Source organism: Symbiobacterium terraclitae (assembly GCF_017874315.1).
GTDB classification, from domain to species: domain Bacteria; phylum Bacillota; class Sulfobacillia; order Symbiobacteriales; family Symbiobacteriaceae; genus Symbiobacterium; species Symbiobacterium terraclitae.
In genome coordinates this window covers 1-47,093 of sequence record NZ_JAGGLG010000035.1, presented here as the reverse complement: position 1 = coordinate 47,093, position 47,093 = coordinate 1, and the positions used below count along the sequence as shown (strand labels likewise).

At 68.4% G+C, this 47,093-nt stretch carries 50 protein-coding genes and 1 riboswitch; of the genes, 9 read left to right on the top strand and 41 right to left on the bottom strand.

Going from position 1 to position 47,093, the window contains the following annotated elements; genetic code table 11:
* Positions 1-142 precede the first annotated feature (142 nt).
* From secA to hpf, 3 genes are all read right to left on the bottom strand, one after another.
* On the bottom strand, positions 143-2,854 hold the full coding sequence (secA, locus tag J2Z79_RS16010) for a preprotein translocase subunit SecA (protein WP_209467905.1): 2,712 nt from the start codon (positions 2,852-2,854) through the stop codon (positions 143-145).
* 206 nt (positions 2,855-3,060) lie between these two features.
* On the bottom strand, positions 3,061-4,179 hold the full coding sequence (locus J2Z79_RS19035; protein ID WP_209467904.1) for a glycosyltransferase family protein: 1,119 nt from the start codon (positions 4,177-4,179) through the stop codon (positions 3,061-3,063).
* Positions 4,180-4,245: 66 nt separating this feature from the next.
* Positions 4,246-4,773 (bottom strand): ribosome hibernation-promoting factor, HPF/YfiA family, encoded by a 528-nt coding sequence (gene hpf / locus J2Z79_RS16000; protein WP_209467903.1) that lies wholly within the window; start codon positions 4,771-4,773, stop codon positions 4,246-4,248.
* A 339-nt stretch (positions 4,774-5,112) separates the two neighbouring features.
* Between hpf and J2Z79_RS15995 the strand changes: the two genes are divergently transcribed.
* Together J2Z79_RS15995 and csrA are read left to right on the top strand one after the other, a co-directional pair.
* A complete protein-coding gene (locus tag J2Z79_RS15995; protein WP_209467902.1) occupies positions 5,113-5,526 on the top strand; it encodes a flagellar assembly protein FliW in 414 nt (137 codons plus the stop codon).
* Positions 5,526-5,816, top strand: coding sequence for a carbon storage regulator CsrA (gene csrA / locus J2Z79_RS15990; protein WP_209467901.1), 291 nt, complete (start codon positions 5,526-5,528; stop codon positions 5,814-5,816). The genes J2Z79_RS15995 and csrA overlap by 1 nt, the downstream gene beginning before the upstream one ends.
* Here csrA and J2Z79_RS15985 read toward each other — a convergent pair.
* From J2Z79_RS15985 to fabZ, 4 genes are all read right to left on the bottom strand, one after another.
* The gene (locus tag J2Z79_RS15985) at positions 5,804-6,592 is read right to left on the bottom strand and encodes a ComFC family protein (RefSeq protein ID WP_209467900.1); all 789 of its coding nucleotides are present in this window, start codon (positions 6,590-6,592) and stop codon (positions 5,804-5,806) included. The two genes, csrA and J2Z79_RS15985, sit on opposite strands and share 13 nt — an antisense overlap.
* A gap of 39 nt (positions 6,593-6,631) precedes the next feature.
* Complete coding sequence (locus tag J2Z79_RS15980) at positions 6,632-7,027, bottom strand: glycosyltransferase family A protein (RefSeq protein WP_209467899.1); 396 nt, start codon at positions 7,025-7,027, stop codon at positions 6,632-6,634.
* Positions 7,028-7,321: 294 nt separating this feature from the next.
* Positions 7,322-8,518: a methionine adenosyltransferase gene (gene metK / locus J2Z79_RS15975; RefSeq protein ID WP_209467898.1), complete on the bottom strand. Its 1,197-nt coding sequence runs from the start codon at positions 8,516-8,518 to the stop codon at positions 7,322-7,324.
* 100 nt (positions 8,519-8,618) lie between these two features.
* Positions 8,619-8,728, bottom strand: a riboswitch (SAM riboswitch).
* 94 nt (positions 8,729-8,822) lie between these two features.
* A complete protein-coding gene (gene fabZ, locus J2Z79_RS15970; protein WP_280953766.1) occupies positions 8,823-9,269 on the bottom strand; it encodes a 3-hydroxyacyl-ACP dehydratase FabZ in 447 nt (148 codons plus the stop codon).
* Between the two features lie 301 nt (positions 9,270-9,570).
* Between fabZ and J2Z79_RS15965 the strand changes: the two genes are divergently transcribed.
* On the top strand, positions 9,571-9,711 hold the full coding sequence (locus J2Z79_RS15965) for a hypothetical protein (protein ID WP_209467896.1): 141 nt from the start codon (positions 9,571-9,573) through the stop codon (positions 9,709-9,711).
* 689 nt (positions 9,712-10,400) lie between these two features.
* Positions 10,401-10,871: a DUF5680 domain-containing protein gene (locus J2Z79_RS15960; RefSeq protein WP_209467895.1), complete on the top strand. Its 471-nt coding sequence runs from the start codon at positions 10,401-10,403 to the stop codon at positions 10,869-10,871.
* A 65-nt stretch (positions 10,872-10,936) separates the two neighbouring features.
* On the opposite strand, the gene J2Z79_RS15955 is transcribed toward J2Z79_RS15960, so the two are convergent.
* From J2Z79_RS15955 to J2Z79_RS15930, 6 genes are all read right to left on the bottom strand, one after another.
* Positions 10,937-11,632 (bottom strand): formate dehydrogenase subunit gamma, encoded by a 696-nt coding sequence (locus J2Z79_RS15955; protein WP_245302874.1) that lies wholly within the window; start codon positions 11,630-11,632, stop codon positions 10,937-10,939.
* A complete protein-coding gene (locus tag J2Z79_RS15950) occupies positions 11,613-12,332 on the bottom strand; it encodes a 4Fe-4S dicluster domain-containing protein (protein WP_209467894.1) in 720 nt (239 codons plus the stop codon). The genes J2Z79_RS15955 and J2Z79_RS15950 overlap by 20 nt, the downstream gene beginning before the upstream one ends.
* Positions 12,329-13,270 carry a molybdopterin dinucleotide binding domain-containing protein gene (locus tag J2Z79_RS15945; RefSeq protein WP_209467893.1) on the bottom strand — a complete coding sequence of 314 codons (942 nt, stop codon included), beginning with the start codon at positions 13,268-13,270 and terminating at the stop codon, positions 12,329-12,331. Before J2Z79_RS15945 ends, J2Z79_RS15950 begins: the two co-directional genes overlap by 4 nt.
* 126 nt (positions 13,271-13,396) lie before the next feature.
* Entirely contained in the window at positions 13,397-14,539 is a 1,143-nt protein-coding gene (locus J2Z79_RS15940) for a molybdopterin-dependent oxidoreductase (protein WP_209467892.1), read from the bottom strand.
* 75 nt (positions 14,540-14,614) lie between these two features.
* Positions 14,615-15,142 (bottom strand): rhodanese-like domain-containing protein, encoded by a 528-nt coding sequence (locus J2Z79_RS15935; protein ID WP_209467891.1) that lies wholly within the window; start codon positions 15,140-15,142, stop codon positions 14,615-14,617.
* Positions 15,143-15,457: 315 nt separating this feature from the next.
* On the bottom strand, positions 15,458-16,405 hold the full coding sequence (locus tag J2Z79_RS15930) for a YeeE/YedE family protein (protein ID WP_209467890.1): 948 nt from the start codon (positions 16,403-16,405) through the stop codon (positions 15,458-15,460).
* A gap of 39 nt (positions 16,406-16,444) precedes the next feature.
* Here J2Z79_RS15930 and J2Z79_RS15925 point away from each other — a divergent pair, with 39 nt between their 5' ends.
* On the top strand, positions 16,445-17,362 hold the full coding sequence (locus J2Z79_RS15925) for a LysR family transcriptional regulator (protein WP_209467889.1): 918 nt from the start codon (positions 16,445-16,447) through the stop codon (positions 17,360-17,362).
* Between the two features lie 12 nt (positions 17,363-17,374).
* Here the strand turns inward: J2Z79_RS15925 and J2Z79_RS19030 are convergent, their stop codons facing one another.
* The 6 genes from J2Z79_RS19030 to J2Z79_RS15895 form a co-directional block, all read right to left on the bottom strand.
* Positions 17,375-17,599 carry a sulfurtransferase TusA family protein gene (locus J2Z79_RS19030; RefSeq protein WP_209467888.1) on the bottom strand — a complete coding sequence of 75 codons (225 nt, stop codon included), beginning with the start codon at positions 17,597-17,599 and terminating at the stop codon, positions 17,375-17,377.
* A 95-nt stretch (positions 17,600-17,694) separates the two neighbouring features.
* Entirely contained in the window at positions 17,695-18,717 is a 1,023-nt protein-coding gene (gene mreB, locus J2Z79_RS15915) for a rod shape-determining protein (RefSeq protein WP_209467887.1), read from the bottom strand.
* A 92-nt stretch (positions 18,718-18,809) separates the two neighbouring features.
* Positions 18,810-19,058, bottom strand: coding sequence for a sporulation transcriptional regulator SpoIIID (spoIIID, locus tag J2Z79_RS15910; RefSeq protein WP_209467886.1), 249 nt, complete (start codon positions 19,056-19,058; stop codon positions 18,810-18,812).
* Between the two features lie 197 nt (positions 19,059-19,255).
* Positions 19,256-20,011 (bottom strand): peptidoglycan DD-metalloendopeptidase family protein, encoded by a 756-nt coding sequence (locus J2Z79_RS15905; protein WP_209467885.1) that lies wholly within the window; start codon positions 20,009-20,011, stop codon positions 19,256-19,258.
* Between the two features lie 52 nt (positions 20,012-20,063).
* Positions 20,064-21,164 (bottom strand): stage II sporulation protein D, encoded by a 1,101-nt coding sequence (gene spoIID / locus J2Z79_RS15900; RefSeq protein ID WP_209467884.1) that lies wholly within the window; start codon positions 21,162-21,164, stop codon positions 20,064-20,066.
* A 95-nt stretch (positions 21,165-21,259) separates the two neighbouring features.
* A complete protein-coding gene (locus J2Z79_RS15895; protein ID WP_209467883.1) occupies positions 21,260-21,898 on the bottom strand; it encodes a hypothetical protein in 639 nt (212 codons plus the stop codon).
* Between the two features lie 219 nt (positions 21,899-22,117).
* Here J2Z79_RS15895 and J2Z79_RS15890 point away from each other — a divergent pair, with 219 nt between their 5' ends.
* Positions 22,118-23,173, top strand: a complete 1,056-nt coding sequence (locus J2Z79_RS15890) for an AAA family ATPase (protein ID WP_209467882.1) — start codon at positions 22,118-22,120, stop codon at positions 23,171-23,173.
* Complete coding sequence (locus J2Z79_RS15885) at positions 23,143-24,435, top strand: VWA domain-containing protein (protein ID WP_209467881.1); 1,293 nt, start codon at positions 23,143-23,145, stop codon at positions 24,433-24,435. The genes J2Z79_RS15890 and J2Z79_RS15885 overlap by 31 nt, the downstream gene beginning before the upstream one ends.
* A gap of 59 nt (positions 24,436-24,494) precedes the next feature.
* Here J2Z79_RS15885 and J2Z79_RS15880 read toward each other — a convergent pair whose 3' ends face one another.
* The 22 genes from J2Z79_RS15880 to rpmE all read right to left on the bottom strand — a co-directional run bounded on the left by J2Z79_RS15880 (position 24,495) and on the right by rpmE (position 41,423).
* The gene (locus J2Z79_RS15880; protein WP_209467880.1) at positions 24,495-24,917 is read right to left on the bottom strand and encodes a F0F1 ATP synthase subunit epsilon; all 423 of its coding nucleotides are present in this window, start codon (positions 24,915-24,917) and stop codon (positions 24,495-24,497) included.
* Position 24,918: 1 nt separating this feature from the next.
* Positions 24,919-26,337: a F0F1 ATP synthase subunit beta gene (gene atpD, locus J2Z79_RS15875; RefSeq protein ID WP_209467879.1), complete on the bottom strand. Its 1,419-nt coding sequence runs from the start codon at positions 26,335-26,337 to the stop codon at positions 24,919-24,921.
* A 33-nt stretch (positions 26,338-26,370) separates the two neighbouring features.
* Entirely contained in the window at positions 26,371-27,237 is an 867-nt protein-coding gene (gene atpG, locus J2Z79_RS15870; protein WP_209467878.1) for an ATP synthase F1 subunit gamma, read from the bottom strand.
* Positions 27,238-27,252: 15 nt separating this feature from the next.
* Positions 27,253-28,782, bottom strand: a complete 1,530-nt coding sequence (gene atpA / locus J2Z79_RS15865; RefSeq protein WP_209467877.1) for a F0F1 ATP synthase subunit alpha — start codon at positions 28,780-28,782, stop codon at positions 27,253-27,255.
* A 7-nt stretch (positions 28,783-28,789) separates the two neighbouring features.
* Positions 28,790-29,350, bottom strand: coding sequence for a F0F1 ATP synthase subunit delta (locus J2Z79_RS15860; RefSeq protein ID WP_209467876.1), 561 nt, complete (start codon positions 29,348-29,350; stop codon positions 28,790-28,792).
* Positions 29,350-29,880 carry a F0F1 ATP synthase subunit B gene (gene atpF, locus J2Z79_RS15855; protein WP_209467875.1) on the bottom strand — a complete coding sequence of 177 codons (531 nt, stop codon included), beginning with the start codon at positions 29,878-29,880 and terminating at the stop codon, positions 29,350-29,352. The genes J2Z79_RS15860 and atpF overlap by 1 nt, the downstream gene beginning before the upstream one ends.
* An 80-nt stretch (positions 29,881-29,960) precedes the next feature.
* The gene (locus tag J2Z79_RS15850) at positions 29,961-30,194 is read right to left on the bottom strand and encodes an ATP synthase F0 subunit C (protein WP_209467874.1); all 234 of its coding nucleotides are present in this window, start codon (positions 30,192-30,194) and stop codon (positions 29,961-29,963) included.
* A gap of 148 nt (positions 30,195-30,342) precedes the next feature.
* A complete protein-coding gene (locus J2Z79_RS15845) occupies positions 30,343-31,122 on the bottom strand; it encodes a F0F1 ATP synthase subunit A (RefSeq protein ID WP_209467873.1) in 780 nt (259 codons plus the stop codon).
* Complete coding sequence (locus J2Z79_RS15840) at positions 31,119-31,409, bottom strand: hypothetical protein (protein ID WP_209467872.1); 291 nt, start codon at positions 31,407-31,409, stop codon at positions 31,119-31,121. Before J2Z79_RS15840 ends, J2Z79_RS15845 begins: the two co-directional genes overlap by 4 nt.
* A gap of 23 nt (positions 31,410-31,432) precedes the next feature.
* Positions 31,433-31,699 carry an AtpZ/AtpI family protein gene (locus J2Z79_RS15835; RefSeq protein ID WP_342589517.1) on the bottom strand — a complete coding sequence of 89 codons (267 nt, stop codon included), beginning with the start codon at positions 31,697-31,699 and terminating at the stop codon, positions 31,433-31,435.
* A gap of 205 nt (positions 31,700-31,904) precedes the next feature.
* Positions 31,905-33,068 (bottom strand): non-hydrolyzing UDP-N-acetylglucosamine 2-epimerase, encoded by a 1,164-nt coding sequence (gene wecB / locus J2Z79_RS15830; protein ID WP_483439827.1) that lies wholly within the window; start codon positions 33,066-33,068, stop codon positions 31,905-31,907.
* 80 nt (positions 33,069-33,148) lie between these two features.
* Positions 33,149-34,204, bottom strand: coding sequence for an MraY family glycosyltransferase (locus J2Z79_RS15825; protein WP_209467871.1), 1,056 nt, complete (start codon positions 34,202-34,204; stop codon positions 33,149-33,151).
* Positions 34,205-34,307: 103 nt separating this feature from the next.
* Positions 34,308-34,742: a deoxycytidylate deaminase gene (locus J2Z79_RS15820; RefSeq protein ID WP_209467870.1), complete on the bottom strand. Its 435-nt coding sequence runs from the start codon at positions 34,740-34,742 to the stop codon at positions 34,308-34,310.
* A 25-nt stretch (positions 34,743-34,767) separates the two neighbouring features.
* Complete coding sequence (upp, locus tag J2Z79_RS15815) at positions 34,768-35,397, bottom strand: uracil phosphoribosyltransferase (protein WP_209467869.1); 630 nt, start codon at positions 35,395-35,397, stop codon at positions 34,768-34,770.
* Positions 35,398-35,410: 13 nt separating this feature from the next.
* The gene (locus tag J2Z79_RS15810; protein ID WP_209467907.1) at positions 35,411-35,944 is read right to left on the bottom strand and encodes a TIGR01440 family protein; all 534 of its coding nucleotides are present in this window, start codon (positions 35,942-35,944) and stop codon (positions 35,411-35,413) included.
* Positions 35,945-36,032: 88 nt separating this feature from the next.
* The gene (rpiB, locus tag J2Z79_RS15805) at positions 36,033-36,482 is read right to left on the bottom strand and encodes a ribose 5-phosphate isomerase B (protein ID WP_209467868.1); all 450 of its coding nucleotides are present in this window, start codon (positions 36,480-36,482) and stop codon (positions 36,033-36,035) included.
* On the bottom strand, positions 36,479-36,949 hold the full coding sequence (locus J2Z79_RS15800; protein ID WP_209467867.1) for a low molecular weight protein arginine phosphatase: 471 nt from the start codon (positions 36,947-36,949) through the stop codon (positions 36,479-36,481). The genes rpiB and J2Z79_RS15800 overlap by 4 nt, the downstream gene beginning before the upstream one ends.
* A complete protein-coding gene (locus J2Z79_RS15795) occupies positions 36,946-38,010 on the bottom strand; it encodes an L-threonylcarbamoyladenylate synthase (RefSeq protein WP_209467866.1) in 1,065 nt (354 codons plus the stop codon). The genes J2Z79_RS15800 and J2Z79_RS15795 overlap by 4 nt, the downstream gene beginning before the upstream one ends.
* 193 nt (positions 38,011-38,203) lie before the next feature.
* On the bottom strand, positions 38,204-39,097 hold the full coding sequence (prmC, locus tag J2Z79_RS15790; protein WP_209467865.1) for a peptide chain release factor N(5)-glutamine methyltransferase: 894 nt from the start codon (positions 39,095-39,097) through the stop codon (positions 38,204-38,206).
* A gap of 6 nt (positions 39,098-39,103) precedes the next feature.
* A complete protein-coding gene (prfA, locus tag J2Z79_RS15785) occupies positions 39,104-40,174 on the bottom strand; it encodes a peptide chain release factor 1 (protein WP_209467906.1) in 1,071 nt (356 codons plus the stop codon).
* Between the two features lie 88 nt (positions 40,175-40,262).
* Positions 40,263-41,135: a DUF1385 domain-containing protein gene (locus J2Z79_RS15780; RefSeq protein WP_209467864.1), complete on the bottom strand. Its 873-nt coding sequence runs from the start codon at positions 41,133-41,135 to the stop codon at positions 40,263-40,265.
* 87 nt (positions 41,136-41,222) lie between these two features.
* Entirely contained in the window at positions 41,223-41,423 is a 201-nt protein-coding gene (gene rpmE, locus J2Z79_RS15775) for a 50S ribosomal protein L31 (protein WP_209467863.1), read from the bottom strand.
* Between the two features lie 221 nt (positions 41,424-41,644).
* Here rpmE and J2Z79_RS15770 point away from each other — a divergent pair, with 221 nt between their 5' ends.
* Both J2Z79_RS15770 and J2Z79_RS15765 read left to right on the top strand, forming a co-directional pair.
* Positions 41,645-44,092, top strand: coding sequence for a penicillin acylase family protein (locus tag J2Z79_RS15770; protein ID WP_209467862.1), 2,448 nt, complete (start codon positions 41,645-41,647; stop codon positions 44,090-44,092).
* Between the two features lie 265 nt (positions 44,093-44,357).
* Positions 44,358-46,877, top strand: coding sequence for a penicillin acylase family protein (locus tag J2Z79_RS15765; protein WP_209467861.1), 2,520 nt, complete (start codon positions 44,358-44,360; stop codon positions 46,875-46,877).
* Positions 46,878-47,093: the final 216 nt, after the last annotated feature.

The following is a 47,093-nucleotide window of genomic DNA, read 5'->3' as shown; positions in this document are numbered from 1 at the left end:
TGGGCAGCCCTTGCCTTTGGCTAACGGGCTGGTGCCACCTCGCCCGTATTGGACTTTCACCAACAAGTCAGCGCCCATGCTGGGCGCACCGCGAACAGGGCGCCGGTCAACCCGGCGCCCTGTTCACGCGTATTCGGTGGGCTCATGCTCCTTGCTGCCGCCCGCAGCAGAACTTGTACTTCTTCCCCGACCCGCACGGGCAGGGGTCGTTGCGGCCGACCTTCTTCCCCTCGGTCCGGGTCGGCTGCCGGGGCTCTGCGCCCTGGCTGCCCGACTCGATCATGATCCGCGGCCGCTGCGGCTCGCGTGCCACCTCGATCGTGAAGAGGTTGCGCACCACGTCCCGCTGGATGGAGCGGATCATGTTGTTGAACATCTCCATGGCTTCCATCTTGTACTCGATCAGCGGGTCCCGCTGGCCGTAAGCCCGCAGGCCCACGCCCTCGCGCAGGTCGTCCATGGCGTCGAGGTGGTCCATCCACTTCTCGTCCACGGTGCGCAGGATCAGGAAGCGCTCCAGCTGCCGCATCATCTCGGGCCCGAGGCGCTGCTCCTTGTCCTCGTACGCCCGGGTGGCCGCCTGTGCAATGGCCTCGGCCAGCTTCTGCCGTCCCTCCTGCTCCCGGCGGACTCCGGCGATGGCCGCTCGCAGGTCCTCGACCTTCACGTAGCCCTTGGGCACGCCGGCCTCCTCGGCCAGCACCACGAGGATCTCGGGATCCCACTCCTCGAAGTAGACGTCCTCCGGCACGCCCTCCTCCACCACAGACTGCGCCAGGGCGGCGATCGCGTCGAGCGCGACCTCCCGGGTGTCGTGCCCTTCGAGCACCTGGCGGCGCTGCTTGTAGATGAGCTCGCGCTGGGTGTTCATCACGTCGTCATAGTTGAGCACGTGCTTGCGAATGTCGAAGTTGCGGGCCTCGACCTTCTTCTGCGCGTTCTCGATGGCCTTGGAGACCATCGGGCTGTCGATGGGCACGTCCTCCTCGATGCCCAGCTTGTTCATCAGGTTGGCGACCATCTCGCCGCCGAAGAGGCGCATCAGGTCGTCCTCCAGGGAGACGTAGAACCTGGACTCACCCGGGTCGCCCTGGCGGCCGGCGCGGCCGCGCAGCTGGTTGTCAATGCGGCGGGCCTCATGCCGCTCGGTGCCGATCACGCAGAGGCCGCCGACGGCCCGCACCTTCTCCGCGTCCGCCGCGCACTTCTCCTCCTCTTCCTTGAGGTACTTCAGGTAGACCTGGCGGGCCGCCTGGACCTCGGGATCCTCGGAGGGGATGATGTCGGTGGCCGCGATGATCAGCTCGGGCGGGTAGCCGTCGGCCCGCATGCGCTGCCGGGCGGCGAAGTCGGGGTTGCCGCCCAGCAGGATGTCCGTGCCGCGGCCGGCCATGTTGGTGGCGATGGTGACCGCACCGAACCGGCCCGCCTGGGCGATGATCTCGGCCTCCCGCTCGTGGTACTTGGCGTTGAGCACCTGGTGCTTGATGCCCCGGCGGGTGAGGATCTGGGAGAGGTACTCCGACTTCTCGATGGAGACCGTGCCGATCAGCAGGGGCTGGCCCCGCTTGTGCCGCTCCGCCACGTCGTCGGCCACGGCGTTGAACTTGGCCCGGACCGTCTTGTAGACGATGTCGGGGTGGTCGATGCGGATGACGGGCTTGTTGGTGGGGATGGCGATGACGTCGAGTCCGTAGATCTTCCGGAACTCCTCCTCCTCCGTCAGCGCGGTACCGGTCATGCCGGCGAGCTTCTTGTACATACGGAAGTAGTTCTGGAAGGTGATGGTCGCCAGCGTCTGGGTCTCCTCTTCGATCTTGCAGCCTTCCTTGGCCTCCACCGCCTGGTGCAGGCCGTCCGACCAGCGCCGGCCGAACATCAGGCGGCCGGTGAACTCGTCGACGATGATGACCTGGTCGTCCTTCACCACGTAGTCGCGGTCGCGGTGGAAGAGCTCCTTGGCCTTGATGGCGTTGTTGAGGTAGTGGACCAGCTGCTGGTTCTCGCCCTCGTAGAGGTGGTCGATGTTCAGCCACTTCTCCACCTTGGCGACACCCGCCTCGGTGGGGGCGACGCGCTTCTCCTTCTCCTCGACGATATAGTCCTCGTCCTTGACGAGCCGCTCGGCGATCTTCGCAAAGGTGTAGTACAGCTCGGTGGGCTTGCCGGAGGGGCCGGAGATGATCAGCGGGGTCCGGGCCTCGTCGATCAGGATCGAGTCGGCCTCGTCGACGATGGCGTAGTGGAACTCGCGGTGCACCATGTCGTGCGGGTACATCGCCATGTTGTCCCGCAGGTAGTCGAAGCCGAACTCGTTGTTGGTGCCGTAGGTGATGTCGCAGGCGTAGGCCTCCCGCCGCTGGGCGGAGGTGAGCCCGTGCACGATCAGCCCGGTGGTCATGCCCAGGAACTTGTAAATGCGGCCGATGTCGTCGCGGCCGACCCGGGCCAGGTAGTCGTTCACGGTGACCAGGTGGCAGCCGCGCCCCGTGAGGGCGTTCAGGTAAAGGGGAAGCGCAGCCACCAGGGTCTTGCCTTCACCGGTCTTCATCTCGGCGATATTGCCCTCGTGCAGCACGATGCCGCCGATGAGCTGTACGTCGTAGGGCCGCTTGCCCGTGGCGCGCACAGAGGCCTCTCGGACCACGGCAAACGCCTCGGGCAGGAGCTGCTCCAGCGTCTCCCCACGGCCCAGGCGCTCCTTGAACTCGACCGTCTTGTGGGCGAGTTCGGCGTCTGAGAGCTTCTGCATCTGCGGCTCCAGGCTGTTGATCAGGGCCACCGTCTTCTGATGGCGCTTGACGACCTTCGCGCTGTAGTCGCCAAAGATGCTGGTGAGGAACTTCAGTGCCACGCTTACACCTTCTTCTTTCTTCTGCCAGTTGGCTGGCGCCGTGGAATTAAACCGGTCTAGGTTTAGATGCAATGAGCCCCGCGATGGGTTCGCGCCGGGCGGACATCCGCGCTATTTTAGCATGCATCGCCGGGACAAGCAACGGAATATGATGGGCAAGTTCAGAAGAGCGTGACGGAACCGCGCCCTCCGCCAGCCGCCCCTCTTCACGCCCCTGCGGTCTCTTCCCTCATGGCGATCGCCCGGTCGGCCAGCAGCCAGAGGCCGCCGGCGACGACGGAGTGCCCTCCCAGCACCACGGGGATGCGGCAGTTCACGGCCGCCCGGGTGAAGGCGCGCACGAAGGGGTCCCCGATCCGCTCAACCATCCCCAGGTCGGAGTGGAAGCGGTCCCACTCGCTCACCCGCCGGCCCCTGTCGGTGAAGAGGACGCGGGTGTCGAAGAAGACCGCGCTGCACACGTCGCCCATCCGGTCGAAGAAGCGCTCCGGGCCCAGGTCCGCCACCATGTCGGCCACCAGGGAGCGCACCTCGCCCCTGGCCTCCCGCCCCAGCGCCTTCATCCCCCGCTCCTCCGAGAAGACCCGCAGCCGCACGGGGAGGTTGCGGTTGAAGTGCTCCATGATCGCCGAGCCCACCCGCCCGATGAGGGCCACCTCGGGCAGCTCCGTGGCGAGGATGTCGGCGGCGGCCCGGAGCCGGTCGCCGGGCCAGGAGACCGCCCGCAGCGCCGCCTGCGCCCGGGGGCCGCCCCGCCCGCTCAGGGCCAGGATCAGGTAGTCGGTGGGCGTGTCCAGGTCGAAGTGGATCGCGGCGGAGTGCGGAATCAGCACCCGCTCCATGCCCGCCTCCTGCAGCAGCCAGCCCAGTAGGTTGTCGTTCTCCGGCGGCTCCACCCGCTCCAGGTAGGATGCCGGGTACCAAGCCACCAGGTCCACGGACTGGACATTGTTCACCACGACCGTCGGGCCACCCTGCAGAAGCGCCTGGCGGATCCAGGCGATCTCGTGCTGCTCGATCAGCGGCAGCGCGGCTCCGCTCAGGTAGATGACGGCGTCCGCACCGGACGCGCGCACCGCCCGCTGCAGGGAGCGGCCGAAGTGGAACGGCGCCGAGCCGCGCGTGTCGAAGACGCCAGCGCCGAGCCGCTCGGCCGCCGCCGCCAGGGCCGGGTAGTTGGTGGCCAGCACCACCTGGTCGAGACCGGCCGCGCGGAACTTGGCCACTGTGTCAAGGGTGACGGCGTGGCGCAGTCCCATCAGGCACTCCTGGAGTTCGTTCTCTGGTTCGGGCCCGCCCTCGAAGATGATCGCTGCCGTGCGCACGGTCGTGCCTCCTAACACGGTACGGCCCCGCCGCCCGATGGCGGCGGGGCCGAAGTCAGCCGCGGCTCAATACTCCGGCTCCAGCAGACCGTAGTCGCCGTCGTGCCGGCGGTAGACCACGTTCACCTTTCCAGTATCGCTGTTGACGAACACGAAGAAGTCGTGCGAGAGCAGGTCCATCTGCAGGATCGCCTCGTCGACGGTGACGGGCTTGACCGGGAACCGCTTGGTCTTGACGACCTTGCCGTCCAGGTCGGCCGCGACGTCCTCGTCGGCCGCCGGCACCGCCTCGACCCCGGCGGAAGCCCCGCGGCGGCGGAGCCGGGAGCGGTACTTCTGCACCTGCTTCTCGAGCTTGTCAGCAACGAGGTCGATGGAGGCGTACATGTCACCCGTGGCCTCCTCGCCCCTCAGGATCAATCCGTTCAGATCCGCAGTAACCTCGATGATATGGCGCCCCCGCTCCACGTAGAGGTTGACCTGCGCCGAGATCGGGTGGTCCACGAACTTCTCGATCTTCCCAAGCTTCTTCTCGACGTACTCGCGAAGCGACCGGGTGATCTCGATGTTCTTGCCGCGTACCGCAACCTGCATAGCGCCAACTCCTCCCTTCTCGACAGGCCCTGCCGGACCTCCATCAGGGCTATGACTTTCTTCCCCTCCGGCATGCCGTTTCCCTGCCGCGGCGCTCCCGCTACCTAACATTATCCTGCATCCGCGGGGCCTTCATCCCCGCGCGGGCAGCGGCTTATGCACACCATGTGCCTATCCCGGCTGTGGATAATGGGGATAAGTCTGTTGATAATGGTTTCTACAAGGAGCGCGCGTGGGGATAACCATGTGGACCCAGGCAGGCGCGCCCGGCGCGGCCGCCGAAAAGAATAGGGGAACGGACCCGGCACAAACTGCAGCCAACCGGACGGAGGTCTCGGGATGGAGAAGGTATTCGAGTTTCCCGCGGGACTCTACGGATTCCCAGATATCAAGCGCTATGTCGTTGCGGACATCCCCGGCGGCGGCGACGTGTTCAAGCAGCTCCTGGCCGTGGACCACCCCGACGTGGGCTTCACGCTGGTCTACCCCTTCGCCCTCTTCCCCGATTACAACCCGGACATCCCGGAGGAGGAGCTGGAGGCGGTCGGCGCCCAGAACGCGGAGCAGGTGCTGCTCTACGCCATCGCCCAAGTGCCGGCGGAGTTCCGGGAGGCGACGGCCAACCTGCGCGCGCCGCTGCTCTTCAACCCCTTCACCCGCAAGGGCCGGCAGGTCATCCTGGCCGACGACCGGTACCGGACCCGCGAGCGCCTCTTCCCCAGCAAGTCCGCCCCCGCAGAGGAGGCCCCCTGATGCTCGTGCTCACCAGACGGCTGGACGAGTCCATCCTCATCGGCGACGACATCGAGATCAAGATCGTGCAGGTGCGGGGCACCGGCCCCCAGGCGGTGGTGCGGCTGGGCATCACGGCCCCCCGCTCGGTCACCGTGCTGCGCAAGGAGATCTACGACGAGGTGGTGGCCGCCAACCGGCAGTCGGCGCAGGGGGCCGCACTGCTCCCGGCCGAGCTGCTCCAAGCCCTCGCGCCGCATCCGCCTGGCAAGGGTGGCGCTGGCGATCGGGAGGAAGGTCAGAGATCATAGCCGGACCCGGCGAATCCGGCCCTGGCGGCGGGAATCGGCTTGTCCGACACCGCGAGCACGGCCAGGTTCACGCTCCTGGCCCCCGTGGCCCACAGCACCGCGGCCGCCGCGGCCGCCGTCGCACCGGTCGTCAGCACGTCGTCCACCAACAGGGCGTCCCTGCCCGCCCAGGCGGGGATCCGCCCCCTGCGCACGCCGAAGGCGCCGGCCAGGTTGCGCCATCGCTCCGCGCGGTCCCGCCGGGTCTGCTCACCGGTGCGCCGCAGCCGGACCAGATCGCCCTCCACAACGGGCGCGCCCAGCTGGGCGGCGAGCCCCGCGGCGATGCGCTCGGCCTGGTTGTAGCCCCGGTCCCGCTGCCTGCTGGGGTGCAGCGGGATCGGGATGATCACCTCGGGCGGCTCCTGCACCCGGGCCGCCAGGTAGCCGCCGAGGGCCACCCCCAGCGCCTGGCGCCCGCGAAACTTCACGTGGTGCACGGCCGTCCGCAGCACCCCCCGGTGCAGTCCCAGCGCCCAGACGCGGCCGAAGGGCGGCGGGTCCGCACACTCCGCGCAGAACCCGGTGCCACCCGCGATGGGGCGGCTGCAGTTGGCGCAGAGGCGCGCCTCCGGATCGAAGGGCATCGCGGCCCAGCAGGCGTCGCACACCGGCACCGTTTCGGCGATGGTCGCCAGCGGCGGCGGCGGTTCGGCCAGCGGCCCGTCGCAGGTCAGGCACGTGCTGCGGGGCGGCCAGAGGATGGACACCAGCCCCTCGATGATGGTGCGCAGCAATGCACTCACCCCCGGGCGAGCTTCGCCGCGGGGGTGTTGTTATCCTTCTTTTTCCAGCTCGCCGTTCAGGTCCACCACGACGACCCTGGTGGCCGATGCCGCCGCCGCTGCCCTGGCGACCGCCTCGCTGCGCGGCAGGTGGCCCAGCTCCAGCACCGGCGCCAGCCCGAGGCGGCGCGCCAGCCGGGACAGCATCGCCGCCGACTCGTCCCGCGAGCCCAGGTCCACCAGCACCAGCTCCGCGTCCACCTGTCGCGCCAGGCGGCTCAGCGCATCCTCCAGCCACTCCGCCTGGTCGCGCACCAGCACGACGTAGGCCACTCGCTCCTCCGCCAGGCGGATGCGGGCGAGCAGCCCCGCCACCCGTGCGACGGCGGCAACCGCACCGTATGCCGCCAGGGCCAGCAAGCCCCAGAAGAAGGCGCCCTCGCGCACCGCCTCTCCCTCCCGATCTGTAAGGTATGAGGGAGCGTGAGCAGGCGGTACCGCGCGGCGGCGGTCGCCGACGTGCGGCGCCGCCGCCGCGCGCACCAGGGACCCGGGCAGCGGCGCCAGCGAGCACGTCATCCGCGGTACCGTGTGCACGCCGGTGCCGCGGGAGAACGGCACCCAGGAGCGAGCAGTGCTGCAACGGGCCGCGAACGCCGGTGCCCCGGGGAACGGCGCCGACCAGCGCGAACGGCGGCAAAAAAGAAACACGCCGGCTTACCGGCGTGCTCTTCACTTGTGTTACAGCCCCGCCCGCTCCCGCAGCTCGGCGGCGCGATCGGTGCGCTCCCACGGCAGGTCGAGGTCGGGCCGGCCGAAGTGGCCGTAGGCGGCGGTCTGCCGGTAGATCGGCCGGCGCAGGTCCAGGTCGCGGATGATCGCGCCCGGGCGCAGGTCGAAGGTCTCCCGCACGATCTCGGCGATGCGCTCGTCGGGCAGCCGGCCGGTGCCGAAGGTCGTCACCAGGATGGAGACGGGCTGGGCCACGCCGATGGCGTAGGCCAGCTGGACCTCGCAGCGGCTGGCCAGGCCCGCGGCCACGATGTTCTTCGCCACCCAGCGGGCGGCGTAGGCGCCGGACCGGTCGACCTTCGTCGGGTCCTTGCCCGAGAAGGCGCCGCCGCCGTGGCGGGCGTAACCGCCGTAGGTGTCCACGATGATCTTCCGGCCGGTGAGCCCGGTGTCGCCCTGCGGGCCGCCCACCACGAACCGCCCGGTGGGGTTGATGAAATACCGGGTGCGGTCGTCCAGCAGCCTGCGATCGATCACCTCATGGATGACGTGCTCGATCACGTCCTTGCGGATCTGCTCCTGCGTGGTGTCCGGGTCGTGCTGGGTGGAGACGACGACGGTGTCGATCCGCGCCGGGCGGCCGTCGACGTACTCCACGGTCACCTGGGTCTTGCCGTCGGGCCGCAGGTAAGGCAGCGTGCCGTTCTTGCGCACCTGCGCCAGGCGGCGCGCCAGGCGGTGCGCCAGGCTGATCGGCATGGGCATCAGCTCCGGCGTCTCGTCGCAGGCGAAGCCGAACATCATGCCCTGGTCGCCGGCGCCGATCTCCAGCTCCTTCTCCGTCACCTGCCCCCGCACCTCGATCGCCACATCGACGCCCTGCGCGATGTCGGGCGACTGCGGGTCGATGGCGGTCATCACGCCGCAGGTCGAGCCGTCGAAGCCGTACTTGGCACGGGTGTACCCGATGTCGCGGACCACGTCGCGCACCAGGCCGGCAATGTCGACCCACGCGTCGGTGGTGATCTCGCCGGACACGATCACGAGGCCGGTCGTCAGCATGGTCTCGCACGCCACGCGGGCCCTGGGGTCGAGGGTCAGAAGGGCGTCAAGCACTGCGTCGGAAATCTGGTCCGCCATCTTGTCGGGGTGGCCCTCGGTGACGGACTCAGACGTGAAGAGATACCTCCCCTTCGGCTCAATCATGGTACTCCGCTACCTCCTCTAGCACGGCTCACGGCCGACGGCACTGGCACACATCAAAACCCTCTTCGAAACGAAGAGGGTTGAATGATGCTGCTCTTCCCTCTTATCTTCCGGGTCGTCCGCCCGGCTGGATTTGGCACCTCACCCGCTCCGCGCAGGCCGGTTGCCGAAGCTTCATTGGGCCAGTCCCTCCGCTTCTCTCGATAAGAGTATTCAGTTCTACATGCTCTGCCTAGAATACCACCCGTGGGTTATGGTGTCAAGCAAGGGCGATGCGCGCCAGAACCGGCGCCGCATTGCACCTCTATCCTGCCCCGTTGGCCAGCGAACCATCCACCAGCGCGAACTTCAGCGTGGCCTCCGCCTTCAGGTCGTCGCCCACGTACGCCTTCCCCTTGCCGACGCCGAGCCCCCGGCGCATGGCCACCAGCTCCACCTCGAGGCGGAGCTGGTCTCCGGGCACCACCGGACGGCGGAAGCGGGCGTCGTCGATGCCGGCAAACAGCGGCACCTTGCCCGCGTGCTCAGGCTGCGAGAGCACCGCCACGGCCCCGGCCTGCGCCATGGCCTCCAGGATCAGCACCCCCGGGAAGATGGGATTGCCCGGGTAGTGCCCCTGGAAGACGGGCTCGTTGGCCGACAGGTTCTTCACCGCCACCACGCGCTTTCCCGGCTCAAGCTCCAGCACCCGGTCGATCATCAGCATCGGGTACCTGTGCGGGATGATCTCCATGATCTGCCTGATATCCAGCGGGTACGCCCCCCCGATCCGTGGAATTCTTATGTTCAGTATTCCCCAGTTGCGCCGTCTCTCCTCTCACGGAAGGGTTGACTAACATGTAGGAGAGCGGTAGCATTACCCTACGGGGTATGGCTCAAGACAACCGGAGGTGTCATACAGGATGATCAAGGTCACCCCGGAAGCCGCCGCGGAGATCGCCCGGCGCCTGGAGGGCAAGCCGGAGAAGGTCGGCTTCCGCATCTACGTGCAGGGGTTCGGTTGAGGCGGTCCCAGCCTGGGCCTGGCTCTGGAAGAGCCAGCCGAGTCCGACGTGACGATCGTGAACGAGGGCATGCGCGTCTACCTGGAAGACCGCGTAGCGCGGTGGTTCGACGGGGCCGAGCTCGGCTTCCAGTCGGACCCATGGGGCGGGGAGTTCACCTTCCAACACCCCAACCTGGGAGGCTGCTAGGCACATACGGGGAGCGGGTCTCCGCTCTGCTCGCGGATGTACTGGGGGTCAAAGGCCCCCAGTACTTTCGTGCTGTGCGCAAGATCAATCCCGGGGGCGATGCCGCCCTCCGGTCCGCCTGCTATCATGGCGCCAGATCAGTCTGATGCTGTTCACCGTCGAAAAACGACATTTCACCGGTCTCTAGCGACATCTCGTCGGATCACGACTCCGGCCTCGCCGCTGCGTTGCGGCGTCCGCAGAGCGGGCCCGAGCCAAGCAGCCCAGCCCTGCACCTCGGCGCGCCCGACCGCGGCGATGGGGATGCCCGATGGATCCGCTGCGTGGTGGTGCCGGGCTGGATCGACGACCCGGCGGATGTGGAAGCCCTCGCCGTCCTCGTAAAGCGGGGAGGCCATGGGGATCTCGTACCAGCTGGAGGGCGTTGCGCCCCCGCCCGGCAGCACCATGGAGCGGATCCGGCGGCAGCTGACCGGCAGGGGGATCTCCGTAAGCTGAACGGGCGGCAGGTCGGATGCGTGGAACTGTGCGAGCGGTGACCGGGAGGCCTGGACCGCAGCAGGCGGTCCAGGCCGTCTTTCTGCGCGCCGGCACACCGCAGTCGAACACAGGTTGGCGTTGACCCGAACACGGGTTTGTGTCATACTGTCATCAGGTGTAACGACACGAGAACGCGAGGAGGGCACCTCATGAACCGGGACGCGGTGCTGACGAACCTCGAGTCCTTCGTGGTTCGGGCCAAGAGCCGTACATACGTGGGTTCCGGACCGAAGCTCCTCCCCTACCGCCTCGGCTCACAGGATCTGCAGTACGCCGAAGGCGACTGGGTGTATCACGACAGCTACTTCGGCAACAGCGATTTCGCCGGTCAGGAGGTCGTGTACTATCAGGGAACGCCGGTGTGGGTGCAGAACTACTTCGGCTACCTGATCCGCCCGGACAGGATCACCGCCGCGGAGGCCGGCGCCATGATCAAGGAGAGCCTGACGGCCATGTACCGGGAAGGGCGGTTCCTCGGCGGCTTTACCTACGCCTCCGGCGACCTCACCTACGTGGACACCAGCGAGGGCGACGTCTTCCGGTTCCAGGGGCAGGAGTGGATCCTGCGGGACGGCGAGCGGGTCTACACCCTGCGCTACCACGGCGGGCTCGTCCGCTGACCCGGCCCCACTGTCCCGCTGACGGCCGCAGCCCGGGCGGAATCCCTCCGCCCGGGCTGCGCCGTCTACTCGCCCGCGATCTCGTCGTACCACTTGCGGTAATGCTCCTTCGCCCACCGCGCTGGCACCCAGCCTGAGAGCATCCCCGAAAGCCCCTCGCGAAAGCCGGGGAGCAGCGTGGCCAGGTAGATGTGGCCGATCACCACGCAGCCCAGGAGCATCGCCGTGAGCGAGTGGACGGGGATCACCCACTGCATCAGGGACGCAGGCAGGTGCGTCTTGTACACCATCATCCACCCGGTGATCACCATCACGGGCCAGCCGAGGATCTGGAGGATGGAGTTCACCTTCTCACCGGCGTTGAACTTCCCCTGGGGCGGCATGTCGCCCTTCAGCCCGAACAGCTCCCGCAGGAAGCCGGGGAAGAACCTGAGGTCGTCCCGGTCGAAGCGGAACACCTCCCGGACCCACCGCGCGGTCGCCCGGCGGGCGGCGATGAGCAGGATCGGGATCGTCAGCACCGTGAACGGGATGGCCATCCACCGGTGCAGTTGGCCGAAGAAGCGCAGCCCGGCGGTTCCCAGCAGGCCACCGAAGCCCCGGACCACCAGGGCCATGCCGGTGAAGAGCAGGATCAGAAACGTGATGGCGTGGTTCCAGTGGGCCAGGCGCGATCCCAGGCTGAACCGGAGCACCCGGCCGTCCGGATTGCCCGCGCGGACCCCACCCTGTTCTTGCGCGCTAACCCTGGCCGTGCTCATGCTGCGCCCCCTCCTTTCGGCGGGACCTGAACGTGCTGACGGCGAGGCTGAGCAACACCGCCGCCAGCGTGGAGCCCATCAGGATCTGCCCGGCCGGCTGGATGATCGACTGCCAGGCGTAGGTGGCCGCCGATGGCTTGAAGTCCGCCGGCAGCGCCGCCCGGTCGATGTGCTCGGGCAGCCGGTAGTAGAAGCTGGTGCCTGCGATGTGGATCACGTCCGGCGCCGCGATCTTCTCGTGGATCGGGTCGGCGGGGTCGTCCAGGTCGCCTGCCATGCGGGCGCCGGTCAGGCAGGTCTGCTCGCAGGCCGGCCGCTCGCCCGCCGCAAGCCGGTCGAGGCAGAAGGAGCACTTCCGTACCACGTGCGCCGCCTCATCGAAGCTGCGGGCGTCGTACGGGCAGGCCGTCATGCAGTACTGGCAGCCGATGCAGTTCTCGTCATCGACCTTCACCGGTCCCTCGGCCGTCTTGTATGTGGCGCCGGTGGGGCAGACCGCCGCGCAGGGCGGCTCGTCGCAGTGCAGGCACTGGGTGGTGATGAAGCTGGACTTCACGTCGGGAAACGTGCCCACCAGCATCCGCTCCACCCGGGTGTAGCGCATGTCCCAGTCCAGCCGGTTCAGCGCCTGGCAGGCCACGGTGCAGGCCTCGCACCCGGCGCAGATGGAGAGGTCCACGAAATAGGCGTAGCGGGTCATGCCTTCTCACCCACCTTCCGCACCGTTACCGTGGCGTCGCCCTGGCCCAGGGCGGCCGAGACCGGCGTGACCATGAGCGGGTAGAACCAGCCGTCGGCCGCCCCCTTGCCGTAGGCCAGCCGCTGCTCGGGCGCCATCGTGCCGAAGCCGTGGCACATCCAGACGCAGTCGGGGCGGATGCCCTCGGTCACCCGGGCCCGGATGCGCTGTACCCCGTACTCGTTGGCCACCTCCACCAGGTCGCCGTCGGCGATGCCGCGGGCCGCGGCGGCCGTCGGGTGGATCCACAGGTCGTTCTCCGGCATGCGTGCGTGGAGCGCAGGCACGTTCTGCGTGTAGCCGTTGGTGTGCACGGCCATGTGGCCGTGCAGGAGGCGCAGCCGATCGCCCTCCGGCTGGGTCTTGGGCGGAACCCAGCTCACCACCTCGGTGCCGCCCGAGAGGGCGAACCCCTTGTGGACCAGCTCGGCCCTGCCCGAAGAGGTGGGCAGGACAGCATAGTCGGGCGGCGTGGCCGAGACCTTCATCACGCCCTTCTCCCTCAGGTGCTTGACCGTCCAGCCGGTGGGCTCCAGAAGGGCGTTGTTCCACTGCTCCATGGTGAAGTTGAAGTACTTGTCGTTGCCCACAACCTTCGCCAGGCCCTGCAGGATCTGCAGGCAGTCCCGGGTGTTGTACAGCGGCTCCACCACCGGCTGCCGGAGCGACACGGTGTCGCCCACCACCGAGATGGCGTCCATCCGCTCCAGGTAGTGGTGCTCGGGCAGCACGTAGTGCGCGAGCATCGCCGTCTCCGACATCTGCGTGTCGATGGCGACCACCAGCTCCAGCTTCTTCAGGGCCTCGATCCAGCGGCCCTGGTCACCCGAGGACTTCACCGGGTTGACCCGGTAGAAGATCGCCGCCTTCAGCTCGTACGGCTTCTTGGACTCCACCACCAGCGGGATCGCCTGGATCGAGCCCAGGCTCAGCGGGTACTTCGTGCCCGCACCGTCGAACCGGGCCGCGGTCGGCGCCGGGTACGGCGTCCATGCCCCTGCACCTGCAGGGGTACCGGTGGCCGCTCAGCCGCCGCCGCCGGAGTCAACCACGGCGCCCTCCGGGACGTCATCGATGGTTCCCTGCGCTACCTTGGGCGAGAGCTTCAGCCCGCCCTTTGCGCCCAGGTTGCCGAGCAGGGCGTTGACGATCGCCCCGGCCCGGGCGGCCTCGTAGCCGTTCCAGTACATGCCGTTGCCGCCGTGCCAGCCCGGGTCCACCACCGCCGCCGGCGCCGCAGCCGCCATCTCGCGGGCCAGCTGCCGCACCTTCTCGGCGGGGATGTCAGTGTGCTGCTCCTGCCATTCGGGCGTGTACTGCAGAATACCCTCCTTCAGCTGGTCGAAGCCGTTGGCGTGGGTATCAATCCACTCCTTGTTGTACAGGTTCTCGGTGATCAGCACGTTGGCCACCGCCAGGAGGAAGGCCAGGTCGCCCGCCGACTTGATGGGGATCCATTCACCCCAGCCCGCAAGCTCGGAGTGCCGTGGATCCAGCACCACGATGCGGGCACCGTTGGCCTTGGCCCTGGCCAGTGCGGCCACCTCGGACACCTTGATGCCTCCGAGCAGATTCCGGCCCGGGCTCAGGTAGAATTTGACGTTGGCGTAGTCCACCGAGGGCAGCGCGCCGAACACGGCCGAGTAGCCTACGTTCCGGTTGGCGAAGCAGTTGGCTGCGTGCCCCACGTGGTTGGGTGAGCCGAACGATTCGGTGAAGCGCTTCGTCAGGGCCGAGTTGAGGTTGTTGTACTCGGCGAAGACCAGGGCCTCGGGCCCGTGCAGGTTGCGAATCTGGTTCAGCTTTGTGCCGATCTCTTCAAAAGCCTGTTCCCACGTGATGGGGTAAAGCTTGCCGTCCTCCCCCCGCTTCATGGGCTCCTTCAGCCGGTCGGGATCGTACAGCGCCGATGCCCCCGCGTTGCCCCGGGCACACGGCCGCCCCAGATTGGTCGGATGGTCGGGGTTCCCCTCGATACGGGTCACCCGTCCGTTCTCCAGCACCGCGAACACGCCGCAGCGGCTGGTGCACATCTCGCAGAGCGTCGGCACCCGCCGGACGTCTGCCGCAGCCTGTGCACGGCGCCGCGGAAGACCCAGATCCACCGCCAACGCGCCGGCCGCCACGCCGCCCAGCTTCAGGAAGTCCCTGCGGTTCAGTTCCGCCAATGCCGTCACCTCCCGTTCTTGCACACAGGGGGGCCTGCCTGCCGGCAGAGCCCCCCAGCGCCTGTCTTGCAGCCGCTACTTCACGATGGGCAGCTCGGCCTTCTCGTAGTTGGGGAAGCCGCCCTTCAGCGACATGGCGTTGTAGCCCGCCATCCGCAGAACAGCTGTGGCCTGGCTCGAGGTCTGGCCCGAGTAGCAGTTGATGACGATCATCTTGTCCTTGGGCAGCTTGTCGAAGTTGGCGCCCAGCTGCGCGAACGGGATGTTGACGGAGCCCTCGACGTGGCCGGCGGCGAAGTCGGTGTCGTTGCGGATGTCCAGGAGGAAGATGGACTGGTCGCCCGCATCCAGCTTCGCCTTCACGTCGGCCGCGTCGATCATGTTCTTATGGCTGGCCATGTTGTTGAAGTAGGCCTGGGCCTCCTCCATCAGGATCGCGTCCACGTCAACGGGCTCGGGCTCGGGACAGGCCGGGCACTCAGGGCACTGCGAGGTCTGGCTGGCCGCCGCCGGCGCCTGGGCGCTGCCGCCGCAGGCGGTCAGCGCCGCCAGGGAGAGGATCAGGGTCAGGGCAAGAACCAGGTGACGCATCCGCTTCGTCATGTGATGACCTCCTCCGCAGATCTCAGGATCAAGCGTGTCTGGCTCCGAAGAGCACCGCTGCGGCTGCCGCTCTGCCGATTCGCTCACCCCGGCTCCCCCACTCCCCCGACCGGAGCGATCCTTGTGCTCTCACTCACAACATAGCACGGCAATACCCGCCAAGCCTAGAGCCACGGCCATTTGAAGGGATTATCGGTATAAGGACAGTCTTATGGCTGGGCGAAAAGAACAGGCGGCCCTCCCCGAAGAACTAGGGGAGAGCCGCCACAAATGGCACGGCCGGAGGATACCCCCGGTCGTATTCTGCCTCTAGAATTACAAATAGCGATACATCAACCGCCGCAGGATCACGGCGCCCAAGGCTGCGCCGCACACGGCACCCAGCATCCAGTACCAGGGCTGGGGGCTGAGGTTCACCATACCGGTCAGCACCGCGCCGATCGTGCAGCCCCAGCCCACCCGGGCACCGTAGCCCATGAGCACCCCGCCGGCCAGCCGGATCAGGGAAGGCGCCCGGCCGCCAGGCCGGCGCACGCGGAACTCGCCGCCGAACCGGGCCCCGAGGAAGCCGCCCGCCAGGAGCCCGATTGCGTAGGCCGCGGCCGACATGTCGGTGAGCAGGAAGGCCCGCGTCACGCCCCACCCCTGGCCCGTGAACGCGGTGGACGCGACCAGCAGCACCGCCATCACCAGGGCACCCCACTCCGGCGGCCAGGGCTCACGCAGCAGCCCGCGGCGAGGCCGGGCCGGCAGCTCCTGCCCGATGCGGGCCTGCCGCCACTCCCAGGCGCTGACCAGGCCCAGCGCCAGCGCCAGCAGCACCACCGCGATCCAGGCGTTGAACGTCGGCTGCAGCACCGCGGACGGCAACAGCGGCAGCTTCGGGTAGAGCCAGGTGCCGGCCAGCATCCCGGCGAGGATGTAGAGCTGCGAGAGCTGCCCCTCCCCGAGGCGCCAGAAGGCGCCGGCGGCGCAACTGCCCGCCAGTACCATGCCCACGGCGAAGATGGCACCACCCAGCCACGCCCCTGCCGGACTGGGCCCGGCCACGGGGCCGTGCGCAGTCGCCTGGCCTGCCTGAAGGAAGGCGCCGCCTGTCACCGTCAATAGGAAGAGCAGCAGGATCGCCCGGGTCATCCGGAGTGCCCGGAAGAGATACAGGTCGCGCAGGGCGCTCACGAAGCAGAGGCGCGAGCGCTGGAAGACGAAACCGCACAGCGTCCCGGCCACAAGGAGCCAGCCGAGCATCTGCGTCGCCGTCACGAGTAAGACCTCCCGCACACCCGTAGGAGGGTATCGCGCATGAACACAGCCCTCGAAATCTTCTGCACTGTGGCGAAGCACGGATCCATGTCCCGGGCCGCCGCCGAGCTCCACCTCTCGCAGCCCGCCATCAGCCAGCGCCTGCGGGCGCTGGAGGAGCAGTACGGCCTGCCGCTCTTCCGCCGCACCAACCGCGGCGTCGAGCTTACGCCGGCCGGCGAGACGCTCTCCCGCTACGCCCAGCGCATCCTGCGGCTGGAGCGGTCCCTGCAGGAGGAGATGGAGAGCCTGCGGGCCGAGGAGCCCCGGCAGATCGTGGTGGGAGCCACCTCGGCCATCGGCGGCTACGCGCTCCCCTGCACGGTCTACCTGTTCCAGCAGAAGTATCCCCGCACCCGCATCCATCTGCAGATCGGCAAGCGGAGCGAGGTGATCCAGCGGCTGGAGGACGGCCTGGTGGGCATGGCGCTGGTGGAGGGGCCTGCGGTGGAGCCCCGGGCCGTCGCCCACGACTGGCAGGTGAGCGTGATCAGCGAGGAGGACCTGGTGTTGATCACGCCGGCCACCGGCCCTATTGCCGCCCAGGAGCGCTTCACGGCCGACGACCTCTGCCGGCTGCCGCTCATCGTGCGGGAGCAGGGCTCGGGCGGGCGGCTGGCCGTGGAGGAGGCGTGGAGGGCCGCGGGCCGGCAGCCTTCGGACCTGAACATCGCCATGGAGCTCACCAGCGTCGATGCCATCAAGACCTCGGTGGCCTCGGGACATGGCGTGGCCCTGGTCAGCAAGTGGTGCGTGCGGGCCGAGGCCCGCATGGGTCACCTGCGCATCGCCCCGCTGGACGGGATCCGCTTCACCAGCTCGTGGACCCTGCTCTACCCCAGGAGCGGCATGCGCTCCACTGTCGAGCGGGCGCTCCTGCGCACCCTCCGCTCGCCCGCGGAGCGCGGGTTCTGCTGAGCGGCGGCCGCCCTACAGCCGCTCGATCTGGAACTGCCAGATGCCGTCGGCCACCTCTTCCACCCGGAAGCGGCAGGGCAGCTTGCGCAGGTGCTCCCTGAGGAGGCGCACGGTGCAGGAGTGGTCAGACTCCATGATGAGCCGGTCTCCCGGCTCCATGGCGCGCAGCTTGGCCTCGGCCTTGATCAGCGGCGCAGGGCACATCTCGCCGTACACGTTGAGCGTGTAGGTCGCCACGATCCCACCCCCGGCAGAATGATTCGTTATGTCAGTAACAAAACCCTTGCAAGAAGGGCCGCGGCTCCTCGCCGCGGCCCTTACAGGTCTGCCCATCACTGGATCCTGCGCAGCACCACCAGGTGGTCGTCCTGCACGTCGAACTCCTCCAGCACCCGGCCGGTCCCCTTGGCCACGCAGGAGACCGGATCGTCGGCCAGGTACGCCGGAACGCCGGTCTCGGCGGCGATCACCTGATCCAGCCCGTGCAGCAGGGAGCCGCCGCCGGTCATGACCATGCCCCGCTCGATGATATCGGCCGAGAGCTCGGGCGGCGTGGCCTCCAGCACCGCCTTGATCGTGTCGCAGAGGGCGGTGACCAGCTCGCTGACCGCCTCCCGCACCTCGGCGGAGGTGATGGTCACGGTCTTGGGAAGGCCGGTCATCAGGTCGCGGCCGCGCACCTCCATCGACTCGTTGCGGCTGTCGCACCCGGCGCTGCCCACGGCGATCTTGATCTCCTCGCCCGTGCGCTCGCCGATCAGCAGGTTGTACTTCATCTTCACGTAGCGAACGATGGCCTCGTCGAACTTGTCGCCGCCGATGCGGATCGACTCAGTCCGCACCACGCCGCCCAGCGACAGCACGGCCACATCGGTGGTGCCGCCGCCGATGTCGATCACCATGTTGCCCACCGGCTGGGTGATGTCCAGCCCGGCGCCCAGCGCGGCGGCCAGGGGCTCCTCCACCAGCGTGGCCTTCCTGGCCCCGGCCTCGATGGCGGCCTCCACCACCGCGCGCTTCTCCACGGTCGTGACGTTGGCCGGGATGCAGATCACCATCCGCGGACGCGACAGAAGGCGGGGCCCCGACACCCGCCTCAGAAACGCCTTGAGCATCGCTTCCGTCACGTCGTAGTCGGCGATGACCCCTTCCCGCAGGGGGCGAATCGCTATGATGTTGCCGGGCGTGCGCCCCAGCATGCGACGGGCTTCCTCGCCGATCGCCAGGACCTGCTTGGTGTCGCGGTGCATCGCCACCACGGAAGGTTCCCGCAGGACGATTCCCTTACCCTTGACGTAGACGAGCACCGTCGCCGTGCCCAGGTCGACTCCCACATCTGTAGCCCATCCAAACACTGTTTGATTGCCCCCTGTTCAAGGCTGGAAAGTTATTGACTGCCTTTCCAGCTTCGACGCCAGGAGGCAAACTCCTTCGCTGGTCGGACAGGCTAGCGCTCGAGGTACTTCTGGCGAGTGGCCGCTCCCCCGCGAATGTGGCGTTCTGCCTTGTTGTGATCCAGGACACGCTTGACCTTGGCGGCCAGCTCGGGGTTAATGCGGGGCAGGCGCTCCGTTACGTCCTTGTGCACGGTACTCTTGGAGACGCCGAACAGCAAGGCTGTATCCCGCACGGTGTCCCTGGTCCGACAGATATGGTTGCCTATTTCGAGTACACGCTTCCAGATGTGGTCTTTCACCGCTGGGCCCCCTTCGCCCTGGATGGTTGGTAGAGTCTATTGGAGCGAAGGGGCAAACATGACGGCGCAGCCACTGGGGGTCGCTGGAAACGCGCGCGGCGCCCGCCCACTCCCGGAGGCCGGGGGGCGGGTGTCGCACACGTTCTTGCGCTGCCGGGTGCCGCGCTGGAGCGCCGCGCCGGCTGTGCGGGATGTCGTTACGGATCGATGTGCAGCTCAGGGTCGACCGGCTCGCCCTCAATCAGGAGGCTGAAGGCGAGGTGCGGGCCGAGGTTCCGCCGCAGGGGGCCGGGGCGGCCCACCTGACCGATGATCTCGCCCGCCGAGACGGCGTCGCCCTCGGCGACGCTCACCTCGTCCAGGCCGGCGTACCTGGTCTGCCGGCCCGCCGCGTGCTCCAGCAGCACGGTCGTCCCGTCCACCGGATGCTCCTCCACCGCTACCACCCTGCCGGCAGCGGCGGCCACCACGGGCTGCCCCGGCGTCGCCTCCAGCGCCACGGCGTCGTAGAGGCGGTAGTCGCCCAGGCTCTGGTCCACCGAGCCGAAGGCCTTCACCACGACGGGGACGCCCGAGAGCGGCCAGGAGAATGCCGGCACCGCCTCAACGTCGTCGGCGGCGGCCACGCCGGTCTCAGCCGGGGCCCCGGTGTCCGCAGTTCGCCCAGGGACGTCCGGGGCCTCGGTACCGCTGGTCGCAGCCGTACCGGAGGCGGTTGACGCTCCGGTCGGCATCCCCGTCGACGCCTGGGTGCCGGCCGCCGCCGGTTCGCCGGGAACGGGTTCGGTCCCGGCACCCGGGGCGGGCTCGGGGCCGGCGGGCGCCATGCGGAACTGGTAGAACGCCATGCCGCCGATCAGCAGGAAGAGCAGGGCGCTGGCGACCAGCGCCAGGCGCCGCTCGGGAGGAAGACTGCCCGGCCAGAGGTTGGGCAGACCACGCACAGGCTTCACAACAGATCACCTCGTGAATAGCCTGCCCATTTCTGCGGCAATTCAGACCAGCTTATGGCAGCTCCGCCGCCTGTGTTTCGAATAATCGGTTCAGGCTGACACCCGTATAGTAGTGGGTGAGAATCTCGCGGTAGGTCTTTCCCGCCAGGGCCATGCCCTGCGCGCCGTACTGGCTCATGCCCACGCCGTGGCCGTCGCCGTGGGTCTCCACGACCACCTCACCGTCCTGCCAGAACACCCGGAAGTCGGTGGAACGGAGGCCCAGCCGCTCCCGGAACGCCCGTCCGGAGAGCGTGATGTCCCCGATCGCCACCTCCTTCACCCGCCCGCCCGCGGTGCGGGCGGTCACCTGTACCGGCGGGAGTCCGGCCCTGGCGGCGGCCGTAACCGCGAGCACCGGTTCCTCACCGCCCGCCGCCACCGCCCGGGCAAACGCCTCCGGCGTGAACCGTCGCTGCTCGACCAGCCGGGGCGCGTCCGCCCCCCAGGTGTCGTCCACCGGCACCAGGTAGGGCAGGTGGGTGGAGAAGTACTCGCCGGCACTCTCGGTCATGCGGCCGGAGACCGCATGGTAGAGGGCGTCGATCAGCTCGCCCTGATACGTGAGCACTTCGCCCTCGGTCTCGGCCTGCGCCAGGCTCAGGCGGGCCCAGAAGTCCGCCGCCGCGGCGGGCCCGTACTTCTGCACCAGCGCGTCACGGCTCATGTAGGCCTGGCTGGTGCGGTGATCCGCGCAGACGTCGGCCTCGGGATGAAGCGGGCATCCCCCCTGCCCGCCGAACTGGCGCATCCGGCGCACCGTGTAGGTCCGGGCGACCACGAACTGCGCCTTGAGCGCCTCCATGGCGAAGTCGGCGGGCATCTCCGCAGCCACCACCCCCTTCAGGTACTCCCCCAGGGGCATGGAGACAACCGCGTCTTCCTCGGGGAAGTAGACGGCGACCTCCAGCGAATCGGCCCCGTCGGGCTCGGGTACGGCGCCGGGCAGCGGCCCGGCGAAGGGCGGTCCGTACAGCAGCGACGTCGGCGTCGCAGCGGCCGGGATGGCACCGGCCGGCGGGTTCGGCGTGCGCCGTACGGCGCCGAGTCCGGCCGGAAGCGTCAGGGTCAGGAGCCCGACGAGGAGTCCGGCGACGAGGAGCAATCGCAGCATGACCTGACCTCCGTCTCCCGGATGGGTGGGGTGGTGACACCCCTATCTCTATGGGGGACCTGTCCCTCGTATTACATAAGGCCAGCCCGGGCTTGTCAGTAGTCGCTGCGGACCAGCGGCCAGCCGATCCAGAACCGGTCGCCCCCTGGCTGCTGGCGCACGGCCACCTGCACGTTCACCTCGTAGGGCCCTGGCGGCAGCAGCGGCGACCAGCCGGCGATCGAGGCCGCCCTGTCCCCGGCCCAGGGCTGGCGCGCCCGCGCCGCGAGCCCGTCCAGCGCAGCCCCGGCCAGGGTCAGCGGGTCGTCAGCCCCCGCGGCGCGGCCCGACAGCTCAACCTGGACCGGCACCCACATCCCCTCGGCAGCCAGCGCCCCTTTGAGGGCCGCGTAGCGGTCGGCCCAGCCGGCTGCGGCCTCCCCGGTCAGACGCCACTCCACCGACAGCACCGGCCCGCCGATCCCCCCCTCCACGGCCAGCCTGCGCCGCTCGGAGGGCGGTTCCCCCTCGCCCCATCCCAGGCGCGCAGCCAGCCGCTGCCCCACGTCCGGGTCCGCAACCGGCTCCGTCACGAACAGGGCGGCCTCCTCCAGATGCCCCCCGGCCGCGGCCACCGCCCGGTCCAGGGCAGCGATGCCCGGCCCGGGGGCCGGGGCCGACTGCGTGCGCACGGCAGCCAGCGCCACGTAGACGAGCAGCAGCGGGAAGGCGGCCAGCAGAACGGGTCGGCGCATCCGTTCACACCTCCTACGAGGAGTGTTGCCTCCCGGGCGTGCATGTAAACGGGAGGCTGCGCCGGTGTTATCTGGCGTCCGCGATTCTTAGCAGGAATCCGAGAGATTCCACCGAAATTGGGTGCAAGGCTTCGTAATACGGCCGGCGGGCACAGCGGTGCCCATTCTTCGTTCATGCCGCAGGATTGTCACACGATTCACAAGGGGCGGTGATCACCGGTGCACACGTACCTGGCGACGGGCGTCGCGGTGGGCATCGGTCTGATCGTAGCTGTGCCGCTGCTCCGCTGGGGACCCGTGTGGTGGCGGCTGTGGCGGCGTGAGGTGGCCAACCAGGAGGCGTTGGCCGCGGCAAAGGAGGAGCTGCAGAAGGAGGCGAGCCGTCTGTTCCCGTACACGCCAACCGAGCTCCAGGAAGCACTGCAGAGGCAGGGCTACTACCTTGACACGCTGACCACCACCAAACTCTGGTCGTACCTCCGCCAGGGAAAGCCAGTGGGACTGCGGGGCGAACCAGGCATCGGCAAGTCGCAGCTGGCCGAGTCGTTCGCCAAGGCCATGGGGTACGACCTGGTCGACATGGAATGCCACAGCCACCTGGAGGCCGAGGAGATCGGCATCTCCTGGAACGGCTTCAAGCAGATCGTTGACGCCCAGGCCTACCAGAAGACCGGCGGCGGCGAGCCGCCGAACCTCTACACGCTGGAGTACCTGAACCGCACCCCGCTGCTCGAGAGCGTGCTGGCCGAGCGGCCCACCGTGGTGCGGGTGGACGAGGTCGACAAGCTCAACGAGCACACCACGAACTTCTTCCTGCGTTACCTGGACCGCAAGGAGCTGGTCGTGCACAACCTCGACGAGCCAGGCCAGTCGCGCGTGCTCAAGGCCCGGGCGCCGCTCTTCATCTTCCTCACGTCCAACGAGTACAAGCGGCTGGACACGGCCTTCATGCGCCGGACGGTCTGGCTCGACCTCAACTTCCCCTCTGAGGGAACCCTCGCCCGCATCATCCAGCAGGCGGTCGGGGTGCCGGCGGACTTCGCGGCGCGCGTCGCCCGCATCATCGTGCAGCTCCGGCAGCTGAACATGGAGAAGAAGCCCGCCATCGCCGAGGCCATCGAATGGGCCAGGGCCCTGGTAGACGTGGGCGACGGGCGCATCACCCCCGAGACGGTGGAGGTGACCATCGGCTTCCTGGCCAAGTACCCGGAGGACGAAGCCATCGTCAAGGAGGCGCTCCGGCAGTGGTACGACGGCTTTGGACGAACCGCCTGACACGGGCCGTAGCCCGCTGGCTGCGCCTGTTCCTTCGCTGGCTCCTCGTCTGGGCAGGCCACCTGCTCGGCCGCGGCGGGCGCGCCCTGCGCACGGCGGCCCACGTGGCGCGCCTCTTGCTGTTCAGCCGTGATCCCAACAACCTCTACGTGGTGCCGACGGAAGGAGCCCACCACCGGGAGGAGGCGGCCGCCGCCCTGGAGGAGGTGGCGGTCGGCGAGCGCTCCACCTCCCTGCTGTGGGCGGGCGCCGCCCCCCGGGACCTTTCGGATGCCGGGACAAGCCGCCTCACCCTCTGGCGGGGGCTCACCCCGTCTTCGGCCGCCGACAGCGCGCTGGGGGCCGACGCGGCCAACCGCCGCTACGCCTACGTCGACCTGCTGGCCTCGCCGATCCGCAAGCTCTCGCCCCGGGACATCCAGCTGCTGGAGGAGCTCCTGGAGCGGCTGGCGCGCAAGTGGCTCGACATCGACGAGACCTTCCGGCCGTGGCCCCGCCGCAACCGACTGGACGTGGGACGCACCCTCCGGTACAACATCCCGCGCTACGCCGGGGCCGTCCTCCAGTTCCGCTGGCCGGTCAAGGTGATCCCCGAGCCGCAGCCGGCCCGGCCGGCGCGCATCCTGGTCATCGGCGACGTGTCCCACTCGATGGTCCATTACGTGAGCATCCTGCTCTTTTTCTTCCATAACCTCAACTTTCGGTTTGTGGTGGAAAGCTACGTCTTCAGCGAGAAGGCCACCTACGCGACGTCCTACCTCAACGGCATGGGCTCCTTCGAGAGCAAGGTGCAGCGGCTGATGCAGGGCGCCCGGTCGTGGAACGCCGGCACCCGCTTCGGCTCCGCCCTGGCCGAAATCGCCGGCCACGCCTACGTGGACGACCAGACCTACGTGCTCATCGCCACCGACGGCAAGGTCTCCCTCAAGGAGGACGAGAAGGAAAAGATCGCCCTCTACATGGGCGAGCTGCGCCGGCGGGCCCGGCAGGTGATCTTCATCACCCCCTCCGCGGAGTTCTCCGGGGCCGCCAGTGGCGAGGGCCGGCAGAAGCAGCGCCGCCTGGGCACGTTCCACTACGGGTACCACCAGGTGCCCGTCTGGCACATGGGCTCGCCGCTCTGGTACGGCACCCTCAGCCGGTACGCGGACCGGCTTTACCTGGTGCGGACCGTGCAGGACCTCATCGACATGGTTGAGAACCTGCTGATCAACAGCGCCGCAGACGAGTTCACGGCCGGGCGGCCGCGGCGCTCGAGCTAGCGCCATAACGCAAGCAACACCCCAGCCCGTGAACAGGCTGGGGTGTTGTCCATCTGCGCCTACTTCTCGTCCTCCAGCACGCCGGCGGCCCGCAGGCGGGCGATCGCCCTGCGCAGGGCGGCCTCTGCCCGGGTCCGGTCGATGCTGGCCTTGCGGTCGCGCAGCCGCGCCTCGGCGCGCCGCTTCGCCTCACGGGCGCGCATCACGTCGATGGACTCGGCCTCCTCGGCCGCGTCGGCCAGGACGGTGATCTTGTTGTCGGAGACCTCGACGAAGCCTCCGGTGACGGCCACCCGCTTGAAGGCGCCGCCGCCGTCCTTGTAACGGAGGACGCCGATGCGCAGGTTGGCCACCATGGGCGCGTGGTTCTTCAGGATACCCATCGACCCATCCACCACCGGAACGACCACCGCGTCGGCGGGGACGTTCTTGAGCACCGTGTGCTCGGGGGTGATGATGGTGATCGTCATGTCTGCGGCCATTCTAGCTCACCTCGGCCAGCAGCTTCTTACCCTTCTCCACCGCCTGCTCGATCGTGCCGACCATGTAGAAGGCCTGCTCGGGCAGATCGTCGTGCTTGCCCTCGAGAATCTCCTTGAAGCCCTTGACCGTGTCCTTGATGTCCACGAACTGGCCTGGGAGGTTGGTGAACTTCTCGGCCACGAACATCGGCTGCGACAGGAAGCGCTCGATCTTGCGGGCCCGGGCCACGATGAGCTTATCCTCATCGGAGAGCTCATCCATACCGAGGATGGCGATGATGTCCTGCAGTTCCTTGTAGCGCTGCAGCACCTTCTGCACGCCGCGGGCCACCTCGTAGTGCTCCCGGCCGACGATATTGGGGTCGAGGATCCGGGAGCTGGAGTCGAGCGGGTCCACGGCCGGGAAGATCGCCTTCTCGAACACGGCGCGGGAGAGAACCGTCTGCGCGTCGAGGTGGGCGAAGGTGGTGGCCGGGGCCGGGTCGGTCAGGTCGTCGGCCGGCACGTAGATCGCCTGCACCGAGGTGATGGAGCCCTTCTTGGTGGAGGTGATGCGCTCCTGCAGGTAGCCCATCTCGGTGGCCAGCGTCGGCTGGTAACCCACTGCGGAGGGCATGCGGCCCAGAAGCGCGGACACCTCGGAACCGGCCTGCGTGAAGCGGAAGATGTTGTCGATGAAGAGCAGCACGTCGAGGCCCTGCTCGTCGCGGAAGTACTCGGCCATCGTCAGGCCGGTCAGCGCCACGCGCATACGGGCGCCGGGCGGCTCGTTCATCTGGCCGAAGACCATCGCCACCTTGTCGATGACGCCGGCCTCGATCATCTCATGGTAGAGGTCGTTGCCCTCACGGGTGCGCTCGCCCACGCCGGCGAAGATCGAGTAGCCACCGAACTTGTAGGCGATGTTGTGAATGAGCTCCTGGATCATAACCGTCTTGCCCACACCGGCGCCGCCGAACAGGCCGATCTTGCCGCCGCGGGCGTACGGGCAGAGCAGGTCGATGACCTTGATGCCGGTGGGCAGGATCTCGGTGGCGGGGTCGACGTTGGCCACGCCCGGAGGCTCCCGGTGGATCGGGAGCGAGACGGGGCTCTTGACCGGCTCCTTGCCGTCGATGACCTCGCCCAGGACGTTGAACATGCGGCCCAGCACGGCCTCACCCACGGGCACGGTGATGGGCGCCTGGGTATCAATGACGGGCTCGCCGCGCCGCAGGCCGTCGGTGGAGTCCATGGCGATGCAGCGCACCTGGTTGTTGCCGAGGTGCTGCGCGACCTCCAGGGTGAGGTTGATGTCACCCCGCTCCCCACCGTTCCGGATCACGAGGGCGTGATTCAGCTTGGGCAGATGGCCGTCAGGGAACTCCACGTCAACGACGGCGCCCATGATTGCGAGGATCTTGCCAATCGGTTCGCTCACTGCAGGTCTCCCTCCTCGTCTAGGAAGCCGGGCTTAGCCCTTCAGGGCGTTGGCGCCGCCCACAATCTCGGAAATCTCTCTGGTGATCGCGGCCTGACGGGCCCGGTTGTACGCCAGCGTCAGCTTGGCGATCATCTCCTCGGCGTTGTCCGTGGCGTTGCCCATCGCCGTCATGCGGGCGCCGTGCTCGGACGCCTTGGACTCCAGCAGCGCCTGGTAGAAGATCGTCTCGGCGAACCGGGGCACCAGGGTGTTGAGCACCTCCTCGGGGGAGGGCTCGTAGATGTACTCCGCCTGGCCGTGGGCCTCCGCGCCCTTCGCCGGCTGGACCGGCAGGAGCTGCGCCTCCACGGGCCGCTGCGAGACGGCGTTGATGAACTCGGTGTAGACCAGCCGCACCTCGTCCACCTCGCCGGAGAGGTAGAGGTCGACCAGCTTCGTGACGATGCTGCGCGCCAGGGCGAACGTCATGTTGTCCCCCAGGCCGACCCACTCCATGACCGGCTGGATCTTGCGCTTCACGAAGTAGTCGCGGCCCTTGCGGCCAATGCAGATCAGCTTCACCGGGCGGCTCTCGGCCTGGATGGCCTGGTGCGCCTTCCGGATGACGTTGATGTTGAAGGAACCGGCCAGACCGCGGTCGGCGGTGATCACGACGTAGGCCACGGTGGGTGCGCCCTCGGGCTGACGGGCGAGCAACGGGTGGTTGGCCCCCGCCCCTGCCGCCACCAGGCGGCCCAGGGTCTTGGCCAGCTCCCGGGCGTACGGGCGTGCCGCCAGCACCTTCTCCTGCGCCCGGCGCAGCTTGGCCGCGTCCACCATCTTCATCGCCTTGGTGATCTGCTGCGTCGACTTGACGGCCTTGATCCGCCGGAGGACAGCCTTCTTGTTCTCAGCCAACTCTCGTCACCACCCTTACTGGTTGGCGGCGTTGGCGGCGGCGCGCTGGCCGTAACCCTGCTTGAAGGCCTCCACGGCGGCCCGCACCTCGGGCTCGATGTCCTTCCACTTGCTCACCGGGATCTTGGCGAGCAGGTCGGCGTGGTTGGCCTTGAAGTAGGTGTGCAGATCCTGCTCGAACTGCTGCACCTTCTCCAGCTCCAGGTCGTCGAGGAAACCGTTGGAGGCGGCGAAGATCGAGAGCACCTGCAGCTCCACCGGCAGCGGATGGTACTGCGGCTGCTTCAGGATCTCGGTGGTGCGCTGGCCGCGGATGATGCGGGCCTGCGTCGCCTTGTCCAGGTCGGAGCCGAACTGGGCGAAGGCCGCCAGCTCGCGGTACTGGGCGAGGTCGAGCTTCAGGGTACCGGAGACCCGCTTCATCGAGTCGATCTGGGCGGCGCCGCCGACGCGGGAGACCGAGATACCGACGTTGATGGCCGGGCGGACGCCGGCGTAGAACAGGTCGGAATCCAGGAAGATCTGCCCGTCGGTGATGGAGATGACGTTCGTCGGGATGTAGGCCGACACGTCGCCCGCCTGGGTCTCGATGATCGGCAGGGCGGTCAGCGAGCCGGCACCGTACTCGTCGCTCATCTTGGCGGCCCGCTCCAGCAGGCGGGAGTGCAGGTAGAAGACGTCGCCGGGGTACGCCTCACGGCCGGGCGGACGCCGCATCAGCAGCGACATCTCGCGGTAGGCGACGGCGTGCTTGGAGAGGTCGTCGTAGATGATGAGGGCGTGCATGCCGTTGTCGCGGAAGTACTCGCCCATGGCGCAGCCCGCGTACGGCGCGAGGAACTGGAGCGGGGCGGGATCGGAGGCCGTCGCCGAGACGACGATGGAGTACTCCATGGCGCCGGTCTCCTGCAGCCGGTGCACCACGCCGGCGATGGTGGAAGCCTTCTGGCCGATGCCGACGTAGATGCAGATGCAGTTCTGCCCCTTCTGGTTGATGATCGTGTCGATCGCGATGGCCGTCTTGCCGGTGCCGCGGTCGCCGATAATCAGCTCGCGCTGGCCGCGGCCGATGGGCGTCATGGAGTCGATGGCCTTCAGGCCGGTCTGCAGCGGCTCGTGCACCGACTTACGCGTGATGACGCCCGGCGCCTTCCGCTCGACGGGCAGGTAGGTGTCGGTCTCGATGGGGCCCTTGCCGTCCAGCGGCTGACCCAGGGCGTTGACGACGCGGCCGATCAGGGCCTTGCCGACGGGCACCTCGACGACACGGCCGGTCCGCCGGACCTCCATGCCCTCCTTGATGTCCTCGTCGGGGCCCAGGATGACGCAACCGATGTTGTCCTCCTCCAGGTTGAAGGCCATGCCCATGACCCCGTTGGGGAACTCCAGCAGCTCGGAGGCCATGCAGGACTCCAGGCCCCAGATGCGGGCGATGCCGTCGCCGACCTGGATGACCCGGCCGACGTTGGAGGTTTCAATCTCGTTGGAGAAACGCTCAATCTCCTGCTTCAGAATTGAGGAGATCTCCTCAGGCCGAATGCTCATCCCCGTCTCACCCCTCAATGACCTTGCTTTGCGAACTGATCAGCCGCTCACGCATGCGGCGCAGGCGGGTGCGGACGGAGCCGTCCATCAGCGTGTCGCCGACCCGCACGACCAGGCCGCCGATCAGTTCGGGGGCGACCTGGGTCCTGAACTTCACCCGCTTCCCGAGACGGGCTACGAGTTTGGCTTCAAGGTTGCGCGCCGTCTCCTCCGCGAGGGGAACGGCAGAACGGACCTCGACCTCCACGACCCCGAGGGCCTCGTTGGCCAGGTCCTGAAATGCGCGGTAGATCCCGGGCAGATAGGTCTCGCGCCGCTTCTGCACCACGACGTAGAGGAAGTGCAGCACCAGCGGGGAGACCTTGCCCTCCAGCACGCGGCCCAAGACCTCGCGCTTCTGGGCGGGCGAGATCACCGCGTCGTTGATGAATGCCCGCAGGTAGCCGTCTGCCTCGATCATCTGAAGCACCAGCTCAAGCTCACGGCTGACCTGGTCGAGCAGCCCCTTCTCCTGGGCCAGTTCGAAGAGGGCTTGAGCGTAGCGCCGGGATACGGCCTGGTTCAGCATTAGTGCTTCGCCACCTCTGCCACGAAGCTGTCAGCCAGCCGCCGCTGCTCCTCGGTGTCGAGGTTGCGCTCGATCACCTTGCCGGCGACCGCCACGGCCAGATTGGCGACCTCAAGCCGCAGCTCCGCCAGGGCCTTGGCCTTCTCCCGCTCGATGGTCTGGGTGGCCTGTTCGAGCAGCTCCGACGCCCTGGCCCGAGCGTCGGCCTCAATCTGCTCCTTGGCGGCGGTCGCGTTCTTCACGGCCTTGTTCAGGATCTCCTGGGCCTCGCGCTGCGCGTTGGCGATCTGCGCCTCGAACTCCTTGCGCAGGCGCTCCGCCTCGGCCCGGTCCTCGGCGGCCTTCTTCAGGTTGTTGTTAATCTCATCCTCGCGGGCCTGAATGGCGCCCAGCAGAGGCTTGTAGAGGAACTTGTACATCAGCCACAGCAGGATGGCGAAGTTGATGATGGTCCAGATCAGCTCGTTGGGCTCGGGGAAGATGTTGATACCGCCTTCCTCGGCTGCGAGCGTGAACAAGAAGAAGTCCAAAAAGAGTTCCCCCCCTCTCTAGTAAGGGGCGACCAGAGGTGACTAGCCCCGGGTCGCCCCCCTTCGAGCCTTAAACCCTTTTAGCCGAGGATGAAGATGATCAGCAGGCCGATCAGCAGGCCGTAAATCGCGATGGCCTCCATAAGGGCCAGGGACACGATCAGGGCGCCACGAACGTCGTTGGCGGCCTCGGGCTGACGCCAGATGGCGTCCATAGCGGCGGCGGTGGCCTTGCCCTGAGCCATGGTCGCGCCGATGGCGGCAACCGAGATGGCGAGCGCGGCAGCCAGAGCGATCCATGCGACTGCAGTCATGGTGCGGGTTCCCCTCCTTCACGAGTTAGAGAGATATTTCTCCAAGCTGCGGGCGACGAGCGCCCTCTTAGTCAATCCTCCCAGGGGTAAAGGAAGGGAGCGCCTTCCCTAGAGGGGGAGGAAAGCTAATACCTGCGTTAACGGGGCCCTAGTGTGCGGGGGCCGGGTGGTGCTCAGCCTCGCCCTCGTGGGCGTGGCCGTGACCGTGCGCACCGTGCGATTCGAGCACGGCGCCGATGTAGATCGCGGTAAGCGTCGTGAACACAACGGCCTGGATGGCGCCGAAGATCAGGCTGAGCAGCATGATGGGAATCGGCGCGATCATCGGGGCCAGGAAGATGATGACGGCCAGCAGCGTCTCCTCGCCGAAGATGTTGCCGAAGAGACGGAGCGACAGCGAGAAGGGATGTACGAACTCCTCAAGGATCGACAGCGGCCCCAGGTGCAGCAGGTGCTTCACCCAGCCCATGCCGCCGAGGTTCTTAATGGCGATCACCTGCACGGCGATGGCCACCACGATACCCAGGCCCAACGTGGTGCCCCAGCGCCCGGTCGGGGCGAAGAGGCCATAACCGACGGTCGGCAGAACGCCAAGGTAGTTCGAGAAGAGGATGAACAGGAAGAGCGTACCCAGCAGGGGCATATACTGCCGGGCGTACTGGCGACTGCCGATGAAGGAGGAGAACCATCCCTCGAGGAAGTCCAGCAGCAGTTCCATCGACCCGCGCAGCCGGGTGAAGCGGCCGTTGATCACCGCCCGGTTGATCACCACCGCCAGGGCAACGAGAACGGCGATGATCACCCACTGCGTGATGACCATGTTGTTGATTTCAAACAGCGTGTCCTTGAAAAAAACCCCGAATGGCTGGTGAATGTGGAACTCCCGCTCCCCCTCTGCAGCTGCGAGGCTGAACAGGAACGTCGTCACTCAAGTTTCCCCCCCTTCCGCAGGAAAACGGTGAAGAGCGAAACCTTCACGGCCACCGTGATGGACACCGCCGCCGCCACCAGGGCCGGGGCGCTGCGGGTCACCAGGTATAGGATGACCAGCGCAGCCGCATCCAACAGGTACCGTACAAAAAAAACAAGACCAATACCGCGCAGAGGTTCGATACCCGCGGCCCGGTTGTTTTCCATCTTGCGGAACAGGATCGCATTCGTGAGGCAGCCCCAGGCTGCGCCCACCAGGATACCCAGTAGTATGTCCGCTGCCACGACGAGCCGCCCCCTTCACGGGGTCAGGGCTGGCTTTGGGTCGGCGGTTGCTCGTCCCGGTCTCGCTCCGCCTTCTCGGCGCGCTCGATTACCCTGAGCCGCCGCAGGAGGCCGTTGAACGCCACGGCCAGCCCGAGGAGGATGCCGGCGGTCAGGAACAGGGGAGTGGTGTTCGCACGGCCGTCCAGCCACCACCCCAGGCCCCCGAAGATGATCAGGGAAGCCAGCAGGGTGTAGCCGAAATCGACCGCGACCAGGAGGTAGGGTGACCGGCGGGTTCTGCGTGACACCCTCTGCGTTACCTCCTCAACCGGTATCCGGTGAAATCCCCAAGGCGGATTATACAAAAGGACTCTCTAAAACACAAGGAAAAATGAGCCGTGGTGCCTTAGATTCAAGTATTCCAAGTGGTTAGGCCTGCGATAACACTCGGGCATACGGTCTAGTTCTTTCGTCTTGTCTTCCGCCTTTTCCTCCCGAGAGTTCACCCGAGGTCTACGCGCGGGGGTCAAACGGAGCCGGCATCTCCGGCAGGAAGCCGAACCGCCAGCCGAGGTACTCGGCGATGCGCCTGCTCGCCTGCCCGTCGCCGAAGGGGTTCTGAGCGCGCGCCATCCTCCGGTGCAGCTCCCCGTCGGTCAGCAGGCGCTCGCCGGCCGAATAGACGCCCTCGTAGCTGGTGCCCGAGAGGAGGATCACGCCGGCTTCCAGCGCCTCAGGCCGCTCGGTGGTCTCCCGCATCAGCACGTGCGGTACCCCCAGCGACGGTGTCTCCTCCTGAATGCCGCCCGAGTCGGTCATCGCCATGTACGACCTGGCCGCCAGGTGGATCATGTCGGGGTACGGCAGCGGGTCCAGCAGCAGGATGCGGGGGTGACCGCCGAGGATCGGCCAGGCCAGCTCCCGGACGGCAGGGTTGAGGTGGACAGCGTAGACCAGCAGCACGTCGGGGAACCGCTCCACCAGGTCGCGGATCGCCCGGAACATGTTGCGCATGGGCTCGCCCAGGTTCTCCCGCCGGTGGGCGGTCATCACCACCACCCGGTGCCGGTCGAAGTCGATCTCCCGGAGGGCCGGCACGCTGAACTCGTGCGGCTGGCGCAGCACCGTCAGCGCCGCGTCCACGCCCGTCTGCCCGGTGACGAAGATCGTCCCGGGGTCGACGCGCTCCGAGATGAGGTGCTCCCGGGCCCGGGGCGTAGGGGCGAACTGGATGTCGGCGATGATCCCGGCCATGCGCCGGTTGATCTCCTCGGGGTACGGGTTGTACTTGTCAAAGGTGCGCAGCCCCGCCTCCACGTGCCCCACGGGGATCTTGTGGTAGAAGGCCGCCAGTGCGCCGGCCGCCGTGGTGCTGGTGTCGCCGTGCACCAGCACGAGGTCGGGACGCTCCGCCGTCAGCAGGGCGTCCAGACCCGAGAGGGCGCGCACCATGATGTCGGTCAGCGTCTGACGCGGCTGCATGATGGCCAGGTCGTGGTCCGCGCGGAGGCCGAAGGCCTCGAAGACCTGGTCCAGCTGCTCCCGGTGCTGGCCGGTGGAGACCACCAGCGTCTCGAACCAGTCGGGGTGGCGGCGCAGCTCCTGGACCACCGGCGCCATCTTGATGCCTTCCGGCCGGGAGCCGAAGATCGCCATCACCTTGCGGCGTACAGCCACTGCGTTTCCTCCTCGGAATGTATGATGAAGCGAAAAGGAGGGTAAGAGGCGGCCCTCTCACCCTCCTGTTCTTCCCCCGATCACCGGCCGGAATGCTTCTCCTTCGTATGGGAGACCTCCAGCAGCCCCAGGCGGCGGGCGGCGCCGAAAGCGACCGCCAGCACCAGCCCGACGATGATCATCGCTCCGGCGAAGTTGACCTCCGTCACCGCCACGGCGGAGAAGCCCAGGGCCGCCGACACGGCCCACATCACCAGCACCGTGTTGCGGTGCGAGAGCCCGAGTCTGAGCAGGCGGTGGTGCAGGTGGTCCTTGTCGGCCTGGCCGATGGAGCGTCCACCGGCCAGCCGCCGCACGATGGCGAAGGCCGTGTCGAAGATGGGCACCGCCAGCGCGAGCACCGGCACCAGCACCGAGACCGCCAGGGCGCTCTTCATCACGCCGCTCACCGAGATGGCTGCCAGGGTGAGGCCCAGGAACATCGATCCGGCGTCGCCCATGAAGATCTTGGCCGGGTTGAAGTTGTACCGCAGGAACCCGATGGCCGCGCCGGCCAGCGCCGCCGAGAGCAGGATCGCCGCCGGGAGGGACTGCTGCAGCGAGACCACCAGCAGCGTGAGCGCCGCGATGGTGGAGATGCCGGCTGCCAGGCCGTCAAGGCCGTCGATGAAGTTCATCACGTTGATGAACGAGACGATCCAGATGATCGTCAGCGGCCCGGCCAGCAGCCCGAACGAGACCCACCGGTCGCCGAGCGGGCTGTAGATGCCCTGCACCTGGACCTGCCACGCCGGGAAGTAGACCAGCAGCGCGGCGATCAGCAACTGGCCCAGGAACTTGACCTTCGGCCGCAAGGGCCGGCGGTCGTCCCAGACGCCGAGCAGCATGATCAGACCGCCACAGACCAGGATGCCGACCACCTGCGGGTCTCTCAGGCCTCCGCCCGCGGCCATCGCGGCGGCGAACGCCACGTACATCGCGAGGCCGCCCAGGAACGGCTTCGGCTCCGTGTGGACGCTCCGACTCACCACCGGCGCCACGATGCCTGCGCGCAGTGCCAGCCTGCGTGCAAGCGGCGTCAGCACCAGCGATGCCACCAGTGCCAGCCCGAAGACGAGGCCTGCCTTTTCCAACATCTTGACCCATCTCCTAAACAGGGCTCCGCAGCACCGCCCTGAGCGACATAATGCCTGACTCCGGCTTTTGTTATTCTAAGCGCGAAGGGACAGGCTGTAAAGCTCAGGAATCATTGGAAGGCTGGAACCGCTCCATGACCACGCCCGCCTGCCGGGCCATCTCGAAGCCGATCTGCTCGCTGTAGCTCTCGAGATAGACGATCCGCTTGATCCCGGCGCCGATCAGCATCTTCGTGCAGTGGACGCAGGGGCTGCTGGTCACGTAGCAGGTGGCGCCGCGCAGATCGATGCCGTGCAGGGCCCCCTGAATGATCGCGTTCTGCTCCGCGTGGATCGCCCGCACGCAATGCCCGTCCACCATGAGGCAGCCCTCATCGGTGCAGTGGGGCAGCCCGGGGGGCGATCCGTTGTACCCGGTGGTCAGAATCCGCTTGTCCCTTACTAAGACGGCTCCCACCGACCTGCGGTTGCAGGTGGAGCGCTTGGCCACCACCTGGGCCAGCTCCATGAAGTACTCATCCCAGCTGGGCCGTGCCATCTGCATCCCCCCGCATTCGCTGGCCCTACTTGGTGCCGAAGAGCCGGTCGCCGGCGTCGCCGAGGCCCGGCACGATGTACGCGTGCTCGTTGAGCCGCTCGTCGAGGGCGGCGATGTAGATATCCACATCCGGGTGGGTCTCCTGTACGGCCTTGACGCCCTCGGGCGCCGCGATGAGGCAGAGCAGCTTGATCTTCACACCGCCCCGGCGCTTGATCAGGTCGAGGGCCGCCACCACGGAGCCGCCGGTGGCCAGCATCGGGTCGACGACGATCAGCTCGCGCTCGCTCAGGTCGGAGGGCAGCTTGCAGTAATATTCGACGGGCTGCAGCGTGCCAGGGTCGCGATAGAGGCCGATGTGGCCGACCCGGGCCGTCGGATAGAGGTTCAGGATGCCCTGCACCATGCCCAGGCCGGCGCGCAGGATGGGGATCAGGCCGATCTTCTCGCCGGCGAGCCGGCGGCACCTGGCCCTGGCGACGGGCGTCTCCACCTCCACCTCCTCGGTGGGCAGGTCCCGGGTCACCTCGTAGGCCATCAGCATGGCCACCTCATTGACCAGCTCGCGGAACTCCTTGGGGCCCGTATCCTTGTCACGAATGATGCTGAGCTTGTGCTGGATCAGCGGATGGTCAATGACGACAACCCTGGACATGGCCATCTCCCCTTTATGAAATCTCGTACACCGCACGCGCCCCGCCGATCAGCTTCGGACGCGTGCGGGCAGCCACCACCCGCGCCTGACCGATCATGGCGGTCTGCAGCCTCACCGGCACCGCCACATGGCGCAGGTGCATGCCGATCATCGTCAGACCGATGTCCAGACCGGCATGTGCGGCGATCTCCTCCACCACCACCGCCTCCGGCAGCCGGCGCATCGCCCGGGCGGCGAACGCCCCGCCCGCCTTCGGTACGGGCACCACGGACACCCGCTCCCAGCCGTACCGCTCGGCGGCGGCCGCGGGCACCACCAGCGCCCGGTTCAGGTGCTCGCAGCACTGGCAGGCCAGGTAGATGCCCGCCTCCTGCGCGGCCTCCCACAGGGGCTCCAGAACGGCCCCGGCCACGGCCTCGCTCCCGGCGCTGCCGATGCGGCGCCCCGTGATCTCGCTCGTGGAGCAGCCCACGACCAGTACCTGCCCGGGGGACAGGCCGGCCACGGCCAACAGCTCGTCCACCGCGGCCCTGGTCTGGGACCGCACCGCGGACAGGAACTCGTCGTCTACCTCCGCTGGCTCGCCGGCCCGGCCGGGCTCACCGGCCCTGAAGGACTCGCCGGTCACGAGAGACTCACCTGCCTTCGCGGGTCTCCAGGAGGCGGATCTTCTCCACCCGGCGGGCGTGGCGCCCGCCCTCGTGCTCGGTGGTGAAGAAGGCCCGCACAATCTCCTCGGCCACGCCCGGGCCGACCACGCGGGCTCCCAGGCAGAGGACGTTGGCGTCGTTGTGCGCCCGGGCCATCCGGGCGGAGTAGATCTCGTTGCACAGGGCCGCCCGCACCCCCGCCACCTTGTTGGCGGCGATGGACATGCCGAGGCCGGTGCCGCAGATCAGCACGCCGCGCTCGTAGGTCCCGGCGGCCACGCCCTCCGCCACCTTCTGCGCGTAGTCGGGGTAGTCGCACGAGCTGCGGTCGTGCGTGCCCAGGTCGGTCACCGTGTGCCCCAGGGACCCAAGCACGGAAATGACGGTCTCCTTGAGGTCGAGACCGCCATGGTCACAAGCTACTGCCACGTTCATCCGGCATTGCTCCCCTCGGTGCGAATTCGTGCCACAACGGACGGCATCAGCGCTTCCAGTCTGGCGGCTGTCCGCTGGTACTGCTCCAGCGGGCCGCCGAAGGGGTCGGGAAGGTCGGCGTCCTCTCCGGCGTACTCGCCCAGCGTGAACACCCGGCCAGCGGCCTCGGGGAAACGGGACCGCAGGGCATCCCGGTGGGCGCGCGTCATCGTCAGCACCAGGTCGTAGCCGTCCAGACGGAGGACGGGCCTGGAGCGGTGCCCCGAGAGGTCGATCCCCCGCTCCTGCATCACGGCGACGGCGTGGTCCGTCGCGGGGAGCCCCGGCAAGGCCCCGGTGCCGGCCGACTCGACGGTGAGCTCCCAGCCCGGCTGCTCCCGCTGCCAGAGATCCCTGAGCAGCGCCGCCGCCATGGGGCTGCGGCAGGTGTTGCCCGAGCAGACCAGCAGCACCCGCTGCACCCTCATACCTGGATCACCCGCCCGCCGGCCGCCTGACGCAGGCGGTTCATGATGGCTAGGCCGATGCCCGTCGTGGGCACGCCCTCGGCGAGAATCACGTCAACCCCGTGCCGGTCAAAGGCGCGCAGGGCGGCGAACAGGTCGCTGGCCACCCCGCCCAGGTCGGCCCGGGCGCCGTACTCCAGGATCACAGGGGCCACGTACACCCCGCGGCTCTCGGCGCTGCACAGGATACCCACCCGCTTCCCCTCCTCCAGGTACTCCATGGCGAGGTCGCGGATCTTGTCCTGCATCTGCATCACCGGGCCGTCCACCAGGATGAGGGGGGCACGGGGCGCGTAGTGCTTGTACTTCATGCCCGGCGAGCGCGGGCGCTCACCGGGATCCTCGCCGCGCACGGCCGGGGCGACCTCCACGGGGCCGACGGCCGCCTCCAGCTCCTCCAGCGTCACGCCGCCGGGCCTCAGCAGCACAGGCGGGTCGACGGTCACGTCCAGCACGGTGGACTCCACGCCCACGCCGGTCTCACCGGCGTCGAGCACCACCGGGATGCGGCCCGCCAGGTCCTCGAGGACGTGCTCGGCCGCGGTGGGGCTCGGCCGCCCCGACCGGTTGGCGCTGGGCGCCGCAATCGGCACGCCGGCCGCCCGCACCAGGGCCAGGGCCACGGGATGGTCGGGCATGCGCACGCCCACCGTGTCGAGGCCGCAGGTCACCTCCGGGGCCACCGCGGGACCCCGCCGCATCACCAGCGTCAGCGGACCGGGCCAGTAGAGGTCCATCAGCCGTTCAGCCACGGCCGGCACCTCGGACACCAGCCCCTCCAGCTGCGCCCGATCGGCGATGTGCACGATCAGCGGGTTGTCGGAAGGCCGGCCCTTGGCCGCGTAGATGCGCGCCACGGCCTCTCCGTCCAGCGCGCTGGCCCCGAGCCCGTAGACGGTCTCCGTGGGGAACGCGACCACGTCGCCCGCGCGCAGGATCGCAGCAGCCTCAGCGATGGCCGCCGGTTCCGGTTTCACCGCGTCCACCTGCAGCACCCGCGTTCCTGCTACCGTCCGCTCCACGATTTGCCCTCCCCCCGATCGGTTGCCCTAGCATCTCGCTAAATTTCGGGGCCAACCGTGCCATTTCCTGCCCGGTTCCTATGCGCGCGATCGCAAAGTTAGGATGCGAGGTCGACCGGTAAGATCCTCATGGGAAGTTGTGGTCTGCGCGGCCGGAACGGTCCGTTCGTGGGCAAACGAAACGAGCGCCGCCTCACGGTGCGACGCTCCCGAAAACGGCCCGGTCCACGCCGGCGGAATCCGGGTAGACCGCAATCCCCTCGAACCCGGCCGCCTGGAACAGCCCGGCCACCGCCTGGGCCTGGCCCGCGCCCACCTCGACGGCCAGGAATCCGCCGGGCCGCAGGAGCGATGGCGCCTCCCGCGCAAGGCGGCGGTAGAACGCCAGGGCGTCGGCGCCAGGCGAGAGGGCGATGCGCGGCTCCCAGTCCCGCACCTCGGGCATCAGTCCGGGGATCTCCGCCTCCCCGATGTAAGGCGGATTGCAAAGGATCGCAGCGAACCGCACCGCCCCGGACTCGGCGCGCAGCGGCGCCAAGAGGTCGCCCTGCCGGAACTCCACCCGGTCCGCCACGCCGTTGAGGCGGGCGTTCTCCGCCGCGACGGCCAGGGCCGCCGCGCTCACATCCACCGCCACCACCCGGGCGCGGGGAAGCAGGCGGGCGACCGCCACGGCAATCGCGCCGCTGCCGGTGCCCACATCGGCCACCAGCACCGGTTCCCGCCCCGCCTCCGCCGCCCTGGTCAGCCAAGCCACCGCCTGTTCCACCAGCACGGCCGTGTCCTGCCTCGGGATCAGCACGGCGGGGCTCACCTGGAAGGTCAGCCCCATGAACTCCTCGGTGCCGAGGATGTACTGCAGCGGCTCCCGGGCGGCGCGGCGGGCAACCAGCGCACCGAACGCCGCAGCCGCCGCCGGGGGGAGCGCCTCCGCCCGGCGGGCGGCCAGCGCTCCGGCCGTACAGCCCAGCACGTGGGCGAGCAGCCAGGCGGCCTCCCGGTCGGAGCCGTCGACGCCGGCCGCCGCGAGCCGCGCCCTCGCCTCGGCGAGCAGTTCGCCGACAGTGCCATCCCACCCGCCGGCCACGGCTGACTACGCCTCCGCGCCCTGCAACCGGGCGGCCTGCTCGTGCTGGGCCAGGGCGTCGATGATGTGGTCGATCTCGCCGTCCATGATGGACGTGATGTTGTGCACCGTGAGGCCGATGCGGTGGTCCGTCACCCGGTCCTGAGGGAAGTTGTAGGTACGGATCTTCTCCGACCGCTCGCCGGTGCCCACCTGGGCCCGACGGCGCTCCTCCTCGGCGCTCCGGGCCTGCTGGCTGTAGTAGTCGTACACCCGGGAGCGCAGCACCCGCATGGCCTTTTCCCGGTTCTGGATCTGCGACCGCTCGTCGGCGCAGTAGACCACGATGCCGGTGGGCAGGTGGGTCATGCGCACCGCGGACTCGGTCTTGTTGACGTGCTGTCCGCCGGCGCCGCCCGCCCGCTGGACCTCGATCTTCAGGTCCTCGGGCTTGATCTCGATGTCGATCTCCTCGGCCTCCGGCATCACCGCCACGGTGACGGTGGAGGTGTGGATGCGCCCCTGCGACTCGGTGACCGGCACCCGCTGCACCCGGTGGACCCCGCCCTCGTACTTCAGGCGGGAGTAGGCGCCCTCTGCGTTGATCTGGAAGAGCACCTCCTTCACGCCGCCGGCCTCGTTCTCGCTGATCGAGAGCACTTCGGTCTTCCACTTGTGCCGCTCGGCCAGGCGGGTGTACATGCGGAAGAGTTCCGCGGCGAAGAGCGAGGCCTCGTCGCCGCCGGCCCCGGCGCGGATCTCCATGATCACGTTCTTGTCGTCGTTGGGGTCCCGGGGCAGGAGCAGGATGCGCAGCTCCTCGTTGAGCTGCTCCAGCCGATCCTTGAGGTCCTTCAGTTCCTGGTTGAAGAGGGCGCGCTCCTCGGGATCCAGCGGACCCTCCAGCATCTCCAGCACGTCGTTCAGTTCCTGTTCGGCCTTCTGGTACGCCCGGAACTTCTCCACCACCGGGCCCAGCCGGTTGTGCTCGCGCGCCACCTGCTGGTACTCGGACGTGTTGTTGATGACCGACGGATCGCCCAGCTTGTAGGTCAGGTCCTCGTACCGCTGAACGACACCCTCCAGCTTCTCCTTCATTCGGGCATCCATGGGTTTCACCTCACCTGCGGGGATTCTGGGCATGGAAAAGGGGCGCGGGCAGGCCCGTGCCCCGTACAAAGCGGCGCTAACCCGGAAGGCCGTGGCCCCGGGCGGTCTCGAAGGAGGCGATGGCCACCTCCAGCTGGCTGTCATCGGGCTCGCGGGTGGTCAGGCCCTGCAGCCACATGCCGGGACGGCTCAGGGCGTTCACCAGCGCGTTGTCGGTCCGGCCGGCCAGGCGGATGAACTCGTAGGCCACGCCGGCCACCACCGGCAGCATCGCGAACCGCAGGAGGATGCGCAGCCACACGTTGTCCACGTTGACCAGCGAGAAGATCACGATGGAGATGACCACAACGTAGAGGAGAAAGCTGGTGCCGCAGCGCTTGTGCTCGCGCGAGTGGCGCCGTGCGTTCTCCACCGTAAGCTCGTCGCCGGCCTCGTAGGTGTTGATCACCTTGTGCTCGGCCCCGTGGTACTGGAAGACCCGCTGGATGTCCTTCATCATCGAGATGGCCAGGAGGTATCCGATGAAGAGCGCCAGCCGCAGCCCGCCCTCGACGAGGTGGGTCAGCAGCGGGCTTGCCGAGAGCGCCTTCACGTAGTTGGTCAGCAGGGTGGGCACGACCACGAAGAGGCCGATGGCCACGATGAAGCCCACGGCCGTGGTCACGGTCATCTCGCCCTTGCTGAGCTGCTCCTCGTCCGGCATCGCCTGGTTGGCCGAGAACATGAGCGCGCTGATGCCGTAGGACAGCGCCTCGACCATGGTCACCACGCCGCGCAGCAGCGGCAGCCGCAGGACCGGGTACCGCTGCATGACGGACCTGATCTCTTCCCGGTGGATCGCGATCTCGCCGTCCGGACGGCGGACGGCGATGGCCATCCACTTGGGACCGCGCATCATGACCCCCTCGATCACGGCCTGTCCGCCATAGACCCCCCGCTGTACGCTCATGCCCATCCCTCCCCTCTCGGTCTTCCAAGCAAATTGATGAAGAAAGCAGAGCGCGCTGGCTCTGCTTTCTTCGAACCCTTCTCTGGGTTACCGGCCGTACTTCTTCTTGAACCGGTCGATCCGGGAGCCGGCCTCCACGCGCGCAACCCGGCTGCCCGTGTAGAACGGATGGCAGTTGGCGCAGATTTCCACACGGATGTTCTTCTTGGTGGACAGCACCTCGTAGGTAGCGCCGCAGCCGCAGGTAATCGTGGTCTTCTCGACCTTCGGATGAATGCCAGGCTTCATTCTTTCCCAAACTCCCTTTCTGTCGCTTCGAACCCGGCGCCGTTACCAGGCGACCTGGTTGAGCAGTTGCGGCTGCTTTCAGGGCGCCGGTCTACGAAGACGGAGTCGCACCATCGCATTATAACACGCGCGAAATGTCGGTGGCAACGGCCATTGCAGGAGAATGGAGGGAGGCTAGCAAACCCTACTCCAGCACTTTGCGATGGTGCGGAGGTGAACCCTTGCTCCGTCTCTTTGCATACGCCGGCGCCCTCCAGATCCTCGTCCTCGCCCTGGCGCTGGCGACCCGCGCCGCGGCCCTGATCGCCCTCGCCCTGCTCCTGGGGCTGGCGATCGTCGCCGCCTTCGCCTTCCTGCAGCTGAGCCGTCCGCGGAAGCGGGGGACCATCCGCCTCACCGCGCTCGGCGGGCCGGTGTCGCTCGGGCACGACGAGCACGGAACGCCGCATGTCACCGCCGAGAACTGGCACGACCTCTTCCTGGCCCAGGGATACCTGGCGGCCCGGGAGCGGCTGTGGCAGATGGAGGTCGCACGCCGCACGGCAGCAGGCCGCCTGGCCGAGATCCGCGGGGAGGCGCTCCTGGAGCGCGACCGGCTCATGCGCACCCTCGGCCTGCAGCGGCTGGCCGAGCGCGCCCTGGCCGACTGCCCGGCCGACGTCCGCGCCTGCCTCGAGGCCTATGCAGACGGCGTGAACGCCTTCATCGCCGAGGGGCACCTGCCCCCGGAGTTCGCCCTCGCGCGCATCGTACCGGACCCGTGGCGGGCCGTGGACTCCCTGGCCGTCGCCAAGCTCCTGGCCTTCGAGCTCACCCTGCCCCTGGCGGACGAGCTGGTGCGCCTGCAAGTCGCCCGGGTGGCGGGGCCGGCCGCCGCGGCGGCCCTGTTCGCCGGCCCCGACCGGGGTGCGAGTCAAGATGCTGGCGTCGGTGCTGGCATCGGAGCGGCCGACGCGTCCGGGCTGCCCGAACTGGCCGACCTCTGCGAGCTGGCCGCGCACGCCCCGCAGACCATCGCCGGCGGCCTCGCCTGGGCTGTCTCCGGCGAGCGCACGGCCTCGGGCTTCCCCATCGCCGGCTGCGCGCTGGAGACGGCGCCACGCGCTCCCTCCCCGCTCCACCCGCTCGTCCTCTCGGGTCCAGAAGGCGCCCGCCTGGAGGGCGTCGCCCTCGCCGGGCTTCCCGGCCTCCTCGCGGGCCGGTCCCGCCACTTCGCCTGGGGGTTCGCGCCGGCGGGTTCCGGCGCCGCTGTGCTGGCTTTAGAGCCGGCCGATCCTCAAGGGGTCGCAGGGGGTACGCCACCGACCGCCGTTCAGACGTCTGGCAGCTCGATGGTCCCGACTGCCGCTCAGGTGTCGACCGCTTCGCCGGTGCACGGGAGCGTGGCACAATCCGCTCCTGCCGTGTGCGCAGGTGCTGCGGAGCCGTCCACAGCTGAGACGTCCGCCGGGACTCCGGAACCGCAGCGGTTGGAGATGTTCATCCGGGTGCGGGGACAGGGCCTCCCCGTCCCCCACACCATCGAGTTCGGTGCAGCGGGACCTGTCCTGGCCGCCGGCCCGTCCGGGAGGCTGGTGCTCCAGTCCCCGGTGCTTCAGCCCGCGGCGGAGGCAGCCGCGCTGCTGGGCATCAACCGGGCCCGCTCCTATGCCGAGTTCCGCGCGGCCCTGGCCGGGTGGACGGCTCCCGGACTGGCCGCCGTGTACGCCGGCATCGACGGCACGATCGCCCGGATTGAGACCGGCCCTGAGCTCAGGGAAGTGGTGAATCCGCCCGATGGCGTCGTCGTCGCCGGCCAGCCAGCCGGTGTCGCGGACAGGGCCCGCGGGTGGCTGGAGGCCCGGTCCGACTGGGATGCCGAGCGGCTCGCGCCGCTGTCGGTCGACACGGTGAGCGTGCAGGCCGCCACCCTGCTGCAGCCGATGCTCCAGGCGCTGCAGGAGGGCCTGCGCCAGGGCGTGTACGCCGAGAGCCTGTCGCAGCTGGAGAAGCAGGCGCTGCTGCTGCTCTCGGACTGGGACCGGGACGAGCCGGTGGGCTCCGGCGCAGCCTGCCTCTGGGAGCGCTGGTACTTCGCCCTGCTGGAGGACGTCTTCCGCCCCCGCATGGGGCTCACCCTGTTCAACCAGTTCGCCGCAACCCGCACCGGACTGGAGGCCGCGGAGCGGCTGCTGCTGCGCACCCTCTCCGGCGAGGAGAACCCCTGGCTGTCACTGGAGGGAGAGCTCGGCCTCCCGCGCCTCGCCCTGCAGGCGTTCCGGCGGACGGTTGCCTACCTGGCCGCGCGCCAGGGGCGCCGGCCCGAGTCCTGGTCCTGGGGCCGCGAGCACCAGGTCCGGTTCCGGCACAGCCTGGGTCAGGCCGTGCCCGCGCTGCGCCACCTGGCCGACCTCGGTCCCTTCCCGCTGAGCGGCGGCCCGTCTTCGATCAACCGCAGCGGACCCGCGCCGGCCGACCCGGGCGTCGTCCGCACCGCCACCACCTACCGGCGCATCGACGACCTGAGTGGCTTGGGCGCCTCAGCAGCCATCCTGGCCCCCGGCGCGGCCGGGCACCCCCTGGACCCGTCCTTCGCCGACCGCATCGTCCCGTGGTTGCGGGGCGAACTGACTCGGGCGCAGGCGGGGAGCGGCAGTGCCGAGTTTCGCATGCTGCCCCCGCCGGCGTAGCACTGGCTCAGGTGGATAGGCCACCCGGGCAAGAGGTAAACGACAAGGATTTGAGCCACCTCGGGTGACCGGGGTGGCTCAAATCCTTGCTATCTAAGTCGGACGCACGGAGCCGGGGATTGGCCGCCGATGTGTCGAGTGTCCGTTTGAACAGTCTTGCCCCCTGGCGACTGGTCAGCAGAACCCCGATCCGCCGCACTTGAAAGGTAGATCAGAAAAGACCGCCGAATAAGTTCTCCATCATTTTCTACGTGGGGGTTGAGCCATGGCTGTCACAACGCGTAGGCAGCGCCAGACACAGAAGGGGAAGAGGCGGCTGGCACGCTGGCTGAGCTACGCTGCACTGGGCCTGGTGGTCGTCCTGCTGCTGGGTCTGGCCGGTGGGTACGCATACGCCCGGCGGAGCCTGCCCCGCACCAGCGGCGAACTGGCGCTGCCCGGACTCCGGGCGCCGGTCACGGTCTACCGGGACGAGTGGGGCGTTCCGCACATCGTGGCCGAGAACGAGCACGACCTCTACATGGCACAGGGCTACGTGGTGGCCCAGGACCGGCTCTTCCAGCTCGACCTGACCCGGCGTGCCGCCGCCGGTCGCCTCGCCGAGGTGATCGGGCCGAGCCAGCTGGAAACGGACAAGTTCTTCCGGGCGCTCAACCTGAAGCGGGCGGCCGAGGCCTCGGTCAGGGCGTACAGCCCCTGGGCCACCGAGCTGCTGGAGGCCTACGCGAAAGGCGTGAACGCCTACATCGAGGAGGCGATTGCGCACAAGCGCTTGCCCGTGGAGTTCACGCTGCTGGGGTACGTGCCTGAGCCCTGGACGCCGGTCGATTCGGCCCTCATCGGCAAGATCATGGCCTATGACCTGGGCGGCAACTTCGAGGCGGAGGTCTACCGGCTGCAGCTGCGCAACACGGTCGGCGCGGAACTGGCCGACCAGCTGATGCCCGCCTACCCGGCCGACGGCATCACGATGATCCGCTATCGCGCCGGTAGCGCCGCTGATGATCAGGAAGCCACGCCGCGTGCCATGGCCGTTGTCGATCGGGAAGCCGCGCCCGGCTCCGTGGCCGCCGGCGAGCGGACCAGCGTTGCCGGCAGCAGCCTGGACCTCAGCGGGCTGCTGGCCCTGCTGCGCGCCCCCGACGAGGGGCGGGGCTCCAACAACTGGGTCATCTCGGGTGAGCTCACCCGCACCGGCAAGCCGCTGCTGGCCAACGACCCCCATCTCGGCGCCCGCACCCCGTCGATCTGGTACGAGCAGCACCTGGTGATTCCGGGGCAGATCAACGCCTACGGCGTCATGTTCCCCGGGGCGCCGGGCATCGTCATCGGCCAGAACGACCGCATCGCCTGGGGCGTCACCAATACCAACCCCGACGTGCAGGATCTCTACATCGAAAGACGCAACCCCGACAACCCCTACCAGTTCGAGTACATGGGCCGCTGGGAGGACGCGCAGGTCTACCGGGAGCTGATCCCGGTGAAGGGCCAGGATCCGGTCCCCTTCGAGGTGGTGGTGACCCGTCACGGGCCGATCATCTCGGAGGTGGCAGGCGACGCCGACAACCGGCCGGAGGAGGCCCTGGCCCTGAAGTGGACCGCCCACATGGGCACGCCTGAGCTCGAGGCCGTGCTGCTCTTCCTCAAGGCCCGCAACTGGGAGGAGTTCCGGGACGCCCTGCGCTCCTTCCACGTGCCCACCCAGAACTTCGTCTTCGCCGACGTCGAGGGCACCATCGCCTACCGAACCGGCGGCCTGGTGCCCATCCGCCGGCAGGGCGACGGCCTGCTGCCCGTACCGGGCTGGACGGACGAGTACGAGTGGACCGGCTTCGTCCCCTTCGAACAGATGCCCGAGGCCGTCAATCCCCCCGAGGGCTACATCGTCACGGCGAACAACAAGGTCATCGACGACGCCTATCCCTACTTCCTCACCTACTCGTGGGCACAGCCCTACCGCGCGATGCGCATCGTCGAGATGATCGAGGCCGCGAGGGGCGACCTCACCACGGACCACATGCGGGCCATGCAGGTGGACTACACCAACCTGCACGCCCGCACGCTGCTCCCGGTGCTGCTGCCCGCGGTGGAGCAGGCCGACCTGGGGGAGCCGGCCCGGTCAGCCCTGGCGCTGCTGAAGGCCTGGGACCACGTGGACAGCGCGGACCAGGGCGCCCCTCTCGTCTTCCACCTCTGGTGGGACGAGCTGACGCGGCGGCTCTACCAGCCGCTGATGGGCGAGGCGCTCTACAAGCGCATGGCCGACAAGGGGAACGTGACCGACCTGGCCCTGCTGGCGGCCGCCGAGGGGCGTCCCAACGGCTGGATCGAGGCCGCGGGCGGGCTTGAGCGGCTCGCGGTGGAGTCGTTCCTGGCGGCGGTCGACCGGGCGGTCGCGCTGCAGGGCAGGGATCCGTCCAGGTGGGCCTGGGGCCGGTACCACCGGCTGCAGCCACCCCATCCCGTGGGTTCCGCCGCGGCCCCCCTCGGCTGGCTCTTCAACCCGACGCGCTATCCCATCGGCGGCAGCGGCGTCACCGTCGGGGCCATGTCCTTCGGCGCCGACGGCATGGTACGGACGTTCGCCCCCTGGCGGCAGGTGGTGGACCTGGCGGACCCGACGGGCAACAGCTGGTCCATCGTCACCCCCGGGCAGTCCGGCCACTTCCTGAGCCCGCACTACGACGACCAGTCGCCCCTGCACCAGCGCGGCGATCTCCTGCGCCGGGACTTCACGGGCTACACCGCAGGCCGTGCCCTTCGGCTGGTGCCGGACGGGCAGTAAGCAGTCCAGTTGGGGAGTAAGTCCTCGGGCTGCACGGCAGGCCCCGCGGTTGGCACCCGCCGGCAAGCAGCCTTTCGGACTGCAGCGCAGGACCGCGCCCTGCGGCTGCTGCCGGCAGTCAGAATAGAGTAGGGGCTGGCCTTTCGGCCAACGCCCCCTCGTCAAACCGGACGTGCAGTTTTCCCGCATCCGGCTTCCGCCGGTCGTAGCCCTACA

Coding starts and splice junctions, on each gene's coding strand:
- J2Z79_RS15925 (WP_209467889.1), top strand. CDS start 16,445: ATGAACACAGCCCTCGAAATCTTCTGCACTGTGGCGAAGCACGGATCC.
- J2Z79_RS15820 (WP_209467870.1), bottom strand. CDS start 34,742: ATGGCACGGCCCAGCTGGGATGAGTACTTCATGGAGCTGGCCCAGGTG.
- J2Z79_RS15860 (WP_209467876.1), bottom strand. CDS start 29,350: ATGCTGAACCAGGCCGTATCCCGGCGCTACGCTCAAGCCCTCTTCGAA.
- rpmE (WP_209467863.1), bottom strand. CDS start 41,423: ATGAAGCCTGGCATTCATCCGAAGGTCGAGAAGACCACGATTACCTGC.
- J2Z79_RS15960 (WP_209467895.1), top strand. CDS start 10,401: ATGAACCGGGACGCGGTGCTGACGAACCTCGAGTCCTTCGTGGTTCGG.
- J2Z79_RS15850 (WP_209467874.1), bottom strand. CDS start 30,194: ATGACTGCAGTCGCATGGATCGCTCTGGCTGCCGCGCTCGCCATCTCG.
- prfA (WP_209467906.1), bottom strand. CDS start 40,174: ATGAAGGAGAAGCTGGAGGGTGTCGTTCAGCGGTACGAGGACCTGACC.
- J2Z79_RS15825 (WP_209467871.1), bottom strand. CDS start 34,204: ATGTTGGAAAAGGCAGGCCTCGTCTTCGGGCTGGCACTGGTGGCATCG.
- J2Z79_RS15800 (WP_209467867.1), bottom strand. CDS start 36,949: ATGAGGGTGCAGCGGGTGCTGCTGGTCTGCTCGGGCAACACCTGCCGC.
- hpf (WP_209467903.1), bottom strand. CDS start 4,773: ATGCAGGTTGCGGTACGCGGCAAGAACATCGAGATCACCCGGTCGCTT.
- J2Z79_RS15950 (WP_209467894.1), bottom strand. CDS start 12,332: ATGACCCGCTACGCCTATTTCGTGGACCTCTCCATCTGCGCCGGGTGC.
- spoIID (WP_209467884.1), bottom strand. CDS start 21,164: ATGCTGCGATTGCTCCTCGTCGCCGGACTCCTCGTCGGGCTCCTGACC.
- J2Z79_RS15880 (WP_209467880.1), bottom strand. CDS start 24,917: ATGGCCGCAGACATGACGATCACCATCATCACCCCCGAGCACACGGTG.
- J2Z79_RS15780 (WP_209467864.1), bottom strand. CDS start 41,135: ATGAGCGTACAGCGGGGGGTCTATGGCGGACAGGCCGTGATCGAGGGG.
- J2Z79_RS15765 (WP_209467861.1), top strand. CDS start 44,358: ATGGCTGTCACAACGCGTAGGCAGCGCCAGACACAGAAGGGGAAGAGG.
- upp (WP_209467869.1), bottom strand. CDS start 35,397: ATGTCCAGGGTTGTCGTCATTGACCATCCGCTGATCCAGCACAAGCTC.
- J2Z79_RS15935 (WP_209467891.1), bottom strand. CDS start 15,142: ATGACGAAGCGGATGCGTCACCTGGTTCTTGCCCTGACCCTGATCCTC.
- J2Z79_RS15995 (WP_209467902.1), top strand. CDS start 5,113: ATGGAGAAGGTATTCGAGTTTCCCGCGGGACTCTACGGATTCCCAGAT.
- J2Z79_RS15895 (WP_209467883.1), bottom strand. CDS start 21,898: ATGCGCCGACCCGTTCTGCTGGCCGCCTTCCCGCTGCTGCTCGTCTAC.
- J2Z79_RS15955 (WP_245302874.1), bottom strand. CDS start 11,632: ATGAGCACGGCCAGGGTTAGCGCGCAAGAACAGGGTGGGGTCCGCGCG.
- metK (WP_209467898.1), bottom strand. CDS start 8,518: ATGATTGAGCCGAAGGGGAGGTATCTCTTCACGTCTGAGTCCGTCACC.
- atpA (WP_209467877.1), bottom strand. CDS start 28,782: ATGAGCATTCGGCCTGAGGAGATCTCCTCAATTCTGAAGCAGGAGATT.
- csrA (WP_209467901.1), top strand. CDS start 5,526: ATGCTCGTGCTCACCAGACGGCTGGACGAGTCCATCCTCATCGGCGAC.
- rpiB (WP_209467868.1), bottom strand. CDS start 36,482: ATGAACGTGGCAGTAGCTTGTGACCATGGCGGTCTCGACCTCAAGGAG.